At 71.3% G+C, this 57,671-nt stretch carries 52 protein-coding genes (1 of these 52 running past the window's edge); 18 read left to right on the top strand and 34 right to left on the bottom strand.

Features of this window, described 5'->3' with window-relative positions; genetic code table 11:
• The 11 genes from TAE01_RS16605 to TAE01_RS16555 form a co-directional block, all read right to left on the bottom strand.
• A protein-coding gene (locus TAE01_RS16605) for an ABC transporter permease (protein ID WP_147067925.1) crosses the window boundary here: on the bottom strand, positions 1-499 show its 5' portion. The gene continues 359 nt to the left of window position 1, outside the view; the window shows 499 of its 858 coding nt (coding positions 1-499); the start codon lies at positions 497-499; its stop codon lies off the left edge, out of view.
• A gap of 123 nt (positions 500-622) precedes the next feature.
• Positions 623-1,429, bottom strand: coding sequence for an N-acyl homoserine lactonase family protein (locus tag TAE01_RS16600; protein ID WP_222594160.1), 807 nt, complete (start codon positions 1,427-1,429; stop codon positions 623-625).
• On the bottom strand, positions 1,426-2,301 hold the full coding sequence (locus tag TAE01_RS16595) for an alpha/beta fold hydrolase (RefSeq protein WP_147067924.1): 876 nt from the start codon (positions 2,299-2,301) through the stop codon (positions 1,426-1,428). The genes TAE01_RS16600 and TAE01_RS16595 overlap by 4 nt, the downstream gene beginning before the upstream one ends.
• Entirely contained in the window at positions 2,301-3,467 is a 1,167-nt protein-coding gene (locus tag TAE01_RS16590; RefSeq protein ID WP_147067923.1) for an acyl-CoA dehydrogenase family protein, read from the bottom strand. The genes TAE01_RS16595 and TAE01_RS16590 overlap by 1 nt, the downstream gene beginning before the upstream one ends.
• A 23-nt stretch (positions 3,468-3,490) precedes the next feature.
• Positions 3,491-4,360, bottom strand: coding sequence for a VOC family protein (locus TAE01_RS16585; RefSeq protein WP_147067922.1), 870 nt, complete (start codon positions 4,358-4,360; stop codon positions 3,491-3,493).
• Positions 4,361-4,470: 110 nt separating this feature from the next.
• Positions 4,471-5,655: a flavin reductase gene (locus TAE01_RS16580; RefSeq protein ID WP_147067921.1), complete on the bottom strand. Its 1,185-nt coding sequence runs from the start codon at positions 5,653-5,655 to the stop codon at positions 4,471-4,473.
• Positions 5,652-6,200 (bottom strand): GlcG/HbpS family heme-binding protein, encoded by a 549-nt coding sequence (locus tag TAE01_RS16575; protein WP_147067920.1) that lies wholly within the window; start codon positions 6,198-6,200, stop codon positions 5,652-5,654. Before TAE01_RS16575 ends, TAE01_RS16580 begins: the two co-directional genes overlap by 4 nt.
• A complete protein-coding gene (locus tag TAE01_RS16570) occupies positions 6,197-7,051 on the bottom strand; it encodes an ABC transporter ATP-binding protein (RefSeq protein ID WP_147067919.1) in 855 nt (284 codons plus the stop codon). The genes TAE01_RS16575 and TAE01_RS16570 overlap by 4 nt, the downstream gene beginning before the upstream one ends.
• Positions 7,048-7,830 (bottom strand): ABC transporter permease, encoded by a 783-nt coding sequence (locus tag TAE01_RS16565; protein ID WP_147067918.1) that lies wholly within the window; start codon positions 7,828-7,830, stop codon positions 7,048-7,050. Before TAE01_RS16565 ends, TAE01_RS16570 begins: the two co-directional genes overlap by 4 nt.
• Position 7,831: 1 nt before the next feature.
• Complete coding sequence (locus tag TAE01_RS16560) at positions 7,832-8,569, bottom strand: ABC transporter permease (protein WP_222594159.1); 738 nt, start codon at positions 8,567-8,569, stop codon at positions 7,832-7,834.
• A gap of 115 nt (positions 8,570-8,684) precedes the next feature.
• Positions 8,685-9,677 (bottom strand): ABC transporter substrate-binding protein, encoded by a 993-nt coding sequence (locus tag TAE01_RS16555; RefSeq protein WP_147067916.1) that lies wholly within the window; start codon positions 9,675-9,677, stop codon positions 8,685-8,687.
• 301 nt (positions 9,678-9,978) lie between these two features.
• Here TAE01_RS16555 and TAE01_RS16550 point away from each other — a divergent pair, with 301 nt between their 5' ends.
• Positions 9,979-10,854 (top strand): IclR family transcriptional regulator, encoded by an 876-nt coding sequence (locus tag TAE01_RS16550; protein ID WP_186815251.1) that lies wholly within the window; start codon positions 9,979-9,981, stop codon positions 10,852-10,854.
• Positions 10,855-10,947: 93 nt separating this feature from the next.
• On the opposite strand, the gene TAE01_RS16545 is transcribed toward TAE01_RS16550, so the two are convergent.
• The 6 genes from TAE01_RS16545 to TAE01_RS16520 all read right to left on the bottom strand — a co-directional run bounded on the left by TAE01_RS16545 (position 10,948) and on the right by TAE01_RS16520 (position 17,549).
• Positions 10,948-12,123 (bottom strand): acyl-CoA dehydrogenase family protein, encoded by a 1,176-nt coding sequence (locus tag TAE01_RS16545; RefSeq protein ID WP_147067914.1) that lies wholly within the window; start codon positions 12,121-12,123, stop codon positions 10,948-10,950.
• 33 nt (positions 12,124-12,156) lie between these two features.
• The gene (locus TAE01_RS16540; protein ID WP_147067913.1) at positions 12,157-13,005 is read right to left on the bottom strand and encodes an alpha/beta fold hydrolase; all 849 of its coding nucleotides are present in this window, start codon (positions 13,003-13,005) and stop codon (positions 12,157-12,159) included.
• A 135-nt stretch (positions 13,006-13,140) separates the two neighbouring features.
• Entirely contained in the window at positions 13,141-14,442 is a 1,302-nt protein-coding gene (locus TAE01_RS16535) for a multidrug effflux MFS transporter (RefSeq protein ID WP_147067912.1), read from the bottom strand.
• Positions 14,443-14,605: 163 nt separating this feature from the next.
• A complete protein-coding gene (gene dmpG, locus TAE01_RS16530; RefSeq protein WP_246111410.1) occupies positions 14,606-15,634 on the bottom strand; it encodes a 4-hydroxy-2-oxovalerate aldolase in 1,029 nt (342 codons plus the stop codon).
• 44 nt (positions 15,635-15,678) lie between these two features.
• Positions 15,679-16,656, bottom strand: a complete 978-nt coding sequence (locus TAE01_RS16525) for an acetaldehyde dehydrogenase (acetylating) (RefSeq protein WP_147067910.1) — start codon at positions 16,654-16,656, stop codon at positions 15,679-15,681.
• The gene (locus TAE01_RS16520) at positions 16,653-17,549 is read right to left on the bottom strand and encodes a 2-keto-4-pentenoate hydratase (RefSeq protein WP_147067909.1); all 897 of its coding nucleotides are present in this window, start codon (positions 17,547-17,549) and stop codon (positions 16,653-16,655) included. Before TAE01_RS16520 ends, TAE01_RS16525 begins: the two co-directional genes overlap by 4 nt.
• Before the next feature lie 409 nt (positions 17,550-17,958).
• Here TAE01_RS16520 and TAE01_RS16515 point away from each other — a divergent pair, with 409 nt between their 5' ends.
• The gene (locus TAE01_RS16515) at positions 17,959-18,159 is read left to right on the top strand and encodes a helix-turn-helix domain-containing protein (protein WP_142219391.1); all 201 of its coding nucleotides are present in this window, start codon (positions 17,959-17,961) and stop codon (positions 18,157-18,159) included.
• A complete protein-coding gene (locus TAE01_RS16510) occupies positions 18,159-19,271 on the top strand; it encodes a tyrosine-type recombinase/integrase (RefSeq protein WP_147067908.1) in 1,113 nt (370 codons plus the stop codon). The genes TAE01_RS16515 and TAE01_RS16510 overlap by 1 nt, the downstream gene beginning before the upstream one ends.
• Positions 19,272-19,558: 287 nt before the next feature.
• Here the strand turns inward: TAE01_RS16510 and TAE01_RS16505 are convergent, their stop codons facing one another.
• From TAE01_RS16505 to TAE01_RS16480, 6 genes are all read right to left on the bottom strand, one after another.
• The gene (locus TAE01_RS16505) at positions 19,559-20,221 is read right to left on the bottom strand and encodes a GTP cyclohydrolase II (protein ID WP_147067907.1); all 663 of its coding nucleotides are present in this window, start codon (positions 20,219-20,221) and stop codon (positions 19,559-19,561) included.
• A 77-nt stretch (positions 20,222-20,298) separates the two neighbouring features.
• The gene (locus TAE01_RS16500) at positions 20,299-20,994 is read right to left on the bottom strand and encodes a RibD family protein (RefSeq protein WP_147067906.1); all 696 of its coding nucleotides are present in this window, start codon (positions 20,992-20,994) and stop codon (positions 20,299-20,301) included.
• Positions 20,987-21,979: a lysylphosphatidylglycerol synthase transmembrane domain-containing protein gene (locus tag TAE01_RS16495; protein ID WP_147067905.1), complete on the bottom strand. Its 993-nt coding sequence runs from the start codon at positions 21,977-21,979 to the stop codon at positions 20,987-20,989. The genes TAE01_RS16500 and TAE01_RS16495 overlap by 8 nt, the downstream gene beginning before the upstream one ends.
• A gap of 59 nt (positions 21,980-22,038) precedes the next feature.
• Positions 22,039-23,100 (bottom strand): glycosyltransferase family 4 protein, encoded by a 1,062-nt coding sequence (locus TAE01_RS16490; RefSeq protein ID WP_147067938.1) that lies wholly within the window; start codon positions 23,098-23,100, stop codon positions 22,039-22,041.
• Positions 23,088-23,486, bottom strand: a complete 399-nt coding sequence (locus tag TAE01_RS16485; RefSeq protein ID WP_147067904.1) for a 6-pyruvoyl trahydropterin synthase family protein — start codon at positions 23,484-23,486, stop codon at positions 23,088-23,090. The genes TAE01_RS16490 and TAE01_RS16485 overlap by 13 nt, the downstream gene beginning before the upstream one ends.
• 12 nt (positions 23,487-23,498) lie before the next feature.
• Positions 23,499-24,491: a zinc-dependent alcohol dehydrogenase gene (locus tag TAE01_RS16480; RefSeq protein WP_147067903.1), complete on the bottom strand. Its 993-nt coding sequence runs from the start codon at positions 24,489-24,491 to the stop codon at positions 23,499-23,501.
• 83 nt (positions 24,492-24,574) lie between these two features.
• Between TAE01_RS16480 and TAE01_RS16475 the strand changes: the two genes are divergently transcribed.
• The 3 genes from TAE01_RS16475 (at position 24,575) to TAE01_RS16465 (ending at position 27,582) form a co-directional block, all read left to right on the top strand.
• On the top strand, positions 24,575-25,369 hold the full coding sequence (locus TAE01_RS16475; protein WP_147067902.1) for a CDP-alcohol phosphatidyltransferase family protein: 795 nt from the start codon (positions 24,575-24,577) through the stop codon (positions 25,367-25,369).
• Complete coding sequence (locus TAE01_RS16470) at positions 25,366-27,096, top strand: LTA synthase family protein (RefSeq protein WP_246111409.1); 1,731 nt, start codon at positions 25,366-25,368, stop codon at positions 27,094-27,096. Before TAE01_RS16475 ends, TAE01_RS16470 begins: the two co-directional genes overlap by 4 nt.
• A 96-nt stretch (positions 27,097-27,192) precedes the next feature.
• The gene (locus TAE01_RS16465) at positions 27,193-27,582 is read left to right on the top strand and encodes a hypothetical protein (protein ID WP_147067901.1); all 390 of its coding nucleotides are present in this window, start codon (positions 27,193-27,195) and stop codon (positions 27,580-27,582) included.
• Between the two features lie 61 nt (positions 27,583-27,643).
• Here TAE01_RS16465 and TAE01_RS16460 read toward each other — a convergent pair whose 3' ends face one another.
• Positions 27,644-28,567, bottom strand: coding sequence for a hypothetical protein (locus TAE01_RS16460; RefSeq protein ID WP_147067900.1), 924 nt, complete (start codon positions 28,565-28,567; stop codon positions 27,644-27,646).
• Between the two features lie 62 nt (positions 28,568-28,629).
• Entirely contained in the window at positions 28,630-29,277 is a 648-nt protein-coding gene (locus TAE01_RS16455) for a hypothetical protein (protein WP_147067899.1), read from the bottom strand.
• Between the two features lie 222 nt (positions 29,278-29,499).
• Here TAE01_RS16455 and TAE01_RS16450 point away from each other — a divergent pair, with 222 nt between their 5' ends.
• Entirely contained in the window at positions 29,500-30,759 is a 1,260-nt protein-coding gene (locus TAE01_RS16450; protein ID WP_147067898.1) for a hypothetical protein, read from the top strand.
• Here TAE01_RS16450 and TAE01_RS16445 read toward each other — a convergent pair.
• The 9 genes from TAE01_RS16445 to TAE01_RS16405 form a co-directional block, all read right to left on the bottom strand.
• On the bottom strand, positions 30,734-32,488 hold the full coding sequence (locus TAE01_RS16445) for a sensor histidine kinase (RefSeq protein ID WP_186815249.1): 1,755 nt from the start codon (positions 32,486-32,488) through the stop codon (positions 30,734-30,736). The genes TAE01_RS16450 and TAE01_RS16445 overlap by 26 nt on opposite strands.
• Positions 32,489-32,681: 193 nt before the next feature.
• The gene (locus tag TAE01_RS16440; protein WP_147067896.1) at positions 32,682-35,123 is read right to left on the bottom strand and encodes a sensor histidine kinase; all 2,442 of its coding nucleotides are present in this window, start codon (positions 35,121-35,123) and stop codon (positions 32,682-32,684) included.
• A gap of 231 nt (positions 35,124-35,354) precedes the next feature.
• Positions 35,355-35,768 carry a nitroreductase family deazaflavin-dependent oxidoreductase gene (locus TAE01_RS16435; protein ID WP_147067895.1) on the bottom strand — a complete coding sequence of 138 codons (414 nt, stop codon included), beginning with the start codon at positions 35,766-35,768 and terminating at the stop codon, positions 35,355-35,357.
• Between the two features lie 89 nt (positions 35,769-35,857).
• Complete coding sequence (locus tag TAE01_RS16430; protein ID WP_246111408.1) at positions 35,858-37,087, bottom strand: acyl-CoA dehydrogenase family protein; 1,230 nt, start codon at positions 37,085-37,087, stop codon at positions 35,858-35,860.
• Between the two features lie 27 nt (positions 37,088-37,114).
• Positions 37,115-38,335, bottom strand: a complete 1,221-nt coding sequence (locus TAE01_RS16425) for an acyl-CoA dehydrogenase family protein (protein ID WP_147067894.1) — start codon at positions 38,333-38,335, stop codon at positions 37,115-37,117.
• Position 38,336: 1 nt separating this feature from the next.
• The gene (locus tag TAE01_RS16420) at positions 38,337-39,371 is read right to left on the bottom strand and encodes a phosphotransferase family protein (protein ID WP_147067893.1); all 1,035 of its coding nucleotides are present in this window, start codon (positions 39,369-39,371) and stop codon (positions 38,337-38,339) included.
• Between the two features lies 1 nt (position 39,372).
• Positions 39,373-40,155, bottom strand: coding sequence for a 3-oxoacyl-ACP reductase FabG (gene fabG / locus TAE01_RS16415; protein ID WP_147067892.1), 783 nt, complete (start codon positions 40,153-40,155; stop codon positions 39,373-39,375).
• The gene (locus TAE01_RS16410; RefSeq protein ID WP_147067891.1) at positions 40,152-40,952 is read right to left on the bottom strand and encodes an SDR family NAD(P)-dependent oxidoreductase; all 801 of its coding nucleotides are present in this window, start codon (positions 40,950-40,952) and stop codon (positions 40,152-40,154) included. Before TAE01_RS16410 ends, fabG begins: the two co-directional genes overlap by 4 nt.
• A gap of 132 nt (positions 40,953-41,084) precedes the next feature.
• A complete protein-coding gene (locus TAE01_RS16405; RefSeq protein ID WP_147067890.1) occupies positions 41,085-42,095 on the bottom strand; it encodes an alpha/beta hydrolase in 1,011 nt (336 codons plus the stop codon).
• Between the two features lie 144 nt (positions 42,096-42,239).
• Here TAE01_RS16405 and TAE01_RS16400 point away from each other — a divergent pair, with 144 nt between their 5' ends.
• From TAE01_RS16400 to TAE01_RS16350, 11 genes are all read left to right on the top strand, one after another.
• A complete protein-coding gene (locus TAE01_RS16400; protein WP_147067889.1) occupies positions 42,240-43,796 on the top strand; it encodes an ATP-dependent DNA ligase in 1,557 nt (518 codons plus the stop codon).
• 125 nt (positions 43,797-43,921) lie between these two features.
• Entirely contained in the window at positions 43,922-45,739 is a 1,818-nt protein-coding gene (locus TAE01_RS16395; RefSeq protein ID WP_147067888.1) for a glycoside hydrolase family 3 protein, read from the top strand.
• A 25-nt stretch (positions 45,740-45,764) separates the two neighbouring features.
• Positions 45,765-47,087, top strand: a complete 1,323-nt coding sequence (locus TAE01_RS16390) for an exo-beta-N-acetylmuramidase NamZ family protein (RefSeq protein ID WP_147067887.1) — start codon at positions 45,765-45,767, stop codon at positions 47,085-47,087.
• A 52-nt stretch (positions 47,088-47,139) separates the two neighbouring features.
• Positions 47,140-48,882, top strand: coding sequence for a serine hydrolase domain-containing protein (locus tag TAE01_RS16385; RefSeq protein WP_147067886.1), 1,743 nt, complete (start codon positions 47,140-47,142; stop codon positions 48,880-48,882).
• A gap of 4 nt (positions 48,883-48,886) precedes the next feature.
• Complete coding sequence (locus tag TAE01_RS16380) at positions 48,887-49,786, top strand: MurR/RpiR family transcriptional regulator (RefSeq protein ID WP_147067885.1); 900 nt, start codon at positions 48,887-48,889, stop codon at positions 49,784-49,786.
• A 114-nt stretch (positions 49,787-49,900) separates the two neighbouring features.
• On the top strand, positions 49,901-50,839 hold the full coding sequence (locus tag TAE01_RS16375; RefSeq protein WP_147067884.1) for an N-acetylmuramic acid 6-phosphate etherase: 939 nt from the start codon (positions 49,901-49,903) through the stop codon (positions 50,837-50,839).
• Positions 50,840-50,942: 103 nt separating this feature from the next.
• On the top strand, positions 50,943-52,268 hold the full coding sequence (locus tag TAE01_RS16370; RefSeq protein WP_147067883.1) for an ABC transporter substrate-binding protein: 1,326 nt from the start codon (positions 50,943-50,945) through the stop codon (positions 52,266-52,268).
• Between the two features lie 22 nt (positions 52,269-52,290).
• Positions 52,291-53,190, top strand: coding sequence for a carbohydrate ABC transporter permease (locus TAE01_RS16365; RefSeq protein WP_147067882.1), 900 nt, complete (start codon positions 52,291-52,293; stop codon positions 53,188-53,190).
• Entirely contained in the window at positions 53,187-54,098 is a 912-nt protein-coding gene (locus TAE01_RS16360; protein WP_147067881.1) for a carbohydrate ABC transporter permease, read from the top strand. Before TAE01_RS16365 ends, TAE01_RS16360 begins: the two co-directional genes overlap by 4 nt.
• Before the next feature lie 13 nt (positions 54,099-54,111).
• Positions 54,112-55,110 carry a BadF/BadG/BcrA/BcrD ATPase family protein gene (locus TAE01_RS16355; RefSeq protein WP_147067880.1) on the top strand — a complete coding sequence of 333 codons (999 nt, stop codon included), beginning with the start codon at positions 54,112-54,114 and terminating at the stop codon, positions 55,108-55,110.
• Positions 55,111-55,267: 157 nt separating this feature from the next.
• Positions 55,268-57,671: glycoside hydrolase domain-containing protein (locus tag TAE01_RS16350; RefSeq protein ID WP_147067879.1), on the top strand; the 2,404-nt coding region annotated here is incomplete at its 3' end.

Raw genomic sequence — 57,671 nt, 5'->3', positions numbered from 1 at the left:
TGACGAAGAACGGAAACGCGATCATGAACGTGACGAAGGCGATTCGGGTCTCGACGACCTCCATCCACAGAATCGCCAGCAGGACCCAGGACAGCGCGGGAACGGCTTGGACCACCGCGACGAGCGGGTTGACGAACCGGCCGATGGTGCGCCGGAACGCACCCATGAGCAGTCCGAGCGCCCAGCCGAAGACCATTGCCGCCGCAAGAGCCGCCGCAAATCGCACCAGCGTCAGCGCCATGTCCCCCCACTGCTCGGTGAGCACCTGCCAGACGCTGCCCGCGATCCTGTCGAGCGGCGGGAACACGAACGGGTCGGACACCAGCGACCCGATCCACAGCAGCAGGACCAGCAGGACGATGGTGAACACGATGGGCGAGAACTGGCTGTCGACCAGCCTGCCCGCCAGCCCGAGGCGCGCCGGCTCGGGTGCAGCCGTCGTCCTCGGGCCGGGGTCGGGTGGGGCTGTTGGAGCGACGGTCCCTGTTGCATCGGTCATGGTCACCTCGTACCTAGCGGCTGTTTCGCCGAACGTAACGACGCGGCAAGCCCAGCGTTATTGCTCGGATCACCCACCGGAAAAAGGCCGCCGGTCGTTGCCGGGCGCACCGGCAGGCCGCGGTCAGCTGTGCGGCGTCAAGGGTCCGAAACGGGCCCAGTCGTCCGGGTCGTGGCCGATCCACAGTGTGTGACCGGCGGTCTCGAGCATGCGGAGCTGCTGCAAGCTCTGCACCGCCGCACGGGGATCCCAGTCGTGGGGGTAGGGCGCGAGGCGATCGAGGCCCTCACGCAGGTGAACCGTGTCTCCCGTGAGGACGATGCTGCGCGCCGGCAGCCGAACCACGAGGGACAGCTGCCCCGGCGTGTGCCCCGGCGTGTGCAGCACGGTCAGTGAGCCGTCCCCGAGAACGTCGTGGACGGGGGATTCCACCGTCGTCCACCGGCGCGCCGCCAGGGGCTCCAGGTCATCCCGCCAACGGAAGTAGCGAGCGCTCGCCGGACTCGGCGACCTCGACCAGCTCAGCTCTCCCGGACCCACCAGCAGCTGCGCTCGGGGGAAGAGGCGCACACCGCCGGCATGGTCGCTGTGGCCGTGCGAGAGCACGACATGCGTCACGTCCTCCGGATCGAAGCCCAGCGCGGCGAGCTGTCGGTCAATCCGCTGCCCCGGATGGGTCCGGACCTGCAGCACGTCGGCGAGCTCACCGAAGTAGCCCACGGGGTCGTCGCTCAGCCTGGGAGCGAACCCGGTGTCGAAGAGCACCAGGGCGCGGTCGTGCTCGATGAGAAATGCGGGTGCGGGAAAGGTCACCGTGCCCCCCGCGCCGACGACGAGGTTCGCGGCCTCGGTCGTCATCAGCGGTGCGTCGAGCGCCCGCAGCCGCAATGCGGTGCCCGGCCCGCTCGTGGGCAGCCGGGGGTGTGTCACGAGGGACAGAGGAATCCCACGAGCAGAGCGTTGAACTCCTCGACCCGCTCGAAGGGGACCCACAGGCCGGTGCGACCGTACAGGTGCACCTGGACGTCCGGGATCCGGTTGAGCAGGAATAGAGCGTTGTCGTAGCCCTGCACGCGGTTGTCCCGTCCCCAGACGACGAGGGTGCGTGCGCGGATGCGGTCGACGTCGCGCCAGACCTGTTCGGTGGCCGGGCGGTTCTGCGCCCCCCGGCCATCCGGCGCGCCCGTCATGAACTCGGGCTCGATGCTTGCCCGGTAGCGTTCTTCGACCAGTTCCTCGGTGATCGACGAGGCGTCGTACATCATCATCTCGAGGTACGACCGCATCTTGGCCCGAGAGGGGCCCTCACCGCCGTAGTACGACTGGATGACCTTCTGGCCTTCGGAAGGCATGGGCGTGAAGAGGGGGAGCCCGCCGGCTGAGCTGACGAGGACGAGGTTGTCGACGACCTGCGGGTGCTCGATGGCCAGCATCATGGCCGCAGCGCCACCGGTAGCCATGCCGAGGATGTGGGCGGAGTTGATCTCCAGGGCGGCCAGCATGTCGGCGAAGACCTTCGCGTAGAAGGCGTAGCGGCCTCCGCTGATCTGGGGCTTGTCGGAGCGGCCGTAGCCCGGGAGATCGACGACGAGGACCCTGAAGTGCTCGGCCAGTCCGGGGACGTTGGCCCCGAAGTTGCCCCAGCCGTAGGCCCCCGGGGCGCCGCCGTGGATACAGAGCAGCACGGGACCCGACCCGGCCTCGTGGTAGTGCACCCGGACCTCGCCGGCGTCGACGAAGCGGCTCGTCGACTCGGCGGTGATCGGCACGGTCGCCGCAGGGGTGGGAACGGTCGCGGACATCAGATCTTCACGTGGGCCGGGATCGGGTGACCGAAGAGGTTGAGGCCGTAGGCCTGGAAGATCGGCCCGGACCCGTTCTGGACGTGGTGCAGTGCGGCCTGGGTGTCGCGCCACCGACGCTGGAGGGCGCCGCTGCGGTGCAGCGACCCTCCTCCACTGAGCCGGAACACGCTGTCGGCGGCCGCAGCGGCACGCTGGCTCGCCTGGACCTGGTTGCGACGCACCTCGGCGCGCAGCTCGAGCGGCACGACCTCTTCGCGCGAGACCATCTCGAAGACGCGTTCGACGTCCCAGAGCACGTGACGCACGCTCGCGTCGATGTCTGCTGCCGCCGCCCCCATAGCCGACAGCTGGAACGGGTCGAGGGCCGCCCGGCCGCCGCGGCCCTGCCGAGAACGGGTCACTGCCACGTATGCGGCGAGGGTGCCTTTGGCCATCGCGAGCGTGGCCGTCGTGATGGCTCCTGAGAACATCACGTTGCGCGGCATCCGGAACAGCGGCACCGACTCGCGGCTGGGGTCCTTGCCGCCCGTGCCCTCGGTCACGCCCTTCGTCTCGATCGTGCGGTAGTCAGGGACGAACGCATCCCGGACCACCAGGTCCTTGCTGCCGGTGCCACGCAGTCCCATGACGTCCCAGGAGTCCTCGACGATCTGGTAGTCCGAGCGTGGGAGGAGGAAGTGCACCGCGTCCGGCTCGGTGACGTTGCCGTCCTGGTCGGTGACGAGGCCACCGATCATGACCCACTGGCAGTGGTCGGTCCCGGACGAGAAGTTCCAACGTCCGTTGAAGACGTAGCCCCCCTCCACCGGCCTGGCCCGACCCATGGGCGCGTATGGGGAGGCGACCCAAGTGTCCGGGTCCTCGCCCCAGACCTCCTCCTGCACACGACGGTCACCGTGGGCCAGCTCGTGGGGGTGGACTCCCACGACGCCGGCGACCCACCCCGCGCTGGGGTCGTGCGACCCGATCTCGAGGACAGCACGGAAGAAGTCCACGGGATGCGCCTCCAGCCCGCCGAAGTCCTTGGGCTGGAGCATGCGGATCACGCCCGAGGCCCGCAGTGCGGAGGCCGTCTCGTCGGTGAGCCGGCCGAGCTCCTCTGCTGCTGCTGCGTTGGTCTCGAGCAGGTCTGCGATCTGTTCGATGTCGTCCAGGACGGTCATGGCCGCTCCTCTCGTCGATGTGGTCAGGGGGTGCGGTGGTGACCCCAGTAGTGGGCCACGTCGTAGCGGGTGGGCAGCCACGTCTCGTCGTCGATGAGGATGCCGTCGACGCCGTACTCGATTCCGAAACCGGAGGGTGACCGGACGTAGAACGAGATCATCTTGTCGTTCGTGTGCTTGCCGAAGGTCGACAGGATCGGGGCCGCTCCGGCGAGGACCTTGTCGTAGTTTCGGCCGAGCACGTCGAGGTCGTCGATCTCGAACATGAGGTGACCCACTCCGATGGGCCGGTTGGGCGCTGCCGCGAAGGCGAACGAGTGGTGCCTCGGGTTGCAGTGTGTGAAGACACCGGCGACACCACCCGGCATGTCGATGTGATCACTGAGACGGAATCCCAGCAGGTCGAAGTACAGCTGACGGTACGTCTGCTCGTCACGCACCACCTGGAAGGCGTGCCCGAGCCCGAGCTCGCGCGCCACGAAGGTCGCCCCGATCGGGGACACGAACCGCTCTGCGGCGTTGCGCAAGCCCCAGAACAGCTCGACGTCGTAGTTGTCGTCAGGGTCGCGGAAGCTCGCCAGACCTTCGACGCCGCGCTCGCTCGCGGACTGCGCGTCGCGCTGGCTGACCTCGTATCCCGCGGCTACGAGCCGCTGCGAGATCTCCTCGAGCGCGCACTGGCTGCCCACGTCCCATCCGAGCGCGATGACACCGTCGGCGTCCGCGCTTCGGACGTCGATCCGGTGTATGTACTCGTCCATCCGAAGGGTGAGCCGCTCGGCGGTGCGCTCGGCGACCTGCAGCCCGAGCAGGTCGGCGCCGAAGCGCTCCCAGGCCTCGAGGTCGGTCGCCGACACCACGGCATATCCGAGGGCCTTGACGCGTGCATTCATCGTTGGTCCTTTCTTCGACGTTGTCTGGTCGTCATGCTGTGTCCTGGGCGCGGGCCCGACCAGCGGACCGTGCCAGATGGCGGAATACCGTCGACGGTCGACGGTCGATGTCACCGGCACAGCCTCGCGGCCGCCGCGGCCGCGGCCCGGGACAGCGCCTCGACCCACTCCTGCACCTGACCGGTCGTGGCGCCGGCCGGGAGCCCGGACATCCGCATGGCGATGGGTGGCGTGTCGTCCGGCCCCGGGACCGGCACGACGATCGAGTGCAGGTGGTAGGTCTCGTCCGGGTCGAGGTCCGGCTCGTAGAGGGCTGCCGTGTCGGCGATCATCTGCTTCATCAGCCGCTCGTGCTTCGGCAGTCGATCCGTCGAGGAGTAGTCCGACATCAACGAGATGCGGTCGACCGACGGGTCCGGCATGAGCGACAGCGAGAAGCCGCGCTCGCGGACCCGGTCGAGGTTTCGTCGGAACGTCTCGACGGTGGCGACCCCCTGTCCCGGCGCGCGGGCGAGCCACTCCTGCACCTCCCCTTCCGACGCGTCACGCAGGAACACGGAACCGAGCGGCGGGATGAGCGGCACGCGATGCCCGACGGAGGGCGTGGTCCGTTCCTCCGACTGGTTCGAGGTGAGGACGAACACGACGTCGCCTCCCACCTTGGCGAGCACCGCGCAGTCGACACCGTGGGCCGCGCTCAGCTGTTCGATGTCGTGCCGCGCCAGCTCTGCCAGCCTCACCGCGTGGATGAGATCGGGGTGCGACGGCGCGACGAGCGACGGCGGGGCGAAGCGCCCGTAGCCCCCCTGGAAGAAGAGCAGCGGCAGCGACGGCCTGGCCACCGAGAGGTGGCGGACGCGACCGACGACGATGTAGTGGTCCCCGCCCTCGAGGACGTCCTGGTAGGTGCACTCGATCCACGAGACCGCTCCATCCAGGATGGGCGCCCCGCCTGGGGCGGGCGTCCATGCGACGTCCTCGAACTTGTCCTCTGCGCGCGACGCGAACCGGCGACAGGTCTGCTCCTGGTCCGAGGCAAGAACGTTGACGCAGAATGTCTTTCCCGTACGCAGTCGAGCGAAGCTGCCCGACTCGCGCGTCGGCAGGAACGCCACGAGGGGCGGGTCCAGCGAGACCGAGGTGAACGAGCCGACGACCATGCCTGCCGGCGTGCCGTCCTCGGCGATCCCGGTGACCACGGCCACGCCTGTCGGGTAGTGCCCGAGGGTCTCGCGGAAAAGTGCTGGGTCGATGTCCTCGTCACCTACAGCCACCGTCGTGTCGAGCTGGGTCATCGGTGCCTCCTCGTGTGGTCGGACCCCCTTCTGGGGGCCCGCGCCTCAGTCTCGTCGGCCGGGCGGGCCCTCCCTAGGCTGCTGTCCCGGCGGGCGGGACGTTTGTCGGGGGCCTCCCTCGGGGAGTGCAGAGCCGACAAAGCGACAACCGCGAGCTCGACGTCCTGGTCCGGGCTGGCGCCGCTGACCCCCAGTCCTCCGACGAGCCGGTCGCCCTGCCGTACGGGCAGGCCGCCCGGCAGGGGCGTGGGACTGAACGGCAGCCCCTCGCCGAGCAGCACGAACAGGTCCGGATGGTCCGCGCGCAGCTCGAGGAGGCTTTCCGAGGGGCGGGCGAAGGCTGCCGCTGTCCGCGCCTTGGTGCGGGCCACGTCGGGGGTGAACCAGCTCGCCCCATCGCCGCGCACGACGACGAGGTCGAAGCCGCGCTCGTCGACGACGGCGACGCTGACTCGCAACCGGAGCTGCGCAGCCGACTCCAGCACCGAGCGCACGAGGGCTTCGGCCCCGGCGGCAGTCAGCACATGCTCGTGGGAGTCCGTCACGCCCCTGCGCCTGCGCTGACCGGCGCCACCTCGCTCTCGTCGGCCGGCGGCTCGGCAGCCGCGGCGGCGGGCGTACGGATCAGCGTGTAGACCCGGCTGCGCAGCTCGGCGAAGGCGGGCAGCGCTTTGGTGGCGAGCTGGTCCCGGGGCGCGGGCAGGTCGACCGGGATGAGCGCCGCGACGCTGGCCGGCTTGCCCGACAGGACCAGGACGGTGTCGGCCAGGTAGACGGCCTCGTCGATGTCGTGGGTGACGAGGACCACGGTGATACCGAGGCGCTCCTTGAGCCGGATGACGAGATCCTCCAGGTCGGCACGCGTCTGGGCGTCGACCGAGGCGAACGGCTCGTCCATGACGATGGCATGGGGCCGGAAGGCGAGCGCACGTGCGATGGCGACGCGCTGCTGCATGCCTCCCGAGAGCTGCCACGGGTACGCGTGGGTGGAGTCGGCGAGCCCGACTTCGGCCAGCGCCGCGCGTGCCTGATCGAGCCGCTCACCCTTCGGGACGCCGGCCGAGCGAAGCGGTAGGGCGACGTTGTCGATGACACGCAGCCAGGGCATGAGGGAACGGCTGTAGTCCTGGAAGACGACGGCCATGCCGCGTGGGGTGTCGCGCACCGCCTCGCCCTCGAAGACGACCAGGCCCTCCGTCGGCTTGCGCAGGCCGGTCAGGCACTGGAGCAAGGTCGTCTTGCCTGCGCCCGAGGGCCCGACGATGCAGAGGAACTCACCCTTGGCGACGGTGAAGTCGAGTCCCTGCAGGACCGTGTGCTTCCCGTACGAGTGACCGAGGCCGGTCACCTCGAGGACGGTGCTGTTTGCTGCTGTCCGGTCATCGGTCTCGTTCATGAGCCGCCTCCTTCGTGGTGGGCCATCATGCCCTTGTGCCAGCTCAGGACCCGGTTCTCCACGAGGCCGAAGAGCTTGTTGAGCAGGTAACCGACGATGCCTAGGGCGACGATGCCCGTCCACATCGCGGGGATGTTGAACTCGCGTTGCGAGTTGAGGATGAAGTAGCCGATGCCGCCCGGGGTGCCGACCATCTCCGAGATCACCATCGCGACAACGCCGATCGCCAAGGCCGTCCGAGCACCGGCGAAGACCTGAGGCATCGCCGTGGGGAGGATGATGTAGCGGATCCGGTCCCAGGACGAGAGCCGGTAGCTCTTCGAGACGTCCCGGAGGACGGGCTCGACGGAGCGGACGCCGTCGATGGTGTTGAGCAGGACAGGCCATGCGCTGACCAGCGCGATGATGGCGATCTTCATCGGGGTCCCGATTCCGAGCAGCAGCATCATGATCGGCAGCATGGCGACGCCCGGAGTGGCCCGGAGGAACTCGATGATCGGTCGGACCGCCTCTTCGACCGCGCGAACCGAGCCGAGCAGGAGGCCCAGGGCGCCGCCGCCGACGATCGCGATGGCGAAGCCGGCGGCGAGCCGGGCCACACTCGGCATGATCTCCGTGGGGACGTTCTGGAAGATCCAGAGCGCCTTGAACTCGCTGAGGATCGTGGCGAGCGGCGGGAAGTAGAACGACGAGCTGTTCGCGCTGGCGAACCACCAGATGACGAGGAGCAGCACCGGGAGCCAGATCTCCCACAGGACCTTGGAGCGCAGTGACTTCATGTCAGCCTCTCTCTCGCTGCGACGGGTGCCACCACAGGATCCGACGCTGTGCGGCGAGGAGGACGAGGTTGAGCGCGACCCCGAGCAGGGACGCCGTGAAGGCATACACGAACATCTCGTCGGGGTTGTTGACCGTCAGGGCGTTGAAGAGGTTGCGCCCGATGCCGTCCGTGCCGCCGAGGAACTCGGCCGAGATCGCCAGCAGCAGGCTGATCGTCGCGGCGATTCTCAGCCCGGTGGTCAGGAAAGGCATGGCGCTCGGCAGGTATACCGTGCGGATCCGGTCCCTGAGCGTGAGATGGAACGCTTCGCCCACCTGTCGCAATTGCGGCGGCACCTGCTGCACCGCGTAGGTGGCCTGCACCAGCATCGGCCAGACGGCGCCGAACATCACGAGGATGAGAGCCATCACGCGGGTGCCACCGAAGAGCAGCAAGACCAACGGCAGGATGGCCACTCCGGGGATCGTGCGACCGAAGTCGACGACGAACTGGGAGCTGAGGGCCACCTTTCGGCTGGCTCCGTTGAAGAGGCCGAGCGGCACGCCGACCACAACGGAGAGCAGGAGGCCGAGGTTCGCCGTGAGCAGGGTGTTGCCGATCGCGGTCCAGTAGTCAGCAGTCCGAGCCATCTCCAGACCGGTCCTCAAGGTGGCACCTGGGGTGGGCACATCCGCTGCCCGACCCGGGCCGATCGCGAACAGGTGCCACACGCCGATCGCCAGGACGATGGCCGCCACTTGCCTAGCCAGCCGGGCGCGAGTCCTCGAGCCCTTGGCTTCAGGTCGTGTCATTGCAAGCTCCTCCTTTCCATGTCGCGGCAGCCCTCGGCTGCCGCGACATGGACACTTCGGGCTACTGGCTGGCCGGAAGAAGCTCGGCGGCCTTCGGCGCCTTGGCCTGATCCAGGAGGCCGTACTTCATCAGCCGGTCCAGGGCTGTCTGCACGGACGTCGAGCTGATGGGTTCCGTCCCGAACTCCGGGAAGTGGGCCTTCTCGAGCAGCTCCTTCGGCGCCTTCACGTAGGTCGATGCGACCTGCACACGCTTGGCCTGGTCCGCGTTGACCTCCGAGTTGGCCTTGAGGATCGCCTGCTCGAACGCCTTGACGGTGTTCGGGTTCTGCTTGGCGAACTCTTGCGTGGTCACATACGCGTAGGCGAGGTCCCCGCCAGCTGCGGTGTACCCAGCCAGTCGCTGAATCGAGGTGTCCTTGAGGGCTGCCGTCCCGGCAGGCTCGGACGTCGTGGTGACGTCCACGTTCCCAGCCTTCAAGGCAGACAGGGTGTTGGGCACCTCGACGAACTTGATCTTGGACGAGTCGCCTCCGGCCTCGTCGACGGCCGACCGGATATCCACCCAGATCTGGCTGTTGATCTGCGGGATGCCGAACGTTGCGTTCTGGACGTCCTTCATGGTCTTGATCGGGCTGCCTGCACGGACCCAGAGGTTGCCCACTCCGAATCCGTCCTTCGGGGGCGTTCCCTTGGCGCCCGGGGCCACGAGCACAAGGGGCACGCCCTTGCTCTTCGCGACCGCCGGGACGGTCATGTCCATGAGGGCGAACTGGACCTTCCCACCGAGCAACTGCGGCATACCCTCGGCAGGGGTGGCCACCTTGGTCAGCGACACGTTCAGCCCGGCCGACTTGAACATCCCATCGGCGTTGGCCGCCTCGGCGCCCAGTGCGTTGAAGCTGGGGAACACCGCGACGGAGATGTCCGGCTTCTCTACTCCCCCAGTCCCCTGGGCGGCCTGCGAATCTGAACCACAGGCGCTTGCCAGGCCGACGGAGGCGATCGCAGCCAGGACGACGACCGTCCGGCTGGCTCTGCGTGATGTGACCATGTTCGTTCCTTACTCGGGATCCAGCGGATCCCGTCCGTCCCCGTTGACGTCGGCAGGTCGGCGACCTCGCCACGGCCATGATTCCCACGCCCGTGGCGAAGGTGGGTACTCCTCGTGCCGCCCCTCGGAACATGAGGTTGGCACGCTGTCGATGCCCCGATGACGCATCCGCTCACTCTGCGGAATAGCCGCCGGCCTTCAGCGCCGTTCCACATAACGGAATATCTGTCCCATGCAGCCGCACATCTGGGATATTCGGCTCAGCCACTCAATGCCGAGGTGGCATGGCGAAGGAGAGCCGATGACCAGGCCCGTCAACAACTCGTCTGCCGCACGTGAGGGTGCCGGTGCGATACCCCATCCGCACCTCCATGCGGCTCCGCCCCCGGAGTTCCCGGTCAGCCTGTGCCCCGAACCCGAGGACCGGCAGATGACGTCGGTCGGCAAGGCGCTCGAGCTGCTGGCGGCTTTCAGGGGCACGGTTCCTGAGCTCGGAGTCAGCGAGCTGGCGCGACGGGCAGGTATGCCGAAATCCACAGCCTTCAGACTGCTCGGCGACTTGGAGCGTGCCGGCTTCGTGGCCCGGTCAGGCGCCAAGTACCGCTTGGGACTTTCGCTCTTCGAACTGGGCAGCCGAGTCGGTTTCTGTCGCCCTAATGGCCTGCGAGACGTAGCCATCCACGCACTCAGCGAACTGCATGTGCACACGGGCCTCACCGCACACCTAGCCATCCTCGAGGGCGCGGATGTCGTGTACGTGGAGAAGGTTCACGCAGGCAATCCGGCGCGCGTGGTCACCGTGCCGGGCGCGCGGCTGCCTGCCTCGTGCACCGGCCTCGGCAAGGCGATGCTGGCTTTCAGCAGCGTCGCCATTGTGCGTCAGGTCGTGGAGGCCGGACTCCCCCGGCGCACCCGCAACTCCATCACCGAGCCCGGCCGGTTCGTTCGGGAACTCCGTCGGGTCCGCGAGTCCGGGGTGGCCTATGACCGCGAGGAGGGCACCTTGGGACTCTCGTGTGTCGCCGCTCCCGTCATTGTCGAGGGACGCGTGATTGCAGCCATCTCCGCCTCCGGTCCTCCACACGGGACGAGCTGGCCGCGCATCGAGTCGCACGTGCGACAGGCCGCGAGCGCCGTGAGCAAGGCCTACGCGATGAACATGTCCGAGGTGTCCTGAACCTTCGGGCCCTGCCAGCCACCGAGACAGACGAAGGGCTGGTCCGAGCCTCAGGGTTCGGACCAGCCCTTCGCGGTCACCGACCGACATCCTTCAGAGGCGGGTGCCCGGCGGCAGGTCGTGCCCGTACAGGTTGAGCCCGTAAACCGCATAGACGGGGTCGGCCACGTTGGAGGCGTGGGCCAACCCGGTGTGCGCGTCGCGCCAGAACCGCTGGATCGGGTTGTCCAAGCGCATGGCGTGACCACCCGCGTGAGCCACGATGCGGTCCACGGCGTCCACGGCGCGCCGGACGGCCCGCACCTGGTTCCTGCGAATCTCTGCCCTCACCGCCACGTCGATCGGCTCGTGGCGCTGGGCGAGGTTCCAGAGTCTCTCGATGTCGGAGAGGAACTGCACCCGGCTCGCCTGGATGTCTGCAGCCGCCCCCCCGAGCGCGGCCAGCTGGTGCGGGTCCTGGCTGACCTGGTGCCCGGCACGGCTCACCCGGGAACGGCTGTGCGAGACGAAGGCCGCCAACGCGCCCTCCGTTAGGGCGAGGGTCGCGCAGGCGATGGTTCCGCTGAACATCGTGTGGAACGGCATCCGATAGAGGGCCGTATCTCCCCGCCCGGCACGTTCAGCCGCTGCCCCGGTCTCGAGGTCGGCGGGATCGATGACCCTGTGTGCGGGCACGAAGGCGTCCTTGATGATGACGTCCTTGCTGCCCGTACCTCGGAGGCCGACGACCTGCCAGGAGTCCTGGACGATCTCGTAGTCGGAGCGCGGCAAGATGAAGTGCCTGACCGGGTTGGGCTCGGTGACCTCGCCCTGCTGGTCGGTGACCATGCCGCCCAGCACGACCCAGTCGCACAGGTCCGTGCCGGAGGAGAACGGCCAGCGTCCGCTGAACAGGTAGCCCCCTTCAACGGGACGAGCGCGGCCGAAGGGTGCGTAGGGCGACGCCACCCAGGTGTCGGGGTCCTCGCCCCAGATCTCCTGCTGCATCTGCCGCGTGCCGACAGCGAGCTCGAACGGGTGCACCCCGACGACACCGGCGACCCAGCCCGAGGACCCGTGGCGGGAACCGATGGCCAGGACCGTCTCGAAGAACTCGACCGGCGAGCTCTCAAGGCCGCCGAAGTCCTTGGGCTGCAGCATGCGAACCACCCCGGTGTCCTCCAGGCGCTTGCGCGTCTCGTCGGGCAGGCGACCCAGGTCGTCAGCCTCCTCCGCCTGCTCCTGCAGGAAGACAGCCAGCTCCTCGACGCGGTCGAGCACGGTGTTCATCGCTGTGTTGCCCTTCTCGTGGGTGTCGTCCGGTCAGTTGTTGGCCACGAAGTCGGCCACGAGCCGGTTGAACTCGTCGGCATGCTCGAGCTGGGCCCAGTGGCCACAACGGTTGAACAGCACGAGCCGTGCGTTCTGGATGACTGTTACGAGCTTGAGGCTGTGCTCGTAGCCGACGACCCTGTCGTCGCGGCCGTGGACGATGAGGGCCGGGGCCGCGATGCTGGCCAGTTCCTCGTCGGTGGCTGTTCCTCGGCGGGGCTTGCCGATTCCCGCGGCGAAGTTCTTTAGGTGCTCGCGGTTGGCCGTCGCGTTCTCGTAGCGCTGCTTGGCCAGTGCGTCGCTCTTGCTACCGCTGTCGAAGGTCATGATGTCGACAAGCTTGGCCATGACCTCGATCGACGGCTCGAGGTAGCCCTGGTTGAGGATCTTCAGGCCCTCGGAGGGACCGTCGCTCGGGGAGAACAGGCGAGCTCCGCCTGCGCCGGCTCCCATAGTGACCAGGTGGGACACCCGCTCAGGGTGGACCGCCGAGAACTTCAAAGTCGTCGCGCCGCCCATCGAGTTGCCGACGATGGCCGCCTTATCGATGCCAAGCGCGTCAAGCAGGTCTCGCACTGCAGCGACGTGGTCGCGGCGCTCGTAGGTGACGGGTGAGGACTTGCCCCAGCCGGGCATGTCCGCTGCGATGACCCGAAATTGCCTGCTCAGCGCCTTGAGGTTGGGCCCGAAGTTGCTCCAGCCGGTGGCGCCGGGACCACTGCCGTGGAGCATGAGCAGCGGGTGCCCGTCTCCGGCCTCGTTGTAGTGGATCATGCCGCTGGGCGTCTCGACCGTGCGGCTGGTGCTCTGCTCGGTCAGTTCCACAGTCGTCGTGGTCATCGGCCAACTCCTCGTTGCGGTGTCGGGCCGGCGTCAGGTTCGACACCGGCGTTGCCAAGCAGCATCGCGCAGGGGCCCTTGGTTGCCGAGCCAGCCGTGCCACCTCTTGGAACGCGTGGCCGTGCGACATCGCCCCTACTCGTGAGGCCCGCTGGCGCGTTTCGCCACGGCTGCGCACACCCACGTCGCGCCGGTGGCGGCAGCAAGGAGAACGGTCATGGGTATTGGGTTGGCCCGGCCCCCGAGACCTACGAGCGGCGCGACGGTTGCGCCGGCGACGAACTGGCCAAAGCCGATGATGGCAGAGCCCGATCCGGCGGCATCGCGGGCGTTGCTGATCGCGAGCCCGATCGAGTTGCCGAAGATGAGGCCCATGCTCCCGACCAAGAGCGTGAGGACGGGCACGAGAGCCCGCGGTGGCCCCGCCAGCCCGACAACGAGCGACAGGGTGACGACCGCGGATGTAAGCAGAACGAGTCCCGCATGCAGCATCTTGACTGGCCCTCGGCTACGCACGAGGCGGGCGTTGACAGCGTTGGCACCGATCATTGCCAGCGAGTTCAGCGCGAACAGGGCCGATCCGGTGAGCGCGCCGAAGCCGAGGTAGTCCTGGTAGATGAAGGATGAGGCTGAGATGTAGCCCATGAGAGCCGCGAAGCTGAATGTCTTAACGAGGGCGTAGGCCGTGAAGCCAGGACGGCGCAATACCGTCCAGAGGTGAGTGGGCCTTGCGGTTGGCGCGGGCTGCTCACCGGGTGAAGCAGCCAACAAGTCAGGGCCGGGACGTCGAATCGGGGCGGTCTCTCGGATGATGAACACGGCGACGAGGCTCATGACGACGGTCAGGACCGCGAGTACCCCCAGCACCCCTCGCCACCCAATCGGACCGGCAAGCAACCCCCCGGCGACCGGGGCGACGATGGGACCTAGCCCGCCGAGGACCGCGAGCACGCTGAAGATGCTCGCCGCCTCGGCGCCGCGAAAAAGGTCGGCGACGATGGCGCGCGCGATCACGATCCCGGCGGCGCCCCCGAGTCCCTGGAAGAAGCGGGCACCGAGCAGTACCTCGATGGTCGGTGCGTACACCGCGATGAGCGAGGCGCCGACGCAGACCAGGGAACCCGCGACCAGCGGTCGCTTGCGCCCACGACGGTCCGACAACGGGCCGAAGAAGAGCTGGCCGAAAGCCACGCCGACGAGGAACGTCGTGAGGGTGAGCTGGACTCCCGAGGGCGATGTCGACAGGTCGTGGGCGATGCGCGGGAAGGACGGGAGGTACATGTCCGTCGCGAATGGAGAGATCATCGACAGGAGCGCCAATGAGGCGAGCAGAACCGCGCGAGCGCCGCCTGGAACGGGGGGCAACGTGGCCGAGTCTGGGCCGCGAGAAGTTGTCGTGGCGCCGTAGGGGGCCCGGGTTTCACTTGCCACGTTCATCCCCGGCGCGTCTCATGGTCACCCTTGTTGTCATCCTTCGTGTTCGCGCTCGACCCAGATCGGGCGGGGAGCCGACACGATCGGAGTTCGATGGACGCCGGGCGCCCGAGGCCGAGCTTGCGGCCACTTGGCACTTCAGGAGCTGCCGCGATCGACGAGCCCCCTAGCGGGTAGCCATCAGGTCCAGGGCGATGTCGACGATCATGTCCTCCTGGCCGCCGACGAGCTTGCGACGGCCGACCTCGAGCAGGATCGAGCGCACGTCGATGTCGTAGCGCTGCGAGGCAGCCTCGGCGTGGCGCAGGAAGCTGGAGTAGACCCCCGCGTAGCCGAGGGTCAGCGTCTCCCGGTCGACCTGGACGGGCCGGTCCTGCAGGGGCCGGACGAGGTCGTCGGCGGCGTCCTGCAGGGCGAAGAGGTCGCAGCGGTGCTTCCACTCGTTGAGGTTGGCGACGGCCACGAACGGCTCGATAGGGCAGTTGCCGGCTCCCGCGCCGTGTCCGGCGAGCGAGGCGTCGACGCGCACGACGCCCTCCTCGACGGCGACCACGGAGTTGGCGACGGCGAGCGAGAGGTTCTGGTGGGCGTGGATGCCGATCTGGGTGTCGGGGTCGAGCACCTCGCGGTAGGCCCGGACGCGCTCGCGCACGCCGTCCATCGTCAGGCGGCCCCCAGAGTCGGTGACGTAGACGCAGTTGGCGCCGTAGGACTCCATGAGCCTGGCCTGTGCGGCGAGTTCGGGGGCGCTGCTCATGTGGCTCATCATGAGGAAGCCGGAGACGTCCATGCCGAGCTCGCGGGCCTTGCTGATGTGCTGGGCCGAGACGTCCGCCTCGGTGCAGTGCGTGGCCACGCGCACCGACCGGACACCGAGGGAGTATGCGTCCTCCAGCTCGGTGATGGTGCCGATGCCGGGCAGCAGCAGGGTCGTCAGTGTGGCCTGCGAGATGTTCTCGGCGGCCGCCTCGATCCAGGCCCAGTCGCTGTGCGAGCCGGGCCCGTAGTTGAGGCTGCCTCCGGCGAGCCCGTCGCCGTGCGCGACCTCGATGGCATCGACCCCGGCGGCGTCGAGGGCGGCGACGATCCGGCCCACGTCCGTGGGGCTGATCCGGTGCCGGACGGCGTGCATCCCGTCGCGCAGGGTGACGTCCTGGATGTAGAGCAGCGGGCTCTCGGTCTGCGGCTCGGTCACGCGAAGATCTCCTGAGGTAGTGGCGCGGGTGTTGGCCGTCGTGCTCATGCGGTCACCCCCGCGGCCCGTGAGCGGACCCGTTCGGCGACGCTCTCGGCCACGCGCATCGCTGCGGAGGTCATGATGTCGAGGTTGCCGGCATACGCGGGCAGGTACATCGCCATGCCCTCGACCTCGAGGAAGACGCTGACCTTCGTCGTCACCGCGGGGGCGCCCTTGGGCAGCAGGGTGCTCACCGGCTCGTCGGGGGCGATGGGTGTGAACTGCACCTGCTGCTTGAGGCGGTAGCCGGGCACGTACTCCTGCACCTTCGCGACCATCTCGTCGATCGAGGCCCGGATCGCCTCGTGCGTCTGCTCGTCGGACTCGCCGATCAGGGCGAACACCGTGTCGCGCATGATGAGGGGCGGCTCGGCGGGGTTGAGGATGATGATGGCCTTGCCGCGCAGCGCCCCGCCGACCTTCTCGATGCCGGCGGTAGTCGTCTCGGTGAACTCGTCGATGTTGGCGCGCGTGCCCGGTCCCGCCGACTTCGACGCGATCGAGGCCACGATCTCGGCGTACGGCACGGTCGTCACCCGCGAGATCGCCGCCACGATCGGGATCGTGGCCTGACCGCCACAGGTGACCATGTTGACGTTCTCGACCCCGGGACCGTCGTCCTCGAGGTAGCGGTCGAGGTTGACCGGAGGCACGACGTACGGGCCGATCGCCGCCGGGGTGAGGTCGATGAGCTTCTTGCCGTATGCGGCCAGCTTGGCCGCGTTGGCCACGTGGGCCTTCGCGGACGTCGCGTCGAAGACGATGTCGATCTGGTCGAAGCCGTCGAGGGCGATGAGCCCGTCGACGCCCTCGTGGGTCGTCGCGATGCCCATGCTCGCCGCTCGGCGCAGCCCGTCGGAGGTCGGGTCGATCCCGACCATCGCCGCCACCTCCAACGTCGTGGACAGCCGCATCACCTTGAACATCAGGTCGGTACCGATGTTGCCGGGGCCGATGATGGCCACCTTCGTCTTCGTCATGAGAGGTCCTTCTCGGCAGGGGTCGCGGCCGGGGTCGAGGCCGGGGTCACGCCCGGGGTCGTGGCTGGGGCGAAGGAGACGGCCACCGAGCCGAGGCCGGTGATGTCCGCGCGGACCGTCGAGCCCGGCGTCACCGCGTGCATTGGCCCGAGCGCCCCTGACAGCACGACGTGCCCGGCCCGGAGCGGGTCGCCGAGCTGCTGGGCCGTGCGGGCGAGCCAGAGCAGCGCGTTGAGCGGGTCGCCGAGGCAGGCCGCTCCGTTGCCCTCGGAGACCAGGGTCCCGTCGGCGTGCATCTGCATGGTGACCGAAACCGGCTCGAGCTCCTCGAGGGTCATCCGGTCCCGGCCCAGCACGAACAGCGCGCTCGAGCCGTTGTCGGCGATGGTGTCGGTGATCCGGATGTCCCAGCCAGCCACTCGGCTGTCGACGATCTCGAGGGCCGCGACCGCGTAATCGACCGCAGCGCGGACCACCTCGAGGTCGAGGTCCGCGCCGTCCAGGTCGGCGCCGAGCACGAACGCGACCTCCGCCTCGACCCGCGGCTGCAGCAGCCCGCGCATCGGGACCTCCGGCAGTGCCGACACGTCCATGTCATCGAACAGGACGCCGAAGTCGGGCTGGTCGACGCCCAGCTGCTCCTGGACGGCCGGTGATGTAAGGCCGATCTTGCGGCCGACCACCCGGGCCCCGGCAGCGCTCCGCCGCTCAGCAATACGCCGCTGAACGGCATACGCCCTGTCAACGTCTTCCAAGCCGAGGACGTCACGGACAGGAGAAGAGGGCTCACCAGTCCGTGCGGCCCGCTCGAGACGCTCAGCGGCCTCGACGACGACGGTGTCGCCATCGCTCTGGACCGCGTGCTCTCGCGCAGCAGCTGGGTCAACGGTCATCGGGACCTCCTCCTCGGTGTCCCAACAGCGTGCCCGGGCGCACTCGGCCTTCCTATCGCGGCGGTCCGCTCTGTGGAACAACGTCCTCGAGTGACGGGACTCGGCCATGCCTCTGGCAGCCAACTGAAACGAGGTCACCGCCCAGAGGTTGCGACACCGCAGGTGCCTGAAGCTGTGTCCAGGTTCTCGCCACTGGTCACCGCGGTCGCGCCAACTCGCAACCGAGCCACGGGGGCGAGGGCCCGTCCACGGGGGCGAAGGCCCGTGTCCAGCCAGTCAGCTATTTGGGTTCCACCCTCGTCCTCGATGTCGCCCCAACCCTCCGCGCATGTGACGCCTGGCTCCACCCCCCAGCGAATCGTGACCCGGTCCATGCGTCATCCGTAGGTCTCACGGAAGGGGAGCGGGCATGGAACGACTGCTGACCGTTGAGGACGCTGCCAAGGTCCTCGGAACTACCGCCAGATTTCCGCGGCGTCTCATCGCGGAGCGACGGATTCGGTTCGTCCGTGTGGGCCGGCACGTTCGAATCCCGGAGTCGGAGCTTCAGGAGTTCATCAACGAGGGCACCGTGCAACGACTCCACCTCTACCCGACCGGCTCGGGCTGATGGTCCGTCGACGGTTCGGGTACGTCCGCAAGCTGCCCTCGGGCCGCTTCCACGCGAGTTTTCAAACCCCCGACGGCAGCAGACACAACGCGCCCGAGACCTACCGCACTGAAGCGGACGCGGCCCGCTTCCTCGACCGCATGCAACAAGAACTGGATCGAGGCCACTGGCAGCCGGATGCGCGGCTCGGGCAGCGAACACTCCGCGAGTGCTGCGAGGCCTACCTGGAGGAGAACCCGCGGGTCGGCGAAAGGTGGGCTGAGACGTGCCGTCGCAACATGCGACTCCACCTCGAGGACCTGCTCGACCGGCCCACCGCGACGATCACGCCCCCCGTGATTCGCGCCTGGCACGCGAAGGCACTTCGAGGAGCCGGCGGGCGCACCTCTATCAGCCAGTCGTACCGCTTCATCCGAGCCGTGCTCAATGTGGCCGTCCAGGACGGCGCCATCGTCCGCAACCCCTGTCAGATTCCCGGCGCAGGCGCCCAACGCTCCGCTGAACGTGGCATCGCCACGCCCAGCGAGGTCGCGCAGCTGATCGAGGCGACAACCCCTCGCCTTCGAGCGGCCGTGGCGCTCGCAGCGTGGTGCGGACTTCGGCGCGGCGAGATCTGTGCACTCCGCGTCAGCGACGTCGACCTCGCGGCCGGCCGAGTCACAGTGCGACGCAACTACGTCGAGCTGCTCGAAGCACCCCGCAAGTTCGAGAAGGATCCAAAGAGCGACGCTGGCAAGCGGACGGTCACCATCCCGCCTCACATCCGGCCCCTCCTCGAGCACCACGCCCGCGAGTACAGCGGCGCTGTCTACTTCGTCGCTGATCGCACGGGACAACAGGTTCGAGGCAACACCATTTATCAAGCCTTCGTTCGCGCGCGGCACCAGGTAGGTCTCACGATCGCCTTCCACGACCTTCGCCACACCGGGCAGTCACTGGCGGCGGCGACAGGCGCGAGCCTCGTCGACCTCAAGAAGCGGCTCGGCCACTCCTCGACCGCAGCGGCGCAGCGCTATATGCACGCGGTGGAGGGGCGGGATGCCCAGATCGCCGACGCGCTCTCCCAGCTCGCCGAGGGCGGAGACGCGAGCAGACTGCCGAGGACGTTCTGATGGCGTATCGCACGCCGGATCGCACGACCCTGCCTACCGGGCCGCTGACCTGCAGCTATGCGTCTCCCTGAAAATCGGAAGGTCGGCGGTTCGACCCCGCCCCTGGCCACATCAGCCGAAGCCGGAGGTCACTCGTTGGTGACCTCCGGCTTCCTACTGTCCCGAGGGACCAACCAGATGCTCAACCACAGCCGCGCACGGAACCAGGGCAGTGTCTACCCCGACATAGTGGCGTGGGCCAGGCAGGACGGATCCCGGAGGGCGTCACTGAGCACCCGGAGGCACCCTCACGACGTGGCGCTCCGCCCCTCGGCCCCGAGGTCGAGGGTGTGGGCGCCGCGCTCCGCCTTGGTGGCGAGGTAGTGCGCGTTCGAGTCCGAGAGGTGCACGCCGGTGGGCACCCGATGCGCCACCGTCACCCCGAGGCGACGCAGCTGCTCGGCCTTGTCGGGGTTGTTGCTGAGGAGCGCGACGCGGCTGACGCCGAGGGCCCCGAGCATCTGGGCGGCCACGGTGTAGTCGCGCTCGTCCTCGTCGTAGCCGAGGGCGAGGTTGGCCTCGTACGTGTCGAGCCCGCGGTCCTGGAGCACGTAGGCGTCGAGCTTGGGGTAGAGCCCGATGCCGCGACCCTCCTGCCGGAGGTAGAGCAGGAACCCGCCCGAGGCGTCGAGCCGCTCGACCGACTCACGCAGCTGCGCGCCGCAGTCGCAGCGCCGGCTGCCGAAGACGTCGCCGGTGAGGCACTCGCTGTGCAGCCGGGTCGCCGTCGGGCCCTCGTGGGCGTCGGTGGGCCGTGGGGCGGCAGCCCGGTCACCGAGGCCGAGGGCCAGGTGCTCGCGGCCGTCGACGAGCCCGTCGAAGGTGAAGACGCGCGCCGTCGTCCCGAAGCCGTCGGCGAAGCCGAGCGGGACCAGCACGTGGGCACGGATCCGGGCCGGTGCAGGGCTCACCCGAGGTCCGGTCCCTGCCACCACTTCCACCGCCCGGCGTGCCTCGACCGTCCTCGGCCCCGGTCTCCTCGCGGCGGTCACGACGCCTCCTCGAACCGCGACGACAGGGCGTAGCGCAGCAGCACCACGTCGCCGATCTGGCGCACCTCGGCCAGCGTCGCACGCCGGCCCGGGTGCCACGGGTAGTGCCCGTCGCCGACGAACCGGCATGCCGCCGAGTCACCGACGAAGAAGGGCGCCACGACGAGCTGCAGCTCGTCGGCAAGGTCCTCGGTGAGCATCTGGGTGTGGACCGAGCCGCCCCCCTCCACCATGAGTCGCCGGACCCCGCGGTGACCCAGGTCCTCGCACACTCGGCGCATCGTCACCGGTCGCCCGGCGTCGACGACGGTGGCGACCGCGCCCAGACGTTCACGCGCCGCAGGCACCGTTCCGCTCGGGCAGTAGACCAGCTTGGGGGCACCATCAGCCGCGAAGAAGGCTGCGGCGCAGTCGATCCCGGCCTGACGAGTCACGGTCACCTTCGTGGGTGACGGCGTGAGACCGCGCGCGACCCGGGCGGCGCACCGCTCCGCTGACCGCACGAGCAGGTGGGGGTCGTCGCGACGGATCGTCATCGCGCCGACGAGGATCGCGTCGCTCGCGGCGCGCTCCTCGTCGACGCGGTCGAAGTCTGCGTCGTTGGAGAGCAGGAGCCGGGTCGCGCTCCCGCCGCTGAGGTAGCCGTCGATCGACATGCCACAGCTGAGCAGCGTGTAGGGACGGTCAGCCACGCGCGACTCCCTCGATCGGTACCAGTCGCTCCCGGGACGCCGGGAGCCGACGCGACAGGGCGACGACGACCGCGCCGGGCAGGCTCGAGACGAGCGCCATGACCCCGTAGACGACCGCGGTGGCCACGCCCCCGGCGGCGCCGAGACCGACCGCGGCGAAGGCCCACGCGGCCGCGCCCTCCCGAGGTCCCCACCCCGCGACGTTGAGCGGCACGCTCATGGCCACGAGCACGACGAGTGCCAGCGGCACGAGGCGGCTCGCCGGCGCGGTGACGCCCGCGGCCCGCGCCGCCACGACGAAGGTGGCAGCGTGCCCGAGCACGACCACCGTGGAGCTCCCGACGACGCCCGGCCACGTATGCCGTCCCAGCAGTCCCGCGCGGACGTCGGCCCACGCTGCGCGCGCCACGCAGACGACCCGGTCCGCCACGGCGCGGCGCCGCTCGCGACCCACGACGGCCACCAAGGCACCGGCGAGCCCGGCTGCGAGCACGGCTGCGACCACGACGACACCGAGCGCCACTGCCAGCACGGCAGGTCCGGGCGCGACCAGGCCCTGCATCCCGGAGGAGTCGAGCAGCACCGCGGCCGTGATGACGGCGAGCACCGCCTGTCCGGCAGCGCGCTCCCAGACCACGGAGCGCAGTCCGCGCCCGAGGTCCCCACCGGACCGGCCGTGCCGGACGCCGCGGTGCAGGTCACCCAGCACCCCGCCCGGAAGGGTCACGTTGAGGAACTGCGACCGGTAGGACTCCGCGACCGCCGAGCGGAGGGAGAGCTCTGCTCCGAGGCCACGGGCCACGAGGACCCAGCGCCACGCGCCGCACACGGTCGTCACGACGGCGATGGCGCCGCCGGTCGCGACCGTCACCGCATCGAGGTGCCGGAGGGCGTCGAGGAACGGTCCGGCACCGAGCTGGTGCACGAGGAGAGCGACGATGCACAGCCCGACTACGGGGCTGAGCCACGACCGGTCGCGCTGCATCTCCTCCGCCCTTCTGCGATGACCCTCGGTGGTGAGGACGTCCCTCCCACCGATCGGGTTCAGGCGTCCCGTACCCCCACGAGCGCGGCCGAGACCTGCTGGGCGGTGACGGACCACGGGGCGAGGTGGCGCCGGCGCTGCCGCGCACGCCCGCGCAGTCGCTCGCGGAGGTCCGTCTCCCCGAGCCAGCAACGGAGCGCGTGCGCCAGAGCCTCGGGGCGCCCCGGTGGGACGAGCAGGCCGGGCGGTCCCTCGTCGGTGCGCCCCACGGCCTCGGGCACGCCACCGACGGCCGAGGCCACGACCGGGAGTCCGTGCGCCAGCGCCTCGGTGACGACCATCCCGAACGTCTCGACACGTGAGGGCAGCACGAGCAGGTCGGACGCGGCATACGCCCGCTCGAGGTCGTCGCCGCGCAGCGGGCCGACGAGCTGCACCCGCCCACCCAGTCCTGCTCGAGACAGCTGCCGGCGGAGCCGGGCGACGAGCTCGGGCTCCCGGTCCAGCGACCCTGCCACGACGCACGTCCAGGGCAGATCGGCCACGAGCGCCAGCGCCGTGAGCAGGTCGGCATGCCCCTTGATCGCGGTGACCGCACCGACACAGAGCAGCCGGACACCTCCGCTAGTCCCGGGCGACAGCTCGGCACGACGGACGCCCGGTCGCGCGACGTGGACGACCCCGGGATCGAGGGCGTAGGCGTCGAGGAGGGTCCGACGCGTCCACCCGCTCGTCGTGACGATGCTCGACGCCGCTTCGAGTACCCGGCGTTCCTTTTGTGCCGCAACGGGATCCGTCAAACCCAGTGGCAGGTGCACGAGTACCGTCAGTCGCAATCGCTCCCCTGCAGGGACGAGGACGTCGGCGGCGCAGGAGGCCACCAGTCCGTCGACGAGCAGGAGGCCGTCCCTCGGGACGTCGTCCACCACGGCGGAGAGGTGCCCGAGGGAGGCCCGGTCCGGGTGCGGCCACGCGCCCGGCACGTGGTGCTCACCGACCACCCAGCCCGCCTCGCGGAGCCCGTCGAGCACGTGCCGGTCATAGGCGTTGCCGCCGCTCACGAGGTCGGGGTCGTCGATCCCGGCCGGGACGACCGCCCGGACCTCTCTCAGAGGTCGCACTCGTAGGTCGCCCACGCCACGTGCGACTCGTGCAGGGTGACCGAGAGGGCCGTCACGCGGTCGGTCGCACCACCGAGGTCACCGGCGCGCACCCGCTCGCCGACGACCACGGCGACGTGTCGGGCGAGGACCTCGGTCGTGGTGTTGACCCCTGCGAAGGCCGGCTCGTCGTCGAGGTTGCGGTACCCGAGGGCGCCGACGACCTCGTGGACGTGCTGCGTCGCGAGGCCGATGTCGACGAGGATGCCGTCGTCGTCGAGCTCGGGACCGCGGAAGGTCACGTCGACGACGAACGTCGCGCCGTGCAGGCGCTGGGCCGGCCCGAAGACCTCGCCCGTGAAGCTGTGCGCGACCATCATGTGGTCCCGGACGGTGACGCTGAACATCGGCTCCCTGCCTCAGTGGGTGGATGGGTAGGAGATGGTGTGGCAGACGGCCGGCAGGGAGCCGTCCGCGAGCCCGATCATGATGTCGGGCAGCTCCTCGAACGGGGAGTCGCCGGTGAGCAGGGCGTCGAACGCGGGGTCGCGCAGCAGGCCGACCGCGAGGGCGAGGCGCTGCGCATGCGTGTAGCGCGAACGCCTCGCTGCCGCAACGGAACCCACTTGACTGGCCCGGATGCGCAGGCGTGAGGAGTGGAACGACCCACCGAGGGTCAGCTCGACCTTCGAGTCGCCGTACCAGCTGAGGTCGAGCACGGTCGCCTCGGGCGCCAGCAGGTCGAGGGAGAGCTGGAGCCCTGCAGCCGTGGCGCTCGTGTGGACGACGAGGTCGTGGTCGCCGCGCACCGAGGCGACGTCGTCCGGTCGGGCGAAACCGACCCCGAGACGCGCCGCGAGATCGGCGCGCGACGGGTCCACGTCGACGAGGGTCACCCGACACCCGGGGATCCCGGCGACCAGGCGGGCGACGGAGGCGCCGACCATGCCCGCTCCGACGACGGCGACCCGGTCACCGAGGCGCGGCGCCGCGTCCCAGAGCGCGTTGAGGGCCGTCTCGACCGTGCCTGCGAGAACGGCCCGTCGCGCCGGCACGTCGTCGGGGACGGGCACCACCGACTCGACGGGGACGACGTATGCCGTCTGGTGCGGGTGGAGGCAGAAGACCGTCCGTCCGAGCAGGTCCGACGGCCCCTGCTCGACCCGGCCCACCCCGAGGTAGCCGTACTTGACGGGCGCCGGGAAGTCACCCTCCTGGTGCGGCGCCCGCATGACGGAGCGCTGGTCGTCGGGCACGGCTCCGCGGAAGACGATGGTCTCGGTGCCGCGGCTCACCCCGGAGTGCAGGGCGCGCACGAGCACCTCATCGGGCCCGGGCGCCGGCACGGTGACGGGACGGATCTCGCCCCTGCCGGGCTCGACCACCCAGAACGCCCGCGCATCGGTGGACACGCGACCAGACTAGAGCGCCCCGTGAACTCCGGCGGCGAGCGCGTCGTCCTTGGGTCAAACCCCTTTCGGTGAGGTGGACCGCGGTGAGTCAGGTCATCCCTCCCGGCCCCAGCGCCGGACTCGTCGGTGTCGTGGTGCTGCTCGGCGCCCTGGAGCAGGCGGCCCCGGGCCGACTCGGACCCGCGGGATGGGTCGTCGGCCTCGTCTCGGCCGTCACCGTGGTCGGGCTGCTCACCTGCGGGCTCATCCGCCTTCGGCGTGATCGCCTCACGCCTGCCGACCGCGTCACCCTGACCCGTGCCGTCATCGCCTGTGCCGTCGCAGGGCTCGTCGCCGGTGCCCTCGGCACACCCGGCGGCGGAGCGCCCTCCGGGACCCTCGTCGTCCTCGCATCGGTCGCGCTCGCGCTCGACGCCGTCGACGGCCGGGTCGCGCGGCGCACCGGCACCGTTCACCCCCTCGGCGCGCGGTTCGACATGGAGACCGACGCCTTCCTCATCCTCGTCCTCAGCATCCACGTCGCCGTGGGCCTCGGCTGGTGGGTGCTCGGCGTCGGGGCGGCGCGCTACGTCCTGCTGCTCGTCGGCGGGCTGTCGAGCCGGGCTCCGTGGCTGCGCGGTCAGGTGCCGCCCCGCCGGTGGCGCAAGGCGGTCGCGGCATACCAGGGCATCGCCCTGACGGCAGCGTCGAGCCAGATCCCGTCGCTCCGCGTCGGCGCAGCGCTCGTCGCCGCCGGACTCGTGCTGCTGGTCGTCTCGTTCGGCACCGAGGTCATGGCGCTTCGCCGGAGCGCCCGCTCGGCAGCCGGCGCTGCTCCGGTGACGGTGCCGTGGTCGAGGAGGCCGGCGCCCCCCGTCGATGCCGGCGTCGCCCCATGACGAGTCCGTCGACCCCTAATCTGCCCACCTCGGCGGGCACGCCCACACCGTCGTCCGCGCGACCGGCGTCACGACCGCGCCGAGTCCTCGGGAATCTCGTCAGCGCCCTGGCGGTCGTGCTCGTGTGGGTCACCCTGACGGCCCCGTCACCGACCCTCGGCTGGTCACCGACGCCGCTGTCGTTGCTGCGCATCCCGGCCGAAGGCATCGTCGTCGTCTCCGTCCTGCTCCTGCTGCGCCCTGCTGCCGCAGCGTGGTTCGCGGTCGCCATCGGCCTGGTCCTCGGTGTGCTCCTCGTCGTGCGGATCCTCGACGCCGCCTTCCTCGACACGCTCTACCGGCCCTTCAACCCGTTGACGGACTGGCGCTACGCGGGGTCGGCCACGCAGCTGCTCGGCGACTCGGCCGGGCTGGTGACGGCAGCGCTCGCGGTCGCGGGGACGGGCCTGCTCGTCCTCGGACTGGTGGCCCTCACCCCGCTGGCGCTGCGCCGGGTCGCCCGGCTCCTGAGGCGCCACCGCGGTGTCGCATGGCCTGCCCTCGTGGTCGCCACGGTGCTCTGGGTGGCGTCAGCGTCCCTGGGGGTCCACGTGACACCCGACCTCGCGCTGGCATCGTCGAGCACGGCAGCACTGACCGTGCACGAGGTCACGACCGTGCGCGACGGCGTGCGCGACCGGGAGGCCTTCGCCGCCCAGATCCCCGTGGACGCCTTCCGGACGACGCCGCCGGGAGACCTGCTGACGGCCCTTCGCGGCAAGGACGTCGTCATCGTCTTCGTCGAGAGCTACGGCAAGGTTGCCGTGGCCGGGAGCCCCGACGTGGCAAGGGCGCTCAGGGCCGGCACGAGCGCGTTGGGAACGTCGGGGTATGCCGTCCGCAGCGCCTGGCTCACGTCGCCCACGTTCGGCGGGGTCAGCTGGCTCGCGCACTCCACCCTCCAGTCGGGTCTGTGGGTGAGCAGCCAGCAGCGCTACGACCAGCTCCTCGACACCGCCGCCCCGGACGGCGCCACCTCCCCGCGGCTCACCCTCGCGCGCACCTTCTCCCGGGCCGGCTGGCGCACCGTCGACGTCATCCCCGCCAACCGCCGCGACTGGCCGGAGGGGAAGGCCTTCTACGGCTACGACGAGGTCTACGACTCGCGCACCCTGGGCTATCGGGGGCCCGGCTTCGGCTACGCCCCGATGCCCGACCAGTTCACCCTGTCCGCGCTCGACCGGCTCGAGCTCGAGCGCCACCCCACCGGCGGGCGTCCCCCGGTCATGGCCGAGGTCGATCTCGTGTCGAGCCACGTCCCGTGGGCCCCGCTACCCCGGCTCGTCGGCTGGCCCCAGATCGGTGACGGCTCCGTCTACCTCGCCCAGGCAGGCACCGCGACGCCCCGCGACACCGTGTGGGCCACGACGCAGGGCGTGCGGACGGCCTACGGCCAGACCGTCGCCTACTCCCTCGACAGCGTCGTGTCCTTCCTGCGGGCGACCCACGACGACAACCTCGTCGTCCTCATGCTCGGCGACCACCAGCCGATCAGCCTCGTCTCCGGCGACCACGCGAGCCACGACGTCCCCGTCAGCCTCATCGCCCGGGACCCGGCGGTCGTCGACCGCATCTCGGGCTGGCACTGGCAGGACGGACTGCGGCCGGGGCCCGACGCCCCGGTCTGGCCGATGGACCACTTCCGCGACCGGTTCCTCACCGCCTTCGGTCGCAGCGCCGGCGGCTGAACCCCGGCGGTCGCCGGGTCGTCTTCGGGAGAGGGAGTCCGACACCGCGGCGCCAACCGGACGACGCGGGGCGACCCCGGACGAAGGAGCGTCATCATGAGACTCCGAGGCGTGGGAGCGGCGGCACTGCTCGTGTCCGCGGGAGTACACCTCTATCTGTGGTTCGACGGGGTGCGGCACCAGAGCGTGGGACCGATGTTCCTCGTCAACGTCGTCGCGGGGATCGCCATCGCGGTCCTGCTCCTGCGGTGGGAGCACTGGGTGCCCGCCTTCCTCACCGCGGGCTTCGGCGTCGCGACGCTCGGCGCGTTCGTCATCGCCTCGACCGTCGGTCTCCTCGGCGTGCACACCGTGTGGGCCGGCGGGTCGGTCTGGACGGCGGCGGTCGCCGAGGTGGTCTGCATCGTCGTCGGCGGCGTGCTGCTGCTGCGCGCGGTGCCGATGACGTCCTCGCTGGCGAGCCCTCGCCGGCGGCACGCGTCCTGAGCCGGCGGCCCGACGGGTCGGCGAGCCGACCCGAGCCCCCTCGCCGTGGTCAGGCTCGGCGTCAGGCTCGGCGGGCCGACGCCGACGCTGTGCTGCCCTTTGGCCCGCGGCGCATGAGCACCAGCGCCGTGCCGAGACTCGTCAGCTCCGCGACCTTGGTGATCGCCGCGGCCAGGTCGACCGGTTCGCCGTGGCCGAGCACGAGACCCCCGGCCTCGACGTGGTCGTGGCCGACGTCGCCGATCGGGAGGCCGACGAGGACGGCATACGCCCACACCGCCAGCAGGGCGACGTCGAGCACCACGAGGGCGCTCAACGCGTTCTCGCTGCGGCGCACCAGGCACAGCACGGCCAGCGCGACCTGCGCGACTCCGGCCGCGAGGAAGCCCAGACCGAGCACCGTCGACTCCCCGAGGTGCTCGGGTGTCAGCACGAGGTGCATCCACCCGGCGACGAACGTCGCGGCCGCGAGCACGAGCCGGGCCACGAGCTCGCGCGGCAGGGCGTCTCGGCGCACCGGGACGAGCACCGCCGCGCCGAGGAGCACGAGGCCCCCGACGGCCATGACGACCGCGCCGGGGCCCTGCGACGGCGCCGAGAGCGCAGCTGTGGGGCCGGGGTCCGCCACGTAGTCGGCGATGTGACGCGCTCCGGCCAGTGAGTCCGCGACGACGACCGCGAGAACGACGACGGCGAGTGGCCGCAACACGTGACCGGCGCCCAGTCGCGTCGCGACCACGAGGAGCCCGACCGCGAGCAGCGCCAGTCCCGAGAGGTCCCCGCCGTCGAGCCGGAAGCCCGGCAGCGGTTCGAGCCCGTTGAAGAGGGTGAGCCACGGCAGCCAGGCGCCGAGGCCGACGAGGAGCAGACCGAGGACGGCGAGGCCGAGCGCGCTGCGCTCCCGCGCGCTCTCGTGGTCGTGCTGCGACGAGGCGTGCACGCGGGGTGCGGCGCCAGCAGGTGCGCCGACGGGGTGGAGTGTCATCTTCGACACCTTTCAGGAGGGCGTGCCGGGAGAGCGACGCGAGCCGCTCCCCCGGCACGGGGTCAGTGACCGACGACGTTGAAGAAGAGGTAGAGGTTGGTCGGGATGGGGCCGACGACACCGCTGTTCGGCTGTGCGAGAAGCGTGTTCATCGTCGCCTCGGACTTCCCCGCGGCGAGCGCGGACCACGCGGCCTGGTTGGTCACAGCGACGATCTTGACGTCCCACCAGCCCCCGGCGTTGCCGTCGAGGATGTGGCTGTGCGCCGGGAGCGCCACGGACTTGACGGCATCGGGGCTGGCCCCGAGCGCCCCTGCGATGCGCGACAGGTCGATGTCCAGCGGGTGGTTCGGGCAGCTCGCGACCGCACACATCGGAGCCGGGCTGGGGTTGGCGAAGAGCGGGACGAGGACGTAGAGGACGGACCGGTCGGCGTTCGACACGGGGCCGACGTTCGAGTCCGTCCCCACCTCGCAGCCGCTGGGCGCCGAGGACGGGACGCTCTTGTCGCAGAAGAAGTTCTGCGGGTACTGCACCGTCACGGTGGCGCCGTTCGACCACGCCGGCGTGGTCGCGCCGGACACCGGCCTGGTCGTGGAGCCCGAGGCGTAGGCGACGCCTGCGACGCCGACCAGGGCGAGACAGAGACCGATCAGGACCGAGAGGAAACCGCGCCGCAGGGGCGGGCGGGTACGTCGGGATGGAGACATCGTTGTTCCTTCGACTGGAGCGGCCCGTCATGTGCGAACCCCCGACTCCCACCCCGGAGCAGTCGGCCGCGACGCTGCAGACCCGAGGTACAGGTGGTTCGCCGCCGACCGGGATCCGGATGGGTCGGCTCTCACCCGGTCCGGGCGATGCGTTCGCGGGCGGGCCGGACCACCGTGGGGACGAGGCGCCACCCGAGCGTCCGCTGACTCACGGAGGTTGACATGCCCGCACGGCTGCGTTCCGTCCTGGCGTCCGTGCTCCTCGTCGTCGGGGTCCTGCTCGTTCCCGTCGGGGTCGCCTCGACGTGGCTGCGCACGACCGTCACCGACACCGACTCGTGGGTCGCCACGGTGTCGCCCCTCGCCACCGATCCCGCCGTCACGGCCCTCGTCGAGGACCGTGCCACCGCCCGTGTCATGACGGCGATCACCGACCAGCACCTCGTCCAGCGCGCCCTCGACGCCCTGGAGAACAAGGGCCTGCCCACCGCCGCGACCCGCGCGCTCGGGCTGCTCGCGGCTCCCCTCGCCGGACAGGTGGAGCAGGTGGTGCGCCGGGTCGTCACCGCCGTCGTCGAGAGCGACCAGTTCGCCACGGCCTGGGTCGCGGCGAACCGGGTGGCCCACACCCAGCTCGTCAACGTCCTCTCCGGGTCGACCGAGGGCGCGCTCGTCGACAACGGCACGAGCGTCAGCATCGACGTCGCGAACCTCGTGGCGCCGATCGAGCAACGCCTCGTGGCCGCCGGGGTGCCGCTCGTCGACAAGCTGCCGCCGATCACCGTCTCCGTGCCGCTCCTCGACAGTGCCGATGTCGCCGGGGCGCGCACCGCCTACACGGCGCTGCGCATCGGCGGGATCGCCCTGCCCCTCGGGGCGATCGTCCTGCTCGGTGCCGGCGTGGCCATGGCGCGCGACCGGCGACGGGCGGTCGTACGCGTGGGGCTGGGCGCCTCAGTCGCCTGCATCGTGCTGCTGCTGGCGTTGACGTTCGCACGTTCACACGTGGCGAGCAGTATGCCGTCCGGAGCGTCCGGCGCCGTCGTGTCCATCGTCGACACGGTCACCGCGGGCCTGCGCGGGCTCGTGCGCGTCGTCGTGCTCGCGGCGCTCGTGATCGTCGCCGTCGCGGTTCTCGTCGGCCCGTCACGTGGGGCGCGCCGGGTGCGCGAGCTCGGCGTGGCCGCGTGGACCGGGGCTCGAGGCGGCGCGGACCGCGCGTCCGGAGCGCCGCTCGCCCTGCCGGTCGCCGTCGGTGTCGCGGTCGTGTGCGTGCTCGTGGTGGCTCTCGCCGGTGACCTGGGCACCGGCTGGACCCTCGTGCTCGTCGCGGTCGCCGCCGCGGCTCTCGTCGTGGCCGTAATGGCGGCGCGCCTGCGCCGGGACGCCGAGGTCGCACCGGGCGTCACCCGGACGGGTCCGGGCGACGGGGACGTCGGGGAGGACGGCTCCGGCGTCAGAGAGCCGGCAGCAGGAGCCTGATGCTCGTCCCCCGACCCAGCTCGGACTCGACGTCGATGCGTCCGCCGTGCCGCGTCACGACGCGTTGCGCGATGCTGAGGCCCAACCCGGTGCCGGGCACCTGGAGGCTCTCGGGGTTGGTGCCGCGGAAGAACTCGGTGAACAGGCTCGCCTGGTCCTCCTCGGAGATGCCGAGCCCGTCGTCGGTGCACTCGATGACGACGCGGTCCCTGCGGCTCACCACCGACACGGCGACCCGACCGCCTGCCGGGGTGAACTTCACGGCGTTGCTCACGAGGTTCTGCACGACGCGCTCGAGGTCGCCGGCGCTGCCCCGCACGAGCGGCAGGCGCTCCTCCAGGTCGAAGGTGAGGCTCACCTTCTGGGTGTCGGCACGCGGTCGGAACATGTCGACGACGTCGCGCGAGACCTCCCCGAGATCGACGTCCGCCTCGGGCATGGCCCGGTCGGGGTCACTGACCCGCGAGAGTGTCAGCAGGTCGTCGACGAGGCTCTGCAGGCGCTCGGTGTTGCGCTCGATGACCCCGAGGGACCAGTCCGGGTTGGCGTCGGGTTCCTGCCTCAGCAGCTCGACGTGGCCGACGATCGAGGCGAGCGGGTTCTTCAGCTCGTGAGACACCGTCGAGAAGAGCTGCGTCTTGCTGCGGTCCGCCTCCCTCAGCTCGGCAGCGACCCGGCGCTCGACGGCATACAGCCGGGCGTTGCGGATGGCCCGCCCGAGGTCACGTCCCATCTCGAGTGCCGCCACGGCCTCGGCGTCGGTCCAGTCGGGGTCGTCGGGGCCACGGGTGCAGGCGATGTAGCCGAAGCAGCTCGAGCCGGAGCCCATCGGCGCCAGGAGCAGCGAGCGGGCCCCGGCGTCGCGCAGGAAGATGCGGACCTGTGCGACGTCGTCGTCGGCCCACAGCGCCGGCGGGTCGACGTGGTCGAGCCCGACGACGGCGACGACGCCCGCGCGCCAGCACCGCCCGACCATCCGGCGCGCGATCGCGACGAGCGAGACGGGGGTCCGCACGGGTGCACCGCTCCGGGCCGACACGCTCTCACGCTCGTCGTCGTCCTCGCCGCCGAAGGCCCTGAGCCACAGCCCTGCCGCGGCCAGACCCGCCGAGATCGGAGCCGCGGCGACGTCGACGACGCGGGCCGGGTCGAGGTCCTCCTGGGTGATGCGGGCCACCGTCTGGACGGCTTCGCCGAGACGCACCCGTTCGGAGAGCGCATGCCGCTGGCGAGCGGCGGAGATGGCGATACCGGTCTGGTTGGCGAACAGCTCGAGGACGGCTCGCTGCGTCAGGTCGGGCCGACGGCCGCTGAGCGGCAGGTCGACCGACAGGATCCCGAGCAGCTCACCGACGGCGTCGAAGAAGGGCGCGATGAGGGTGTCCTCGGGGTTCCAGGCGTCGGGGTCGTCGTCGGCCGCCTGGGCGGTCCAGTCGGACGAGACCCACCCCTCGGAGGACCCGGCAGGCAGCTCGCCGGCCGGGACGAACCGCAGGCTCCCCCAGCGCTCGGCCACCGCGAACTCGGCCTCGAGCACGGGGCGCGGCGTGCGCCGTCCGAGCAGCTCGGTGCGCGCGTCGTCGTCGCCGGCGACGGCGACCACCTCGACGTCACCGGAGGGCACCACGAGGCTGATGGCCGCGACCTTGAAGCCGACGACGTCGGCCGCACCGTCGACGACCATGTCGAAGAGGATCGAGAGGTCGTCCTGGGCGCTGACGCGATTCATCAGCTCGGTGAGTCGCCGAAGCGCCAGTACCTCCCACACCACGCCGTTGCGCAACCCTTGTCCCCTCACGTGCGCCTGCCCCTGGAGCGCGACCGCCGTCGCTGGGAATCGTCCCGATGGTCACGATATGTCCGAGAGGCCTCCGGTGTGGCCGGTCTGGCAGAACCCGCGACGGCACGTCGTGTGCAACCCGTCACGAGACACGTCGCGCGGAACCTGTCACGGGCAGGGTGACGGTGAACGTCGACCCTGCGTCGGGGGCCGACTCGAGCGACACCGAGCCGCCGTGCCCCTCGGCGATGGCCCGCACGATCGACAGCCCGAGACCCGGGCCCTGGATGGCCTGCTCGTTGGCAGCGCTGGAGCGGAAGAAGCGCGCGAAGACGCGTTCGTGGTCGGCCGGCGGGATGCCCATGCCCGAGTCGGAGACGGTCAGGCAGACCGTCCCGGGGTCCCGGTCGTCGGGGTGCGCGGCGAGGGACACCCGTCCACCGTCGGGCGTGAACTTGACCGCGTTGGAGAGCAGGTTGGTCACCATGCGTTCGAGGGCACCCGGGTCGCCCTCGACCCACAGCGGCCGCGGCGAGACGTCGATGTCGCGCACGAGGTCACGCTGGCTCGTCACGGTCGCGACGGAGGTCCAGGCGCTCGCGACGACGTCGGAGAGGTCGCAGCGGCGCGGCTGGAGCTCGAGCCGACCCGCCTCGATGCGCGAGTTGAGCAGGAGGTCCTCGATGAGCGAGAGCAGGCGGCGGGCGTTGCGGTCGACCCGGGAGAGGAGCTCGAGCTGGCGGTCGGTGAGCGGTCCCGCTGCGCCGTCCTCGAGCATCTCGGTGTAGCCGAGGACGCTGGCGAGCGGGGTGCGCAGCTCGTGGCTGACCGCCGACACGAAGTCGGACTTGGTGCGGTCGAGCGCCGTCAGCTCCTCGACCGCCTGACGCTCGCGGTCGAGCGCGACCTGCAGGGCCACCTCGGCCTGACGGCGCCGGGTTACGTCCTCGGCGACACCGAGGTAGCCCGTGAGCCGGCCGCTCTCGTCGCGGATGCCGCTCATGGTCAGTGACACGGTGCGGCGCGCGCCGCCCTTGCGCACGTAGGTCCAGTCCCGTGTCTCCGTGGCCGCGCCCCCGCGCAGTCGGTGCACGAGCACCCCGAAGCCGGGCTCGATCCCGAGCTCGGTGGCACGTCGCTCGACCTCGGCCGGGTCGTGCAGCAGCGACCAGTCACGGGCGCCGACCACCTCGGACGCGCGCCAGCCCAGGACCGTCTCGGCGCCGCGGTTGAAGAGCGTGATGACGCCATCGAGGTCGGTGCCGACGATGGCGGTCGCCGTGGCCGCCTCGAGCACGGCCTCGACGAAGGTGCGGGCGGCTCGCTCGTCGGTGACGTCGACGCCGGTCTTGACGAGGTGCGTGCGCAGCCCGTCGTCGTCGGTCAGGTAGGCGTTGGTCCAGATGAGATGGCGCACCCCGAGGCCCTCGACGCGCCAGTCCTGCTCCTCGTGCAGGGGCGCGGCGCCGTCCGCGATGGCGTCCATCCGGGCGGCGAGGCCCTCACGGTCGTCGACGGGCAGCACCTCGGCAGCCGGTCGTCCCACGAGGGCCTCCTCGGCGTCCCCGAGCAGCCGGGCAGCCGTCGCGTTGAGCCGGGCGATCCGGCCCGCCGTGTCGACGACGATGATCGCGCTCGCAGCGGTGTCGAGCACGACCCCGGAGAGCTCCACCTCGCTGCGGAGGTCGGCGAGGGCGGCGCGGCGCTGCGTCGTGGCGACCGCGAGCGACAGGGTCGTGACGGCCGCCGTCGCGAGGAAGGCCTGGGTCAGCGCCCCGACCGTCTCGGGGCGGATGCCGCCCAGCTGGCCCGCCGCGGCGAACGGCCCCCCACGAGCGCTCGTCAGCGTCACCGCCACGACGCCGACGACGAGCAGCTGCATGGCCACGGTGCGCAGCCCGAGGCGGAGGGCACCCCACACGAGTCCCGGGATGGGCAGGAAGGCGAGCGGCAACGACTGGTTCTGGTGGAACACCCAGGAGGTCACGCCGACGACGACGACCCACTGGGCGACGTCCTCGAGCTCCGGCCGGCGGACGCGGCGCAGACCGGCGGCGATTCCGAGAGGGGCCATGACGAGGACGGCAGCGCCGTGCGACGCCGCCGCCGCCGACGCCGAGTCGAAGAAGTCGCCGCCGAGGACGACGTGCGCGGTCAGGCCGGCCAGCAGGCCGATGACGGCTGCGCCGGTCACGGTCGCGGCGATGAGGCGCCAGAGGTCGTCCATCGACGCGAGACCCGGCCGGCGACCGCGGGCGGTCAGGAGCCCGTGCACCACGGCGACCTCGGCGGCGTTGGCGAACCCGTAGAGGACGCTGACGAGGACGGGTCGGCCGCCGACGTAGTTGGCGGCGCCGCTCGAGACGAGCACGCCGAGGACGAAGACGGCAGAGCGCCGCGGACCGGGGTCGGTCGCGAGCAGGAAGGAGACCGCCAGGCCCGCCGCCGGCCACCAGAGCGCCACGGTCGACCCCGGCAGCGCGAAGTGCACGGAGGTCAGGCCGAGGACGAAGACGCCGACGAGGGCCAGGACCGCCCAGACCGACCATCCCGCGCGGCGCGCCAGGTGGCTCACACCGATCACGCGGCCCTGACTGGGGTCGCGGGTCGACGGGTGGCGGCTCCTGCCGTCTGCGCGGTCCTCATGGCTTCATGATGTCGCAGCAAGCTGGAGAATCCGGCAAAAGGGATTTTTCAGCCTCCCCGTGTCGCCTCCCTCTGTCGCCTCCCCGTGTCGCCACCCCGCCCGTCGGGCCGATCCGCTCCGGGCCGATCCGCTCCGGGCCGGGAAGGTCGGCCCCGGTCGGCCCCCGGGTCACCAGCCGGACTGCATGGCCGAGCGCTCGGGCGCCGGGACCCGGGTCAGCTGGAGGAAGCCGCCCTCGAAGTCGCGCTTCTCGATGCCCCGACGGACGAGGCCGCGGGCGGCGGCCAGGGCGACGTCCTTGTCGACGAACGTGGGCTCGCTGCACGTGAACTCGTGCCCCTTCCAGCGCACGGTGCAGCCACCGGCGGCCCGCACGTTGCGCACCCAGTCGGTCCGCCGCCCCCACGGCAGCCCGATGACGAACGTCGTCGGCGTCGGGATGACCGCGACCGGAGTCGCATACTCCGTACCGCTCGTCCGGCCGCGGTGGCGCAGCACCGCCCAGACGGGCAGGACCCGGTGACCGGCGAGCCGGACGGCGACCTTGTTGAACTGCTTCGCTGCTGCGGGTGGACCGGCCATCCCTCCACTATCCTCGCCGGCGCCCGCAGGGTGACGGATACGCCGATCCCGGCCGAGGACGTGTGCCGCGAGGCCGGGTCGCGCGCGGATCAGCCCAGGTGCCCGCGCACGGACGCGTGCCCCTTGAGCAGGTTGCGCGCGATGGTGCGCCGCTGGATCTCGTCGGTGCCCTCGTAGATGCGCAGCAGGCGCAGCTCGCGGTACCACCGCTCGACGGGCAGCTCGCGGGTGTAGCCCATGCCGCCGTGCATCTGGAGCACGCGGTCGACGATCTCGTTGGCCTTGACGCCGCCGTAGAGCTTGGCCATCGACTGCGACTGGCGCGAGTCGAGGCCGCGGTCGACCTGCCAGGCCGCCGTCAGGACGAGCCAGCGCAGCGCCTCGATCTCGACGGCGGAGTCGGCGACCATCCACTGGATGGCCTGGCGGTTCGCGATGGGCTCACCGAAGGTGACGCGGTTGCGGGCCCACTCCATCCCCATCTCGACGAGCCGCTCGCACGAGCCGAGCGCCCGGGCCGGGAGCATGTAGCGGCCCTTGCCGATCCACCGCATGGCCAGCTCGAACCCCTTGCCCTCCTCGCCGAGGATCGCCGAGTGCGGCACGCGCACGTCCTCGAAGACGAGCGCTGCAGGGCCCCACTCGCCCATGGTGTCGATCGGCGTGCTCGCCCAGCCCCGGTCGCGGTCGACGAGGAAGCACGTGACGCCGCCGTCCGCGCCCTTCTCCTTGTCCGTCACGGCGAAGACCATGACGAAGTCGGCCTCGTGCCCGCCGGTGATGAAGGTCTTCTCGCCGTTGATGACCCACTCGTCGCCCTCTCGACGGGCACTCGTGCGGATGGCACGCGCGTCGGACCCGGCGCCCGGCTCGGTGATGGCGAAGCACGACCTGCGCGTGCCCTCGATCGTCGGGCGCAGGTAGGTCTCCTGCTGCTCCTCGGTGGCCGAGAAGAGGATGTTGTCGGCCTCGCCGGCGAAACGGAACGGCACGAACGACCGGCCGAGCTCGATCTCGATGAGCGCGGCGACGACCGCTCCCTGCCCCATGCCGCCGTGGCTCTCGGGCGTCTGGATGCCGAAGAACCCGGACGAGCGGGCTTTGTCCTGAAGGGTTTTCAGCTCCTCGGCCGTGAGCCCCCGCTCGTTCCGCCGCTCGCGCTCGAGCACCTGCGGCTCGAGCGGCACGATCTCCTTGCGCACGAAGGTGCGCACCCAGTCACGGATCTCGCGCTCCTCGGCGCTGAGGTCGAAGTCCATCGTCGGTCCCTTCGTCGTGCGGTCGGGTGTGATCGTGCGGTCGTCGTCGAGCGGGCCCACCAGCGGACGTATGCCGTGTGGCGACAGTCAGCGGGCGGCATACCTCCGCAGCTCGGCCTTGGCGAGGGCGTTCTTGTGCACCTCGTCGGGGCCGTCGGCGAAGCGGAGCGTGCGGATGCCGGCGAAGGCGGCGGCGAGCTCGGTGTCCTGGCTGAGGCCGGCCGCGCCGTGGGTCTGGATGGCCTTGTCGAGGATCCACTCGACGGTCTTGGGCGTCGCGATCTTGATCGCCTGGATCTCGGTGTGGGCGCCCTTGTTGCCGACGGTGTCCATGAGCCAGGCCGTCTTGAGCACGAGCAGGCGCAGCTGCTCGATGCGGACGCGCGACTCGGCGATCCAGTCGCGCACGACGCCCTGCTCGGCGATGGGCCGGCCGAAGGCGACGCGCTCGGACGCGCGGCGGCACATGGCCTCGATGGCGACCTCGGCCAAGCCGATCGAGCGCATGCAGTGGTGGATGCGGCCCGGGCCGAGGCGGGCCTGCGCGATGGCGAAGCCCGTGCCCTCCTCGCCGATGAGGTTGCTCGCGGGCACGCGGACGTCGGTGAAGCGCAGCTCGGCGTGGCCGCCGTGGTCGTGGTCGTCGTAGCCGAAGACCTCCATGCCGCGCACGACCTCGACGCCGGGAGCGTCGCGCGGCACGAGGATCATCGACTGCTGGCGGTGGCGGTCGGCATCGGGGTCGGTCTTGCCCATGACGATGAGGACCTCGCACTCGGGGTTCATCGCGCCGGTGATCCACCACTTGCGGCCGTTGATGACGTAGTCGTCGCCGTCGCGCCGGATGCTCGTGCCGATGTTGGTCGCGTCGCTGCTCGCCACGTCGGGCTCGGTCATCGCAAAGGCGGAGCGGATCTCGCCGCGCAGCAAGGGTTTCAGCCAGCGCTCCTGCTGGTCGGGGTTGCCGAACTGGGCGAGCACCTCCATGTTGCCCGTGTCCGGGGCGGCGCAGTTGAGCACCGCCGGGGCCAGGCGGATGGAGCGGCCCGTGATCTCGGCCAGTGGGGCGTACTGGAGGTTGGTCAGGCCGGCGCCGTGCTCCCCGGGGAGGAAGACGTTCCAGAGGCCGAGGTCGCGGGCCTGCTGGCGCAGCTCCTGCAGCACGGGAGCGGTGCTCCACGCCCACCGGTCCGGCAGCGCCGCGACCTGCTCGTCGAAGACGGGCAGCGACGGCACGATGCCCTCGTCCATGAAGCGGAGCAGCGACCGGCGCAGCTCCTCGGTGCGGGCGTCGAATCCGAAGTCCATGTCAGCTCTCCTTGAGGGCGGCGAGACCGGCCGCCACGAGGGGGACGGTGGCCTCGCCGATGGTGGCGAAGCCGCCACCGACGGTCTGGCCCTGGGTGTAGCGGTAGTGGATGCCCTCGAGGATCACGGCGAGCTTGAAGTAGGCGAGGCCGAGGTGGAACGAGAGGTGACCGAGGTCGCGACCGCTCGCGGCGGCATACCGCTGGCGCAGCTCGGGCCCGCTGATGAAGCCGGCTGCCCGGGACACGTCGGAGACCGCGACGGTGTCCATGAGGAGGGGTAGGCGCTGGTAGGCCTCGAGGAGAGCCACGTCGGTGAGCGGGTCACCGAGCGTCGCCATCTCCCAGTCGAGGACCGCCGACACCTCGTCGTCGGTGGTGACGAGAAGGTTGTCGAGGCGGAAGTCGCCGTGCACGATCGTCGGATCGCCTTGCACCGGAACGGATCCCGCGAGACGCTCGTGCAGGTCGTCGATGCCGGGCAGCTCACGGCTGCGGGAGGCGTCGAGCTGCTGCTTCCAGCGCCGGACCTGCCGCTCGAGGAAGCCCTCGGGGCGGCCGAAGTCGGCCAGCCCCACCGAGGCGGGGTCGACGGCGTGCAGGGCGACGAGCGTGTCGACCATCCGCTCGCTGATCGCGCGAACCCGCTCGCCACCGAGCGGCGCGAGCTGCGCCTCGAAGCGGTAGGGCGTGCCGGCCACGCGCTCCATGACGTAGAACGGGGCGCCGATGACGTCGGGGTCCTCGCACACGGCATACGTCGTCGGGACGGGGACGGCGGTGTCGCGCAGGGCGGTGATGACGCGGTGCTCGCGCACCATGTCGTGGGCGGTGGCGAGCACGTGCCCGAGGGGTGGGCGGCGCACGATGACGCTGCCCGTGCCGTCACCCACCTCGTAGGTGAGGTTGGACTTGCCGCCCGCCACGACCCGCCCGGTCAGCGGCCCGTCGAGCAGACCGGGAGCCTCGCGGTCGAGGAAGCCCCGCAGCGCGTCGAGCGGGAGCCCGGGCAGGTCGGTGCGGTCGGCGTCCGTCACGTCAGTCCTTCGGTCCGCCGGCGACGTAGATGACCTGGCCCGAGACGAACCCGGCCTCGTCGCGCACGAGGAAGGAGGTCGTGGCGGCGATGTCCTCCGGCTGGCCGACGCGGGCCACCGGGATCTCCTTGGCCGCGCCCTCGAGGAACTGCTCGAAGGTGATGCCCATGCGCTCGGCGGTCTGGCGCGTCATGTCCGTGGCGATGAAGCCCGGGGCGATGGCGTTGGCCGTGACACCGAACTTGCCGAGCTCGATGGCGAGGGTCTTGGTGAAGCCCTGCAGGCCGGCCTTGGCGGCGGAGTAGTTCGCCTGGCCGCGGTTGCCGAGGGCCGAGGTCGAGCTGAGGTTGACGATGCGGCCGAACTTCGCGTCGATCATGTGCTTCTGGGTCGCGCGCGTCATGAGGAACGAGCCGCGCAGGTGGACGTTCATGACGGCGTCCCAGTCGTCGGCGGTCATCTTGAAGAGCATGTTGTCGCGGATGATGCCGGCGTTGTTGACGAGCACGGTGGGCGCGCCGAGCTCGGACGCGACCCGGTCGACCGCCGCCTGGACCGCGGCCTCGTCGGACACGTCGACCCCGACCGCGAGGCCCGTGCCACCTGCGGCCTCGATGTCGGACACCACTGCAGCGCAAGCGGACTCGTCGAGGTCGAGGACGGCGACGGCATACCCGTCGGAGGCGAGTCGCTTGGCGACGGCGGCGCCGATGCCACGCGCAGCTCCCGTGACGATGGCGGTGCGCCGGGTGGTCGTGTCGGCGGGGGTCTGCTGGTCGGTCATGCGGGCTCCTGGGTCGGGGTGGTGGTCGAGGTCTGGGTCTGGTGGTCGAGCTTCTGCTGGAGCCGGTTCATGCCGGCGAGCCAGGCGTCGGGGTGGGCGGCGCGTTGCGCGGCGTAGTCCGCAACCTCGGGGTGCGGCAGCACGTAGAAGGCGTCGCTCGAGAGCGCCTGCCAGGCCGCGTCGGCGACGTCGTCGGCGCTGACCGTGGCGTCGCGGGTCAGCAGCTCGCGCAGCGGCCCGGACTCCTCGAGCATGCGGGTCTGCACGCCCTGCGGGCAGATGGCCTGGACGACGATCCCGCGGTGCCGGTAGGTGGCGCTCAGCCACTCGGAGAACGCGACGGCGGCGTGCTTGCTGACGGAGTAGGGCGCGTCGCCGAGCATCGTGAGCAGCCCCGCCGCGGAGGCGGTCACGACGAGACGACCGCCGCCGGCGTCGAGCCAGCGCGGGACGAGGTGGCGGGCCGCGCGCACGTGGGCGAGGACGTTGGTGTCGAGGGCACGGGCCCACTCCGCGTCGTCGGCCTCGAGCCCCTGGAGGGTGCCGATGCCCGCGTTGGCGAAGAACACGTCGACGTGACCGAGGTGGTCGTATGCCGTGTCGACGAGGTGTCGCACCCCCGCGTCGGTCGAGGTGTCGCCCGGGACGGCGAGCGCACCGGTCTCCTCGGCGACCGCCGCGAGCTCGGCGGCGTCGAGGTCGGCGACGACGAGCTGCCAGCCCTCGCGCGCCAGCCGGGACGCGATGGCGCGCCCGATGCCCCGGGCGGCCCCGGTGACGACTGCGGTGTCGGGCATGCTGCTCCTCGCTGTGGACTAAGCGCTTGCTTACCTTGACGACAACACCCCTCTCCCGTCAAGTGCCCCCCACCGTCGAGAGGCCACCTCTGGCCCTCCCCCACCGTCGAGAGGCCACGAACGGCCCCGTCGTCAACCGGCCACGCGCTCGATGAACGCGACCGCACGGTCCAGTGCCCGGCGCCCGTCCACGCTGTCGAGGTCGAACTGGAACTCGTGCCCGAGCCGCGGCTCGTGCGTCTCGTCGAAGAGCAGCGTGTCGTGGTCGACGCCGTGCCGGCCGAGGGCCTCCACGAGCGCGGTGGTGTGGGGCAGCAGCGGGTCGCCGTTGCCGGCCGAAACGAAGCTGGGCGGGAACGACGGCGAGACGTGGCCCGGGATCGATCCCTGACGCGTCGTGCGCTCGTCGTGCCGCCGGCTCGACCCGAGGTACGACCAGACGGCCGTGTCGACGAGCCAGCTGCCGATCCGGGTCGACCCCTGCGCGAGCGTGAAGTCGTAGGCGCCGCAGAAGAGCACGAGACCCTTGAGCGCCTCGGCCGGCACATCCACGTCGATGCCGAGGTCCTCGGCGTATGCCGGGTCGCTGACGAGCAGCGCGACCTGCGCCGCGATCTGGGCACCGGCGGAGTCGCCGGCGAGGACGATGCGGCCCGGGTCGACGCCGAGCCGGTCGGCATGGTCGACGAGGTGCGCGAGGGCGGCGGCCACCTGCCTGACCGGCGTGGGGTAGCGGGAGCCGGGCGCGATCGAGTAGTCGACGCCGACGGTCGTCAGACCGCGCCCGGCGAGGACGCGGAGGTAGTTGGCGACGTCGCCCTTGCACCCCGACACGAAGGCGCCGCCGTGCACCCAGACGACGGTGGGCAGCGCCTCGTCCCGTGGCGGCCGGAAGACGTCGAGCCGTCCGTCCGGGGACGCGATGTCGTAGGCCTCGTCGACGACCTCGACGAGGTCGCTCGGCACGTGCCTCTCGAGGGCGGCGCTCGCGCGCGCGGCGCCGCGATCGAAGACGGCCCGGACGAGGAGGGCCGACGGCCACGGCGTCGTCCTGGCCGTGACGAGCAGAGCGCCTGCAGCGGTCGCCGTACCCAGCGCGACCCTGCGCGCGAGACCTCGAGTCCGGTCGACGACGCCACCCATGGAGCGAATCTAGTCCGGCTCCTGACCATCCGCGGCCCGTCGACGGCCGACAGGGGGCCGGACGTGGCCTCCCGACGGTGGTGGACCCGCGGACCGTGGCCTCTCGAGGGTTGGGATGTGGGTGGGAGCGGGCAGGATCAGGTCATGGAGCTCTCCGACGTCGTCGCCACCTCCCGGTCCGTCGCCGCCACGTCGTCACGCACCGCCAAGGTCGAGGCGCTGGCCGCCTGCCTGCGACGCGCGGCCGACGACGGCCCCGACGTCGTCGAGATCGTCACCGCCCACCTGTCGGGCGTGCTGCCGCAGCGCCGCATCGGCGTGAGCTGGCGCGGGCTGCAGGACCTGCCCGAACCGGCGGAGTCCTCGAGCCTGACCGTCGAGGAGGTCGACGCCTCCGCCACCGCGATCGCGGCCATCGGGGGTTCCGGCTCCGGCACCGCCCGCTCGGCCGCGGTGCGCGAGCTCTTCGCCCGCGCCACCGCCGACGAGCAGACCTGGCTGCGTGGCCTCATCACCGGCGAAACGCGCCAGGGCGCCGGCGACGGGGTCATGCTCCAGGCCGTCGCCAAGGCGGCCGACGTCCCCGACGCCGCCGTGCGTCGGGCGGTCATGCTCGCCGGCTTCGCCGGCCCGGTGGCCCGCGCGGCCCTGACCGGCGGGGCCGAGGCCCTCGAGGCCCTCACCCTCGAGGTCGGCCGGCCGCTGCGGCCGATGCTCGCCGGGTCGGCTCCCGACGTCGCCGCTGCCTTGGCCACGCTGGGTGGGGAGGTCGTCGTCGAGACCAAGCTCGACGGCATACGCCTGCAGGCGCACGTCGACAACCGCACGAGCCCGGGGAGGGTGCACCTCTTCACCCGCACGCTCGAGGAGGTGACCGACCGGATGCCGGAGATCACCGAGGCGCTCGCAGCGCTCGACGTCGAGACGCTCGTGCTCGACGGCGAGGTCATCGCGCTCGGCGATGGTGGCCGGCCCCAACCCTTCCAGGTCACCGGCGCCCGCACGGCGAGCAGCGCCGACGTCGACCGGCTCCGCGACGAGGTGCCGCTGACGCCGTTCTTCTTCGACGTGCTCCACCTCGACGGCGCCGACCTGCTCGACGAGCCGGCGCGCGTGCGCTGGGAGCGGCTGGCACGCACCGTGCCGCCCGCGTGGCTCGTGCCGCGCACGAGCACCGACGACCCCGCGCAGGCGCAGGAGTTCTTCGCCGACCTCGTCGCGGCCGGGCACGAGGGCGTCGTCGTCAAGGACCCCGCGCTGCCGTATGCCGCCGGGCGGCGCGGACCCGGGTGGGTCAAGGTCAAGCCCCGGCACACCCTCGACCTCGTCGTGCTGGCCGTCGAGTGGGGCAGCGGTCGACGCAAGGGGTGGCTGTCCAACATCCACCTCGGCGCGCGCGACGCCGAGACCGGTGGGCTCGTCATGCTGGGCAAGACCTTCAAGGGGATGACCGACGAGATGCTCGCCTGGCAGACCGAGCGCTTCCGCGAGCTCGCGGTGGACCCGGCCGACGAGAGCGGCTGGGTCGTCACCCTGAGGCCCGAGCAGGTCGTCGAGATCGCCTTCGACGGGGTGCAGAGGTCGACGCGCTACCCCGGCGGCATGGCGCTGCGCTTCGCCCGGGTGCTGCGCTACCGCGACGACAAGCCGGTCTCCGAGATCGACACCGTGCAGACCGTGAGGTCGCTCGCCGGCTGGTGACCCCCTGCCTCCTCGGCGATGCCCACCGGACGGGACGTCGCCATCTGTTGCCTACGCCCCGGTACGTAGGTAAGTTCCGCCCAGAAGGCAGATTGCGTCATTTCTTCACATCTTCCGGAGGCACCATGACCATGTCCGATCTCTCGCGCCGCTCCGTCATCGCCGGTGGGCTCGCCGCGGCGGCGGCCGGTGCCGCGGCCGGCAGCGCCCGCGCCGCGTCGACCTCATCCCCCGCGGCCGTGGCCGGCGAGAACGGCTGGGTCACCTCGACGATGGCCCGGATGACGCTGGAGGAGAAGGTCGGTCAGCTCTTCATCCAGAACGTCTACGGCAAGGACGCCACGACGCCGGACGACCGCAACCTCCCGCTCTACGGGGTCGCGAGCCCGGCCGAGGTCGTGCAGAAGTACCACCTCGGCGGCATCATCTACTTCGCCTGGACCGACAGCGTGCAGAACCCCGACCAGATCGTCGGCCTGTCCAACGGCCTGCAGAAGGCGGCGCTGACCCAGCGGAGCAAGGTGGCCATCCCGCTCCAGATCGCGACCGACCAGGAGCAGGGCGTCGTCACCCGCATCGGCCCGCCGGCCACGCAGTTCCCGGGTTCGATGGCCCTCGGCGCGGGCCGCAGCGCCGCGGACGCCCGCACCGCCGCTGCGATCACCGGCCGTGAGCTGCTCGCCATGGGCGTCAACACGAACTTCGCGCCCGACTGCGACGTCAACGTCAACCCGCTCAACCCGGTCATCGGCACGCGGTCCTTCTCCTCACGGCCCGACCTGGCAGCGCAGCTGGCCGCCGCCCAGGTCGCCGGCTACCAGCGCGACGGCGGGGTGGCGTCGTCGGGCAAGCACTTCCCCGGTCACGGCGACACGGCCACCGACAGCCACGTCGCCTTCCCGGTCATCACGCACACCCGGGAGCAGTGGGAGTCGATCGACGCCCCGCCCTTCAAGGCCGCGATCAACGAGCAGATCGACATGATCATGACGGCGCACCTGTCGTTCCCGGCGCTCGACGACTCCGGCAACCCCGCGACGCTGAGCAAGCCGATCATGACCGGCGTCCTGCGCGGCGAGCTCGGCTACGAGGGCGTCATCGTCACCGACTCCCTGGCCATGCAGGGCGTCCGTGACCTCTACGGCGACGCCGAGGTGGCGGTCCGTGCCCTGCTCGCCGGCGTCGACCAGCTGCTCATGACGCCCGCGATGGACGACGCTTATGCCGCCGTCGTCCAGGCCGTCCGCAGCGGCCGCATCGACCCTTCCGAGCTCGACGCCAAGGTGCGCCGGGTCCTGCGCCTCAAGTACCGCCGCGGCATCGTGGCGCGCCCGTACGCCGACCCGGCTGCCGTGGCCGCCGTCGTCGGCACCCCGGCGCACCTCGCGGCGGCCGACTCCGTCACCGACCGCACGACGACGCTCGTCAAGAACGACGCCAAGGCCCTGCCGATCGCCCCGAACGGCAAGAAGGTTCTCGTCACCGGCTACGGCGTCTCGACGACCGCGACGCTGGCGGCCGCCCTGACAGCAAAGGGCGCGACGGTCCAGACGATCCAGACCGGCACGTCACCGACCGACGCGCAGGTGGCGGCCGCCGTGGCCGCGACCGCCGACAAGGACGTCGTCGTCGTCACGACGATGAAGGCGTGGGACCCGAGCGTCACCGACCCGCGCGGAGGCCAGCAGAAGCTCGTCAAGCAGCTTCTCGCCACCGGCAGGACCGTCGTCGTCGTCGCCGTGCGCGACCCCTACGACATCGCCTACTTCACGAGCGCACCGACCTACGTCGCCACGTACTCCTACAGCCCGGTCGCCATCGAGGCGGCAGCCCGGGTCATCGTCGGCGACGTCGCGCCGACCGCCTCCCTGCCCGTCGACATCCCGGTGGCCGGCGACCCGGCCACGGTGCTCTACCCGTTCGGACACGGCCTCACCTACTGACACCGCCACGACAGGGAGTGACCCGATGACCCACCTCAACCGCAGGCAGCTGCTCACCGCCGGTGCCCTCGGCGCCGTCGCCGTCCCCGCCACGGCGGCCGGCTCCGTTGCAGCGCAGGCCGGCCCGACGGCATACGCCAGCAACTACCCCAACAACCCCGTGACCACGGGCGCCCAGAGCGCGGCCGCGAACGGGTGGTCCGCCCTGTCGGGGCAGAAGGTCGGGATCATCACGAACCCGACCGGCATCCTCACCAACCTGCGCACCGTCGTCGACGAGATGCACGAGTCGGGCGCCGTCGACATCGTCGGGGTCTTCGGCCCCGAGCACGGCTTCCGCGGCACCGCGCAGGCCGGCGACTCGGAGGGCAACCACACCGACCCGCGCACCGGCCTCATGGTCTACGACGCCTACGGTGCCAACACGGAGAAGATGACGAGCCTCTTCCGGACGGCAGGGGTCGAGACGGTCGTCTTCGACATCCAGGACGTCGGCGCGCGCTTCTACACCTACATCTGGACGATGTACACGGCGATGCGCGCGGCCGTCGCGGTCGGCGCCCGGTTCGTCGTCCTCGATCGCCCGAACCCCATCGGGGGCAAGGCGATCGGACCGATGATGACGACCCCGTGGACCTCCGGCGTCGGCGCCAAGGAGATCGTCCAGGCGCACGGCATGACGGTCGGCGAGCTGGCGCGCTACTTCGACGGCGAGTTCCTCACCGCCGACGCCGGCGCGCGCCTCGCCGAGCTCACGGTCATCGAGGTGAAGGGCTGGCGCCGTGACGTGCCGTATGCCGTCACCGGACTCCCGTGGGTCATGCCGAGTCCCAACATGCCGACTCCCGACACCGCGCTCGTCTACCCGGGCACGGGGATGTTCGAGGGGACCAACCTCTCGGAGGGACGCGGGACGACCCGCCCGTTCGAGCTCGTCGGGGCGCCGTTCGTCGACTTCACGTGGGCCGAACGCCTTGCCGCGCTCGAACTTCCGGGCGTCGGCTTCCGTGAGGCCTACTTCTCGCCGACGTTCAGCAAGCACACCGGCAAGGTCTGCGGCGGCGTGCAGGTGCACGTCACCGACCCGTCGACGTTCGACCCGATGCGGGCCGCCGTCGAGATGCTCGTCACGGCCAGGGCGCTCTACACCGACTTCGCGTGGCGCTACGACTCCTACGACCCTGCGCGGCCGTACTGGATCGACAAGCTGACCGGCTCGCAGCGGCTGCGCACCCAGATCTCGGCCGGCGCCTCGGCCGACGAGGTCGTCGGGGCCTGGCGTGACGAGCTCGCGGCCTTCGACGCCCGTCGGCAGCAGTACCTCCTCTACCGCGGCCCCTCGCACTGACCGCCACCGGCCCTTCGACGCCTGACAACCTGTTGCACGATCTAGGAGTGACATGCGCCTGCGCACCCTCGTCCCTGCCGCTCTCGGCGCTCTCGCCCTGGCGGGCAGCCTCGTGACGGTCGGACCGGCCAACCGCGCCACGGCCGACGACTTCAGCAAGCCCGACCGCGGCTTCGCCCCGCCCAACACCGTGCTGTCCGACGCGAGCCCGGCGTCGGTCGGGCTCGACCCTGCACCGATCGCGGAGTCGGTGGCGCAGATCCACGCGCACGAGCAGGCCGACGCCAGCGGGCACCCGCTCTTCGCGGGCGCCGTCGGGATCATGGGCCACGAGGGACGCATCGTCGAGCGCGACGCGAGCGGCTGGGCGCTGCGCTACGCCGACGCCACGACCGAGCTCCCCCGCGACCAGTGGGAGCCGATGCGCGACGACACGGTCTTCGACCTCGCCTCGATGTCCAAGCTCTTCACCTCGATCGCCGTCGTCCAGCTCGTCGAGGAGGGGCGCGTCTCCCTCGAGAGCCCGGTGGCGGCATACCTCCCCGCGTTCGCGGCCAACGGCAAGGAGGCGGTGACGGTGCGCCAGCTGCTGACGCACACCTCCGGCTTCACCTCGTGGCTGCCGCTCTGGAGCAGGTGGCCCGACAAGGCGTCGCGGATCCAGGCCGTCATGGACCAGCCGCTGACCAACGCCCCCGGGTCGACCTACCTCTACAGCGACCTCAACCTCATCACCCTCGGCGTCATGGTCGAGAAGCTGCGGGGCGAGCCGCTCGACACCGTCGTCCGGGACCGCATCACCGCGCCGCTCGGGATGAAGGACACCGGCTACAACCCGACCGACAAGGCTCGGACGGCCGCGACGGAGTACCAGACCTCCCCGCCGCGCGGCCTGGTGCGCGGCGAGGTCCACGACGAGAACGCCTGGTCGCTGGGCGGTGTCGCCGGACACGCCGGGGTCTTCTCCACCGTCGACGACCTCGCGATCCTGTCGCAGGCGCTGCTCAACGGCGGCACCTACCGCGGCGCGCGCATCCTCGGCCGCAAGAGCGTCGAGGCGCTCATCACGAACTTCAACAGCGCCTTCCCCGGCGACGCGCACGGGCTCGGCTTCGAGCTCGACCAGCGGTGGTACATGGACGCCCTGTCGGGGCCGCGCACCGCAGGCCACACCGGCTACACGGGCACCTCGATCGTCATCGACTTCACCTCGCGGTCGTTCGCGATCCTGCTCACCAACCGCGTGCACCCGTCGCGCACCTGGGGCTCGGTCAACGTCGCGCGGCGGGAGTGGGCGCACGGCCTCGCCGCCTCCATGGGCATCCGTCCGCGCCACGGGGACACGGCCTGGTTCACCGGCGGCGACAACGCCACGACGACGACGCTGAGGACCCCGACGCTGCCCGTGGGGCCGCGGGGAGCACGGCTGGGCTTCGACCTCTTCCTCGACACCGAGGAGACCGACCTGCTGCACCTCGAGCGCTCCACCGACGGCGGGGCCACCTGGACCGCGCTGCCCTTCACGGTCACCGACCGCGGTCAGTCCGAGACGTCCGACGGGGTCGTCTCCGGCGCCGGCACCCGGCGCTGGGTCCAGGTGCGCGCCGACCTGCCGGCCGGGCCGGCGCAGCTGCGGTGGCGGCACACGACCGACGGCGCCTACCTCGGCCGCGGCGTGGCCGTCGACGACGTCGTCGTCCAGGGCCCCGGTGGTGTCCTCCTCGACGGCGAGCAGACACCCGACGCCTTCACCCCGGATGGCTGGCGCCTGTCCGGCCGTGACGCCGTAGCGTAGGCCCATGCCCAGGACTGAGGACGGGGCCTCGTCCCCCGCAGGCGCCGCGAGCGCATCGCTGCTCATCCGCCTGCGGGGCATCAAGCCCTCGCTGTCACCCGCGGAGGACCGTGTCGCCGACATCGTCCTCGCCGACGCACGCCGCGCCGCCGGGCTCACCATCAGCGAGCTCGCGACGGCGGCCCGCACGTCCGAGACGACGGTGCTGCGGTTCTGCCGGCGGCTCGGGCTTCCGGGCTACCCACAGCTGCGCCTGGCCCTCGCCGAGGAGTCGGCCCAGCCGCGCACCATGAGCCGCAGCGGCACCGACATCAGTGCGAGCGACTCCATCGACGACATCATCGCCAAGGTCGCCTTCACCGACGCGAGCGCCGTCGAGGAGACCGCCCAGCAGCTCGACCGCGAGGCCCTCGCCGAGGCCGCCGCCGCGATCGCCAAGGCGGGTCGCGTCGACATCTACGGGATCGGCGCGAGCGCCATCGTCGGCACCGACCTCCAGCAGAAGCTGCACCGCATCGGCATCGTCGCCTTCGCCTGGAACGATCCGCACATCGCCCTGACGAGCGCCACCCTGCTCGGTCCCGGTGACGTCGCCGTCGGCATCTCCCACTCGGGCACGACGACCGAGACGATCGAGGCGCTCGCCGCGGCCCGGTCGACCGGTGCACGGACCGTCGCCATCACGAACTTCCCCCTCTCGCGCCTCGCGTCGGGCGTCGACTTCCTGCTGACCACGGCAGCCCGCGAGACGAGCCTGCGCTCGGGCGCCACGGCGAGCCGGATCGCCGCGCTCACCGTCATCGACTGCCTCTACATCGCCGTCGCGCAGCGCAACCTGCGCCGGGTCCGCAAGGCCGTGGCGGACACGCGCGAGGCTGTCGCCGGACACCACGTGACCGACTGACCCGTGGACGGGCCGGACGACGCGGGCACTGGAGCCGAGCGGGCGGCACCGTGATGGGAATGTTACTCATTTACAGCATTGACGCCCCGGGCGTAGGAAACTAACCTCGCTCGGGTGAGCAGCGAGGTGACCGTGGACGCCCCCACCGAGGAGCGCCATCCGGGGACGACGTCCATCGACACGCACACCTCGCTCGACATCCTCCGGGCCCTCAACGCCGAGGACGCCACCGTCGCGGGGGCGGTGGGCGCGATCCTGCCCGAGCTGGCCCAGCTCGTCGACCGCGCCGTCGACGCGGTCCGCGCCGGGGGCGCCGTGCACTACTTCGGGGCCGGCACCTCGGGACGCCTCGCGGTCCTCGACGCGGCCGAGCTGCGCCCGACCTTCAACGCGCCGGCGGGACTCGTCGTCGCCCACCACGCCGGCGGGCCGGCCGCGCTGCTCCGGGCCGTCGAGAACGTCGAGGACGACATCGACCTCGGCTGCGCCGAGGCGGACGGCCTGGCGCCCGGCGACATCGCCATCGGCCTCACCGCGTCGGGGCGCACGCCGTACGTCGCCGGCGCCCTGGCGCGGGCCCGGGAGCTGGGTGCCGTCACCGCGCTCGTCACGGCCAACCCGCACGCCGAGGTCGCGGCGCACGCGGACATCCTCCTCGCCGTGCGCACGGGCCCCGAGGCCCTGACCGGGTCGACCCGTCTCAAGGCCGGCACCGCCCAGAAGCTCGTCCTCAACTCGTTCTCGACCGCCCTGATGATCCGGCTCGGTCGCACGTGGAGCAACCTCATGGTCGACGTCGTCGCGACGAACGCCAAGCTGCGCGCGCGGGTGCTGCGGATCCTGCAGGAGGCCACCGGCGCCGACACCGAGCAGGCCCGGGTGGCCCTCGACGACGCCGGCGGCGAGCTCAAGCCGGCCCTGCTCTCGATGCTCGCAGGCGTCGACGCCGGTCGGGCCCGCGACGCCATCGCCGCCCACGACGGCTCCGTCGCCCGAGCCCTGGCCGCGCTCGACGGACCGGTCCCCCAGGCCGGCCCGTTGCCCACCCCCTGACACACCCGCCCCGGCACGACCCCGGCACGAGCCCCACCACGAGCCCCACCCCCACCCACCTGCCGACCCCAGGCACCGCGCAGAACCCGACAGGAGCACCACCATGACGTTCGACTCCCGCCCTCCCGGCTCGTCCCGACGCGCCCGCCGCACGGTCCTGACGATCGCGGCGCTCTCCGGCGCCCTGCTCGTGACCGCCTGCTCGCCCTCCTCGTCGGGGTCCACGGGCGCCGGGGCCGGGGGTGACGGCAAGGTCACCCTCACGGTGTGGTCGTGGCGCGTGGAGGACGAGGCGGCATACAAGAAGATCTTCGACACCTACGAGAAGGCCCACCCCACCGTCAACGTCGACTTCAAGGCGTTCAAGGCGACCGAGTACAACAAGATCCTCGCGACCGGCCTCGCCGGCTCGAGCGGCCCCGACGTGCCGCAGGTGCGCTCCTACGGTCAGCTGCAGGGCACCGTCGCCAGCAAGTCGCTGCTGCCGCTCGACGGCAAGGTCGACCTGTCGGGCTGGGACGAGAACGTCGTCGCGAGCGCCAAGGGCAAGGAGGACGGCAAGACCTACTCCGTGCCGCTCGCCCGCCAGACGGTGCAGATGTTCTACAACCAGGGACTCTTCGACAAGTTCGGCATCACCGCACCGACGACCTGGGAACAGTTCATCGCCGGCAACGACAAGCTCATGGCCGCGGGCGTCACGCCGATCGCCGTCGGCGCCAAGGACGACTGGACGCTCCCGATCGTCCACGAGGTGCTCGCCGGCTCCCGCTTCGGCGGCAAGGCGTTCCAGCCCGAGGTGCTCGCGGGCAAGAAGTCCTTCACCGACCCCGACTGGGTGGCCTCGGTCAAGGTCGTCGGCGACCTCGAGAAGTACATGCCCAAGAACGTCACCGGCGTCGCCCAGACCGACGCGCAGACGCTCTTCTCCGCCGAGAAGGCCGCGATGATCCCGGGCGGCAGCTTCGACCTGTCGGTCCTGCAGAAGGCCAACCCCGGCATGAAGATCGGCATCTTCCAGGTGCCGCCGGCCCCGGGCTCGCCGAGCGGCTCGAGCGCGACGACGGCAGGATGGGCCGATGGCAACTTCGCGGTCTCGGCCAGGTCGAAGCACCCCAACGAGGCCACGGAGCTCGTGAAGTGGATGACCTCCAAGGAGTTCGGCCAGATGGTGAACGACGACATCAAGCAGATCTCGGCCGTGCCCGGTGTCGAGCCGACCGACCCGCTGCTCAAGCAGATGAGCGACAACTACACCAACTCCGGCTCGCCCTACCTGCTGCTCACCGACTTCCGCTACGGCGCGCCGTCGGGCACCGACCTGCTCGGCAAGGGCCTGCAGCAGATGCTGCTCGGCTCGAAGGATGCCACCGGCGTGAGCCAGGACCTCGACACCGGCGTCAAGGCCTGGTTCAAGCCGAGCGCCTGACGCTCGACCCGAAAGGCACAGCATGAGGCGCCGCACCGGCCTGGTCTTCGTCGCGCCGGCGCTCGCGCTCTTCGCGGTCTTCGTGCTCTACCCGATGGTGACGGCGTTCTCCTACGCCTTCTTCCACTGGCAGGGCACGAGCCGCGGCGGGTTCGCGGGCGTCGAGAACTTCGCGACGCTCTTCACCAGGGCCCCCTTCACGACGGACCTGCCGCAGGCCCTGCTGCACAACGTGCTCTTCTTCGTCGGCACGATGCTCATCCAGAACACCTTCGGGCTGACGATCGCCTACCTGCTCTACAGCCGACCGCGCAGCCGGCGGGTGCTGCAGACGCTCTACGCGATGCCCTACCTCGTGAGCCCCATCGTCATCGGCTACCTCTGGACGCTGCTGCTGTCGCCGACGTTCGGCCCGGTCAACACCCTGCTGACGCGCATCGGGCTCGACTCGTGGGCCCTCCCGTGGCTCGGCGACCCGAAGACGGCCCTCTGGGTCGTCATCCTCGTCAGCGTGTGGCAGTGGATCGGCTTCCCGGTGCTGCTCTACGGCGCAGCGCTCGGCGGGGTGCCGGAGGAGCTGACCGAGGCCGCCCGCGTCGACGGAGCGACCAACCGGCAGGCGTTCTTCAAGATCACCCTGCCGCTCCTCGTCCCCGCCATCGGCACGGTGTCGGTGCTGACGTTCATCTTCGCGATGGAGGCCTTCGCCCTGCCCTACGCGTTCGGCGGGTCGACCGGAAACCCTGCGGGCTCGACGGACTTCGTCTCGCTGCTCTTCTACCGGACGGCGTTCGACTCGGGCGCGACCGACGCCATCGGCAGCTCCTCGGCCCTGGCGACGCTGCTCTTCCTCATCATCTTCGGCGGTGCCTACGCCGCCACGTCCGTGCTGCGCCGTCACGAGCGGAGGATCACCGCATGACCACCGCCGTCGTCACCACCGAGGCGCCCACGGAACGCGCCGTCGCCCCTCCCGCGCGGCCCGCCCGACGGGGTCGCCCTCCCCGGGCCCACCGTCCCGTCGGCGGCGCCGGTGCCAGCGTGCTCCTGTGGGGGTATGCCGCCCTGGCGCTCGTGCCGCTGCTGCTCATGCTGAGCAACAGCTTCCGCTCGAACGCCGACCTCATCACCGACCCGCTCGGGCTGCCCGCTCCGCCGACCACGGCGAGCTACGTCGAGGCGTGGACGACGGGCAACGTCGCGACGTACTTCGGCAACTCGCTCGCGGTCACCGTCGGCGCGGTGGCGATCTCGACGACGGTCGCCACGATGGCGGCGTACGCCCTGGCCCGCGGCCGGTCGCGGATCTTCCGCTGGCTCGAGTCGCTCTTCCTGTCCGGCCTCATGCTGCCGATCCACCTGGCGATCCTGCCGATCTTCTACCTCTTCGACGGCCTCGGGCTCATCGACTCCCGGCTCGGGCTCATGCTCATGTATGCCGCGTCGGGCATCCCCTTCTCGATCTTCGTCCTCACGACGTTCTTCCGGCAGCTGCCCGAGGAGCTCGAGGAGGCGGCCGCCCTCGACGGCGCGAGCAGCTGGCAGACGTTCTGGCGCATCATGGTGCCGCTCGTGCGACCCGCCCTCGCGACCGTCGCGGTGTTCCGCTTCGTGCCGATCTGGAACGACTTCCTCTTCCCGCTCGTGCTCCTGCGCCGCGAGGAGAAGTACACGCTGCCGGTCGGCCTCACGAACTTCTTCGGCGAGAACGCGACGAACTACTCCGCCGTCTTCGCCGGCCTCGTCATCACGACGATCCCGCTCATCGTGCTCTTCCTCGTCGCGACCAAGCAGATCGTCGCCGGCCTGACCGCGGGCATGGCCAAGTGACCGGGTCTCCCGCGTGACGGGCACCGTGGTCGCCGTCGACGTCGGGGGCTCGGGCCTGCGTCTGCAGACGTGTGCCGTCCGGCCCGGCGCGGTGCTCACCGCGCCCGGCGTGCGTGTCGGGGCGGGCGGCATCGACGTGGCAGCCCTCGTGGCGGACGCCCGGGCGCTCCTCGCCAGCCGTGCCGCCGGGGGCGAGGGCGAGGGCGAGGGCGCAGACCGCGGCGGACGTGGGGGTCGCGACGCCGAATCCGGCCCTGGGGCAGCGGCGCCCGAGGTCGTCGTGTGGTCCATGCGCGGCCTGCTCTTCCTCGCCGACCGCACCGAGGTGCTGCGCATCGTGGCAGCAGGCCTCGGCGGTCGGCGCACCGTCGTCGTCAGCGACGCGGTCGCGAACCTCGTCGGCGCGACCGGCCGCGTCGGCCCGGGCGCCGTCGTCGCCGCCGGCACGGGTGCGGTCGCCTTCGGCACCGACTTCGACCGGCAGTGGCGGCGCGTCGACGGGTGGGGACACGTGCTCGGCGACGCCGGGTCCGCAGCCGCGCTCGGGACGGCCGGGCTGCGGGCGGCGCTGCGCGCTCACGACGGCCTCGCCGACGGCTCGCCGACCCTGCTCGGCCTCGCCGTCGACCTGCTCGGCCCACCGGAGCTGTGGCCACGCCAGGTCATGACGACCCCGGACGCCCCCGAACGGCTGGCTGCCGTCGCGCCGCTCGTCTCCGCCGCCGCCGACACCGACCCGGTGGCGCTCGCCCTGTGCGTGCGGGCCGGCACGGACCTCGGCGAGTCGCTGCTCCGGGCGGCCGACGGGCTCGAGGCGCCCCACCTCGCCGCAACCGGGGGCCTGCTCGCGGCCGCTCCGGTCGCCGACGCCCTCGACCGACGCCTGGCCCTGGCCGGCGCGCACCGCTCCCCCGCCCACGGCGGCGCGCTCGACGGCGCCCTGCACCTCGCTCGGCAGCTGCGCGACACGGGCGCCATCCCCGAGCACCCGGCATACCTCGTCTCCTGTTGAGCGGCGCCCACGGCGTGACCAGAGGGGTGGTTGGTGCCAAAGGGAGCCATGAGGCACACCGGGGCGGTACCGTCACTGGTGGCAATGTCCGGTTTGTGCTGCGGTTACGGATCCACCGCTCACCGAACGACTGCCCTGACGCTCGAGAGGTTCTGACATGACCGCTTCCTGGTGCCGGATCACGGCCCTCGTGGGTGCTGCGGCACTCGGTCTCGGCGGCGCCTCCGGCGCATCGGCGGACCCCCTCGTCGCCCCCGCAGGCCCAGGCCCGGGCGTCACGACCACCCAACCCGCCGCAGGCGCCCCCGGAGGCGCCCCCGCGGGCGGTGCAGCGCCGGCCGCTCCCGCCGCACCGGGCGCCTCCTCCGCACCCGTCGGCACCCGACCCGTCGACTACCGGGGCGTCCACCTCACCGTGCCCTCGGACTGGAAGATCGTCGATCTCGACGCCGACCCCACCCGCTGCGTGCGTCTCGACGTCAAGGCCGTCTACCTCGGACAGCCGGGCAGCCAGCAGGACTGCCCCGCACACCTCGTCGGGCGGACCGACACCCTGTGGCTGCACCCGGGCGCCGACCGCTCCCGGGCCGCCTCGCTCGCGACCACCGCGAGCCCGACGACCGTCGGCCGGCTCGCGGCCCACACCGGGTCCGATCCCGCCTCGCGCACCAAGGTCGCCCGCTTCACGGCGCAGGACGTCCAGGTCGACGCCACCTGGGGCTCTCGTGAGTCGACGATCGACGACGTCCTCGCCACGGCGACGACCAGCTCGACGACCAGCTCGGCGACCCCCTCGGCGACCCCCTCGACGGCCAGCTCGACGGCCCCTTCGAAGCAGACCGGCGCAGCCGCGACGTCGTCCAGCACGTCCGGCGCTCCCTCCTTCGCTCCCGCCGTGTCGACGACCGGCCGAGCCTCGATCAGCACGACCGCCACCACGACCGCCACCACGACGGCGGTCCCGGCCGCTGCGTCCGGGCCCCGCACCTTCACCGGCATGGGCTTCGACGCCTGCGCCGCTCCCAGCGTGTCGACCATGCAGTCGTGGCTCTCCTCGCCCTACCGCGCCGCCGGCATCTACATCGGCGGCTCCATGCGGGCCTGCCCCGACGGCAACCTCTCCGCGAGCTGGGTCAGCCAGGTCAGCTCGATGGGTTGGGGCCTGCTGCCCATCTACGTCGGGCTGCAGGCGCCGTGCGTCAACCAGACCGGCCTCGCCGCCATCAACCCGAGCCAGGCTGCCGCGCAGGGCAAGGCCGCCGCCGCCGACGCGGCCGGGCGTGCGGCCGTCTTCGGGCTGGGGTCGGGCTCGCCGATCTACTACGACATGGAGGCCTACGGCTCGGGCAGCTCGTGCAGGTCGACGGTCCTGACCTTCCTCACCGCCTGGACCCAGGAGCTGCACGCCCGCGGCTACACCTCCGGCGCCTACGGCAGCACCGGCTCACTCATGGTCGACCTGTCCAACGCGGTCGGCACCGCGGGCTTCACGGCGCCCGACAACGTGTGGTTCGCCAACTGGAACGGCCTGCAGACCCTCTCCGACTCGGCGAGCTACCCGTCGTTCCCTGACGGCTACTGGGCCAACGGGCAGCGGGTGCACCAGTACAGCACCGGCAGCGAGACCTGGGGCGGGGTCAACATCTCGATCGACGCCAACTGGGTGGGCGGCCGCGTCACGGGCAACCCCGTGCCGATCAACTACGGCGCCGACGTCGTCGGACCCGGCGGCCCGTCCTTCCTCTTCACGGGCAACATGTACTACTGGAAGCCGAACCAGGGCCAGGGGCTCCAGGGCCGCGCCTACTACACGTACACGACCTACTCCAAGGACGGCAGCGTCGAGGAGAACGGCGCCACCTGGTCGCCCAGCCTCTCGACCGGGCTGTATGCCGTGAGCGCCTTCGTCCCAGCCACGTCGGCAACGGCCACCACGAGGTATGCCGTCACCGACGCGAACGGGACGACGACGCGCTCCCTCGACCAGTCGACCCTCTCGGGCTGGTCCGGGCTCGGCACCTACCTCTCGCGCGGCGGCTCGTCCGTCCGGGTCCACGCGAGCGACAGCAGCACGAGCTCGACGACCACCCAGGTCGGCGTCGACGCGATGCGGTTCTCGCTGGTCGCCACGGCGCCGTCGGCGCCGACGTCGGTCTCCGCCGTCCCCGACAACGGCCGGGCCACCGTGAGCTGGACCGGGGCGACGGCCAACGGGAGTCCCGTCACGAGCTACACCGTGACGGCCTCTCCCTCCGGAGCGAGGACGACGGTGTCGGGGTCCGCCACCTCGGCGACGATCACCGGCCTCGCGAACGAGACGGCCTACACCTTCACGGTCACGGCGACGAATGCCGTGGGCACCGGACCGGCGTCGACGCCGACGACCGCCGTCCGGCCCTCGTCCTTCGCGCACATCCTCCCCGTGACGCCCACCCGGATCCTCGACACCCGGTATGGCACGACGACCAACCCGGTCCGCACCGCCCTGGCGGCCGGGGCGTCGCTCACCGTCAAGGTGGCCGGTGCCGCCGGCTCCCCCGTCCCGGCCGGCGCCACCGCGG

The organism is Terrabacter aerolatus (assembly GCF_007991735.1).
Lineage (GTDB): Bacteria > Actinomycetota > Actinomycetes > Actinomycetales > Dermatophilaceae > Terrabacter > Terrabacter aerolatus.
Note: the sequence above shows the minus strand (reverse complement) of the source record. Positions and strands in the feature narration are given on the sequence as shown.

Coding starts and splice junctions, on each gene's coding strand:
- TAE01_RS16595 (WP_147067924.1), bottom strand. CDS start 2,301: ATGTCCGCGACCGTTCCCACCCCTGCGGCGACCGTGCCGATCACCGCC.
- TAE01_RS16590 (WP_147067923.1), bottom strand. CDS start 3,467: ATGACCGTCCTGGACGACATCGAACAGATCGCAGACCTGCTCGAGACC.
- TAE01_RS16585 (WP_147067922.1), bottom strand. CDS start 4,360: ATGAATGCACGCGTCAAGGCCCTCGGATATGCCGTGGTGTCGGCGACC.
- TAE01_RS16580 (WP_147067921.1), bottom strand. CDS start 5,655: ATGACCCAGCTCGACACGACGGTGGCTGTAGGTGACGAGGACATCGAC.
- TAE01_RS16570 (WP_147067919.1), bottom strand. CDS start 7,051: ATGAACGAGACCGATGACCGGACAGCAGCAAACAGCACCGTCCTCGAG.
- TAE01_RS16565 (WP_147067918.1), bottom strand. CDS start 7,830: ATGAAGTCACTGCGCTCCAAGGTCCTGTGGGAGATCTGGCTCCCGGTG.
- TAE01_RS16555 (WP_147067916.1), bottom strand. CDS start 9,677: ATGGTCACATCACGCAGAGCCAGCCGGACGGTCGTCGTCCTGGCTGCG.
- TAE01_RS16550 (WP_186815251.1), top strand. CDS start 9,979: ATGACCAGGCCCGTCAACAACTCGTCTGCCGCACGTGAGGGTGCCGGT.
- TAE01_RS16545 (WP_147067914.1), bottom strand. CDS start 12,123: ATGAACACCGTGCTCGACCGCGTCGAGGAGCTGGCTGTCTTCCTGCAG.
- TAE01_RS16540 (WP_147067913.1), bottom strand. CDS start 13,005: ATGACCACGACGACTGTGGAACTGACCGAGCAGAGCACCAGCCGCACG.
- TAE01_RS16535 (WP_147067912.1), bottom strand. CDS start 14,442: ATGAACGTGGCAAGTGAAACCCGGGCCCCCTACGGCGCCACGACAACT.
- TAE01_RS16525 (WP_147067910.1), bottom strand. CDS start 16,656: ATGACGAAGACGAAGGTGGCCATCATCGGCCCCGGCAACATCGGTACC.
- TAE01_RS16520 (WP_147067909.1), bottom strand. CDS start 17,549: ATGACCGTTGACCCAGCTGCTGCGCGAGAGCACGCGGTCCAGAGCGAT.
- TAE01_RS16515 (WP_142219391.1), top strand. CDS start 17,959: ATGGAACGACTGCTGACCGTTGAGGACGCTGCCAAGGTCCTCGGAACT.
- TAE01_RS16510 (WP_147067908.1), top strand. CDS start 18,159: ATGGTCCGTCGACGGTTCGGGTACGTCCGCAAGCTGCCCTCGGGCCGC.
- TAE01_RS16495 (WP_147067905.1), bottom strand. CDS start 21,979: ATGCAGCGCGACCGGTCGTGGCTCAGCCCCGTAGTCGGGCTGTGCATC.
- TAE01_RS16485 (WP_147067904.1), bottom strand. CDS start 23,486: ATGTTCAGCGTCACCGTCCGGGACCACATGATGGTCGCGCACAGCTTC.
- TAE01_RS16470 (WP_246111409.1), top strand. CDS start 25,366: ATGACGAGTCCGTCGACCCCTAATCTGCCCACCTCGGCGGGCACGCCC.
- TAE01_RS16465 (WP_147067901.1), top strand. CDS start 27,193: ATGAGACTCCGAGGCGTGGGAGCGGCGGCACTGCTCGTGTCCGCGGGA.
- TAE01_RS16460 (WP_147067900.1), bottom strand. CDS start 28,567: ATGACACTCCACCCCGTCGGCGCACCTGCTGGCGCCGCACCCCGCGTG.
- TAE01_RS16455 (WP_147067899.1), bottom strand. CDS start 29,277: ATGTCTCCATCCCGACGTACCCGCCCGCCCCTGCGGCGCGGTTTCCTC.
- TAE01_RS16450 (WP_147067898.1), top strand. CDS start 29,500: ATGCCCGCACGGCTGCGTTCCGTCCTGGCGTCCGTGCTCCTCGTCGTC.
- TAE01_RS16445 (WP_186815249.1), bottom strand. CDS start 32,488: ATGAATCGCGTCAGCGCCCAGGACGACCTCTCGATCCTCTTCGACATG.
- TAE01_RS16435 (WP_147067895.1), bottom strand. CDS start 35,768: ATGGCCGGTCCACCCGCAGCAGCGAAGCAGTTCAACAAGGTCGCCGTC.
- TAE01_RS16425 (WP_147067894.1), bottom strand. CDS start 38,335: ATGGACTTCGGATTCGACGCCCGCACCGAGGAGCTGCGCCGGTCGCTG.
- fabG (WP_147067892.1), bottom strand. CDS start 40,155: ATGACCGACCAGCAGACCCCCGCCGACACGACCACCCGGCGCACCGCC.
- TAE01_RS16410 (WP_147067891.1), bottom strand. CDS start 40,952: ATGCCCGACACCGCAGTCGTCACCGGGGCCGCCCGGGGCATCGGGCGC.
- TAE01_RS16405 (WP_147067890.1), bottom strand. CDS start 42,095: ATGGGTGGCGTCGTCGACCGGACTCGAGGTCTCGCGCGCAGGGTCGCG.
- TAE01_RS16400 (WP_147067889.1), top strand. CDS start 42,240: ATGGAGCTCTCCGACGTCGTCGCCACCTCCCGGTCCGTCGCCGCCACG.
- TAE01_RS16395 (WP_147067888.1), top strand. CDS start 43,922: ATGACCATGTCCGATCTCTCGCGCCGCTCCGTCATCGCCGGTGGGCTC.
- TAE01_RS16390 (WP_147067887.1), top strand. CDS start 45,765: ATGACCCACCTCAACCGCAGGCAGCTGCTCACCGCCGGTGCCCTCGGC.
- TAE01_RS16385 (WP_147067886.1), top strand. CDS start 47,140: ATGCGCCTGCGCACCCTCGTCCCTGCCGCTCTCGGCGCTCTCGCCCTG.
- TAE01_RS16380 (WP_147067885.1), top strand. CDS start 48,887: ATGCCCAGGACTGAGGACGGGGCCTCGTCCCCCGCAGGCGCCGCGAGC.
- TAE01_RS16370 (WP_147067883.1), top strand. CDS start 50,943: ATGACGTTCGACTCCCGCCCTCCCGGCTCGTCCCGACGCGCCCGCCGC.
- TAE01_RS16365 (WP_147067882.1), top strand. CDS start 52,291: ATGAGGCGCCGCACCGGCCTGGTCTTCGTCGCGCCGGCGCTCGCGCTC.
- TAE01_RS16360 (WP_147067881.1), top strand. CDS start 53,187: ATGACCACCGCCGTCGTCACCACCGAGGCGCCCACGGAACGCGCCGTC.